The sequence below is a fragment of the Sphingopyxis sp. HIX genome, assembly GCF_001468285.1.
Classification (GTDB): domain Bacteria; phylum Pseudomonadota; class Alphaproteobacteria; order Sphingomonadales; family Sphingomonadaceae; genus Sphingopyxis.
This window is the reverse complement of record NZ_LNSB01000005.1, coordinates 57,672-115,342: the sequence shown is the minus strand read 5'-3', so window position 1 is coordinate 115,342 and position 57,671 is coordinate 57,672. Positions and strand designations below refer to the sequence as shown.

The window sequence follows — 57,671 nt, the reverse complement described above, 5'->3', positions numbered from 1 at the left end:
GCATCCCCATCGCGGTGCGCGTCTCGATCGTCGCGCTGCCGAGGTGCGGCAGGAGCACGGCATTTTCGAGCGCGAGCAGCGCGGGGTGAACCGCCGGCTCGCGCTCATAGACGTCGAGTCCTGCCGCCGCGATCCGGCCCTCGGCAAGCGCGGCCGCGAGCGCTTCCTCGTCGATGGCACTACCGCGTGCGGTGTTGACGATAACCTGCCCGGGCTTGGCAGCGGCAAGCGCCGCCGCATCGATCATATGCCGCGTCTCGGCGCCGCCCGGCACATGCAGCGACACGATATCCGCCGCCGCCATCAGCGACGCCAGCGTCGGGTGATAGTGGGCGCCCTCGGCATCCGCCGCCTCGCGCCGCCCATGATAGGCAATCTGCATCCCGAACCCGTCGCGCGCGCGCTTCGCGGTCGCCCGTGCGATGCGGCCATAGCCGACGAGGCCGAGCGTCTTGCCGCTAAGCCCCTGGCCGATCATATGCGTCGGACGCCAGCCGCCCCATTTCCCGCTGCGCAGTTCGCGCTCGCCTTCGCCCGCGCGGCGCGTCGCCATCAGCATCAGCAGGATCGCGAGGTCGGCGGTCGCGTCGGTCAGCACATCGGGGGTATTCGTCACCGCGATCCCCGCGCGCTTCGCGGCCTCGAGGTCGATATGCTCATGGCCAGCGCCGAAATTGGCGAGGATCTTCACGCGCGCACCCGGCGTAGCCAGAATCTCCGCGTCGAAGCGGTCGGTGATCGTCGGGCAGATCGCGTCGTAGCGCGTCATCGCCGCGACCAGCGCCGCACGCTCGATCGGTACGTCGTCCGCATTGAGATCGACCTCATAATGCGCGCGAAAATGATCCTCGACCCGCTGCGGCAGGCGCCGGGTCACGAGCAGGCGGGGGCGGGGCATCTCAGGCCGGCTGGACGGGCGTCAGCGTCTTGACCAACCCGCCGTTCCGCACCGCGACCGCGGCATCGGCGGCCTTGGTCGTGCGCAGCCCCGACACCATCCCGCTCGACTGGCTGTCGAACAGCACCGCCGGGCGCGCGTCGGGGGTGTCGGTGGTGAAGGTGCAGTCGACCGCCGCGATCCGCTCGGCGTTGAGGACGTAGAGCCCGTGCGCGGGGAAGGCCTTCATGAAGCTCGGCTCGAGGCTCGAATTGCGGCGCTCGGGCGGGTTCCACGCCGCATCTTCCCTGGTGCCGCCGCCCTGGCTCGCGACATGGACGTTGCTGAAGGTTACGTCGCGGATCACCCCGTCGGGGATGCCGACGACGCCGCAGGCATAGCGCCCGTTCGCGCCCGACACATTGATATTGTCGAAGCGCACGCGCTGCACCGTCGCGACGCCCGCGCCGCGGGGTGCGCGGTTGCGCGCCGACAGGCGGACGAAGATCGGGTGGTTGACGATGTTGCGCATCACGATGTCGCTGAAGGTCACATCCTCCAGCACGCCGCCGTCGATCGCCCCCATCTGCAAGCCGCGGCTGTTCTCGCAGGTGCAGCCGGTGACCAGGATGTTGCGGAAACCCCCGACGCTGTCGGTGCCGAGCTTGATGCGGCCGAGCACCCCGACGTCGTCGGGCGCGCGATAGTCCGACATCTTGTACGTCCCGTCGAGCATCGTGCCGAGCGCATAGCCGCTGGTCTTGCACCCGATGATCGTCACGTCCTCGCATAGGATCTTGCGCTCGAGCACATAGCTGCTCTTGAGCACGATCGCGTCGTCCTTGTGCGCGTTGACGGTGCAGTTGCTGATCTTGACGTCGCGGCAACAATCGACGTCGATGCCGTCGCGGTCGGTGTCGATGCGGAGGTTGTCGATCGTCATGCCGCTGCACCCGATCGCATACATGCAGAAATGCCCGCCCTGCAGGATGGTGATGTCGCGCAGCAGGATGTTGCGGCAATTCTTGAACGCGAGCGCCTTGTTGCCCTTGCCCTCTTCGGCGAGCTCGGCTGGGTCGCTGAGGCGCGCGGCGTGCGGGTCCATGCCGCGCTCCTTGGGCGAGACCCAGCCCTGGATGCCGTGCCATTTGGGCGAGGGGCCCTCGCGCCGCAGCCCGAGGCCGTGGATCATGCCGGGGCCGAGCACCGCGGCGTCGCTGATCGCGTCGCCATAGATCAGGCTGTTGTGATAATGCGCGACGCCATAATCGCCGAACTGCTCCTCATAGACGCCCTCGGGCAGGTCGTACTGCCCCTTGTGCTTGGTCGGATCGGCGGCTTCGAGCACCGCGCCCTGCGACAGCACCAAGGTGATATGGCTCTGCAAGCGGATCGAGAAGGACAGGTAACGCCCGGGCGGGATGATCACCGTGCCGCCACCGGCGCGCGAGGCGGCCATGATCGCCTTGTTGATCGCCGGGCTGTCGACCGTCCGCCCGTCGCCCTTGGCGCCATATTTGCGCACGTCGTGAAAGCCCGAGAGCGAGCCGTTGGCGCGCACGATCGCGGGGCTCATCGCCGCGGCGACGGTGATGCCCAGCAGCGCGGCGCGCCGGCTGACGTCGGCACGGCCCAGCATATAATCCGAAACGCCGGTCATTTCTTGTTCGCTTCCTTCTTGCGATGGGGGTTGGCGCGCGCGCGGACGTCGCCATAGCTCACGTCGCCCGCGAGATTCTGGATGCCGGCGTTGCCCATGACGTCGATCGCCTCGGCGGGCCAGGCCTTGCCGGTCACCGGCCGGTCGTCCTCGATCCGGTTGTTGAGATAGGCGGTCCATTGCCCGCCGACCTTGCCGCCATTGTGCCAATTGCCGGTGGCGACATTGTCGGTCGAGATGCGCAGCCACATGCGCACCGCGGGAGTCACGGCGTTGATGTTGAGCCAGGTCCCCGCGTCCTCGACGACGTTGTCGCGCACGGTGATGAACTTCGACCCTTCGTCGAGATAGAGGCCGATGCGGTTGTTGAGGTCGAAGACATGATTCTCGGCGATCACCGTGCCCTCGCTCGCCGAGAGATTGTAGATCGCGCCGCCGTCCTCGAAATGCTTCTTGGTGTCGTAGATGCGGTTATAGGCGACGACGACGTTGCGGTGCATCGTCGGGGTCTCATAGACCCTGTTCTGCGGCCAGTCGTAGCCGTGCATGCGCGTGCGGTAATTGGCGTTGCCCCCCGCGTCGTGCATGCCCCAGCCGTAACCGATGTCGATCGCGTCATAGGGCGTGTCGCTGATGTCGTTGTGCACGATCTGCGCGCCGTCGACATAGGTCGAGAGGATCGCGCTGTTGTCGCTATAATCCTTCGACACCGAGCGGATCAGGTTGTCGACGATCGTCAGCTGGCGGTTGGTCATCCGCGGGTCGGAGGGGTGGTGCGCATCGCGCCGCACCCCGCCCGCGACGATCGCGCCGCCGGCAAGGTCGGTGAAGACATTCGCCGACACCACGGTATCGACCGTGCCCAGCCCGACGCCGGAGATGTTGGCGCTCGCGTCGTTGCCGATCCCCAGCGCATATTGGCCGAGGTGGGCGAAGACATTCTTCTCGAAGCGGATGCCCTCGGCCGCCGACACCTGCACCGCGGCGGGCATCTGCGACCATTCGTTGCGCACGCTCTCGAACTCGGGGCAGCCCCATTTGCAGGTGACCAGCGGCTCGGCGGGATAGGCCGCGGCGCAGCCGGTGAGGTAGGAGCCGCTCTGCTGGCTCGCATAGCCCTCGGCGCCGTTCGGCCCGAGCCAGCTGCTATGCGAAAAGCGCAGCCCGCTGACCGTGACATTGTGCACCGGCGCATCGTAGCTGCCCGCGATGTGGAAGAGCGTCTGTAGCCGCGGCAGCTCGACCTCGAGCTTCGCGATATCGGCGCCGTCGGCGGGGCGGTAATAGAGCTTGCCCTTCGCGGCATCGAGCGCCCACTGGCCCGCCTTGGTCAGGAGGCCGAGCCCGCCGCGCAGGTAGAGCTTGCCATCCTCGGGCTTGTAGGGGTGGGCGAGCGTGTCATAGCCCCAGATATTATTCGCCCAGGCGGGCTGCTTCATCACAAGCGTCTTGCCGTCGATCCGCTCGACCGGCGAGAAGCGCGTCGTGAAATGGCCGAGCGCCATCAGTTCGAGCCGCGATGCGCCGAGGCGCTTGAGGTCGCCCGCGGCGGGGTCGTTCACTACCAGGCCCTGGTTGGTGAAGACCACCTGTTTGCGGTCGAGTTCGATCCCCGCGACCTCGGCCATCTGGCCGTTCACGAACAGGTGCCGGCTGTCGGCGCCGCGCGGCACGTCGGCGACATAGATATGCTTCGCCGGGTCGTGCAGCTTCCACCCGGTGACCGCGATCCCGCCCGAGAGCACGGGCTTGGCGCCCGGCGCCGCGGCCCAGGTCACGGTCCAGCCCTTCTGCCCGCCGTCGGCGGCGGTGAGCGTGATCGGCTTGTCGAGGCGATAGATGCCGTCGGCGATCTGCACCGTGACGTCGCTCGTCGCGTTCGATTTGCGCACCTCGGCCTGCGCGCGGGGCAGGGTGCGGAAGGGTCTTTCGGGCGTGCCCGCGGCCGAATCGTCGCCGTCGGGCGACACCGCGATAGTGACCAGCGGGCGCCTCAGCCCCTCGGTCTGCGCCCATGCGGGGGCGGCGAGCAGCAACAGGCCCGGCGCCAAAAGCCATGTCTGCCCGCTGTAGCTGCGCATTTCGCCTCTCCGTTCTGCTGTTGGCGCGGTTATGGCTTGGCCTAACTGAAATATCAATATATGATTCTCATATTTCAACGATAGGGGAGAGCGACGTGCGGTCGGCAGCGGCGATTTGGGTATTGGCTTTGGCTCTTGCAGCCCCGGCAAAGGCGCGCGAGGCGGAGCAACTCGCCGACGGCTGGTCGTTCCGTTTCGGCATCGCCGACGAATCGCCCGCGGCGCCCGGCTACGACGACAGCGGCTGGGACAAGGTCGTAGTGCCGCATACGTGGAACCGGCTGGGCAACCCCGGCGTCGGGCGCGACGACACGATCAACGCCGACCGGGGGATGGGCTGGTACCGCCGCAGCCTCTGCGCCCCCGCCAAGGGCAAGCGCACGATCCTCGAATTCGACGCCGCGAGCATCGTTGCCGACGTCTGGGTCAACGGGACCAAGATCGGGCGGCATGAAGGCGCCTTCTCGCGCTTCCGCCTCGATGCGACCGATGCGCTGAAGCCCGGCTGCGGCAATGTGGTGGCGGTGCGGGCGGACAACAGCAAGCCCGACGAAGGCAGCGCGACCTGGCACGTCGTGCCCTTGTCGGGCGACTTCATGATGTTCGGCGGCCTCTATCGCCCGGTGACCCAGCTGACCGTCGATCCGCTGCACATCGACCTGATGGATCATGGCGGGCCGGGGGTTTACGGCCATGTCGCGGCGCTGGACGACGCCCAGGCGAGGGTGGTCGTGAAGACGCGCCTTGCCAACACCGGCGCAAAAAGGGCCGCGGCGAGCGTCGCAACGACGATCCTCGACGCCGACGGCCGCGTCGTCGCCACCGACAGCCGCAAGGCGGCGCTTGCCCCCGGCCGCACCGAAAGCGAGGCGCAGCTCAGTGTCGCCAACCCGCGCCGCTGGGACGGGCTCGCCGACCCCTATCTCTATCGCATCGCGGTCGAGCTGCGCGATGCGAAGGGCCGCGCGCTCGACCGCGTCGAACAGCCGCTCGGCATCCGCTCGATCGCGATCGACGCCGAAAAGGGCTTTTTCCTCAACGGCAAGCCGCTCAAGCTTCAGGGCGTGTCGCGGCACCAGGATCGTTATGCCAAGGGCTGGGCGATCGCCGACGCCGATCATGCCGAGGATATGGCGCTGATCCGCGAGCTCGGCGCGAACACCGTGCGGCTGTCGCATTACAACCAGGCGACGCCCTTCTACGAGCTCGCCGACAAGAACGGCATGATCCTCTGGGCCGAGCTCGGACTCGTCAACCAGACCGCGCCCAAGGGGGTCAAGGACACCCCGCCCGCGATGCTCGCCAATGCCGAGGCGCAGATGACCGAGCTCATCCGCCAGAATTACAACCATCCTTCGGTTGCGATGTGGTCGATCGGCAACGAGGTCACCAACTGGAGCTGGAAGGGGCTGACCCCGTCGAACCCCCGGCCCTTGATGGAGGCGCTCAACACGCTCGCCAAGCGCGAGGATCCGACGCGCCCGACGACGATGGCGACCTGCTGCGAACCCATGCCCGGCGACAAGGACGAGCGCCCGATCCTGTCGGGCATCGCGGACACCGTCGGCTTCAACCTCTATCTCGGCTGGTACGGCAAGGGTTATGTCGCCGAGGTCGACGGGCTCGCCGCGCACCTCACCGAACTCCACAAGCGCTTTCCCGGCCTGCCTATCTCGCTCGGCGAATATGGCGGCGGCGGGGCGATCAGCCAGCACACCGACAATGTCCATGGCGGCAAGATCATGAACGTCTCGCGCCCGCAGCCCGAGGAGATCGAGAGCTACATCCACGAACGCTCGTGGAACCAGGTCAAGGGGCTGGGTTGGCTCTATGGCGCGTGGGTGTGGCAGATGTTCGACGCCGCGAGCGAGGTGCGCGAAGAGGGCGACGCGACCGACGTCAACACCAAGGGGCTGGTGAGCTTCGACCGCAAGGTGCGGAAGGACGCCTATTATTTCTACAAGGCCGCGTGGCAGGCGAAGGAGCCGGTGCTCCACCTGACGGGCAAGCGTTATGTCGACCGCGCCTATCGCACCGTCGATGTCCGCGCCTATTCGAACCAGCCCAAGGCGAAGCTGTCGGTCAACGGCCGCGAGATCGGCTGGACCGATTGCGTCGATGCGATCTGCGTATGGCCGGGCGTGAAGCTCGACGCCGGCGAGAACAAGCTGGTCGCCGCGGCGGGCAGCCTCACCGACAGCGCAGAGTGGCGCTACGCCGGGCGGGCAGAGGATGTGCATATCCTCAGCGGCACGCTCACCGGCGCGGTGGTGGGCGGCACCCGCTACGGCTCGGACAATTTCTTCGAGGGCGGCAACGGAGCGCCGCTCAACCGCTTCCGCCGCGAAATCTACGCCGCGCCGGGGAGCGAGAAGCAGGACCCGCAGTTGGTGGTCGCGGGGGCGAGCAAACCCGAGCTCTACCGGAACTACCGCACCGGCGTCGCAGCCTATCGCGTACCCGTCGCCAACGGCCGCTACCGCGTGACGCTGCACCTGTTCGAGCCGGTCGAGGACGCGGCGGGCAAGCGCGCCTTCGACGTGACCGTCTCGGGCGGCAAGGCGACGCGCAAGGTCGATCCCTTCGCACTCGCGGGCGGCAAGCTCAAGGCGGCGACGGTTACGCTGCCCGCGGTGGTCCGCGACGGGGTGCTGGTGATAGACTTCAAAAAGGTCGCGGGCGAACCGATCCTGTCGGCGGTGGATATCGTCGCGGAATAACGCTCCCTTCGTCATCCCGGACTTGATCCGGGATCCCGCTTTTTCGCGTCGACAGCGGGACCCCGGGTCCAGCCCGGGGTGACGAGGGAAAGGGCTAGTCCGCCGTATAAACCGTCTTGACCTGCGTATAGAATTCGACCGCCGCAAACCCCTGCTCGCGCGGGCCATAGCTCGACCCGCGCGTCCCGCCGAAGGGGACGTGATAGTCGACCCCCGCGGTCGGCAGATTGACCATCACCATGCCTGCGCGAACATGGCGGCGGAAATGGCGCGCATATTTGAGCGAGCCGGTGACGATCCCGGCCGACAGCCCGAAATTGCCCGCATTGGCGAGCGCCAGCGCCTCGTCATAATCCTTGACCCGCACCGTCGAGACGACCGGCCCGAACACTTCCTCCTGGTTGATCCGCATCCCGGGATCGGTGTCGGCGATCAGCGCCGGGGCCATATAATAGCCCGGCGTATCGAGGCGCAGCGCCGCGCCGCCGGTGACCAGCCGCCCGCCCTCGGCCTGCGCGAGTTCGACATAGGACAGGTTCTGCGCGAATTGCTGCTCGCTCGCCGCGGGGCCGACCTGCGTCGCGGGATCGAGCGCGGCGCCAACCTTCAGCGCCGCCGCGCGCTCGGCGAGCGCGGCGACGAAGCGGTCGTGCACCGCGTCCTCGACGATCACCCGCGACGAGGCGGTGCAGCGCTGCCCGGTCTGGAAAAAACCGCCGTCGAGCGCGATCGCCACCGCCCTGTCGAGATCGGCGTCGGCGAGCACGACGAGCGGATTCTTGCCCCCCATCTCCATCTGCACGCGCGCCTGCCGCGCCATCGCGGCCATTCCGACCTTTGCCCCGACGCCCTGCGAGCCGGTGAAGCTGACCCCCGCGATGCCCGGATGCTCGGCGATCGCCGACCCGACCCCGCCTTGCCCCAGCACGAGGTTGAAGATGCCCGCGGGCGCATTCAGGCTCGCCGCAGCGTCATGGATGATCGTCGCCAGCGCGTGCGCGATCGCGGGGGTCGAATTGGCGGGCTTCAGCACCACGGTGTTACCGAAGGCGAGCGCGGGCGCCGCCTTCCACGCGGGGATCGCGATCGGGAAATTCCACGGCGTGATCAGCCCATAGACGCCGACCGCCTCGCGGTAGGTCGCGGCGCCGATCCCCGGCCGCGTCGATTCGAGCGTCTGCCCGTGGCGGCGCAGTGCCTCGCCGCCGAAATAGCGGAAGATGCGCGCGGCGCGCATCACCTCGCCGGTGGCCTCGGCGCGCGTCTTGCCCTCCTCGCGCGCGAGCAGTTCGCCGAGTGCCGGGGCCTTCGCCATCAGCTCGGCGGCGACGCGGTCGAGCAGGTCGGCGCGCAGCTCGGGGCTCGCCTGCGACCAGGCGGGGAAGGCGGCCGCCGCGGCATCGACCGCGGCATCGACCTCGGCCGCACCGCCCGCCGGATAGGCCGCGACCACCTCGTCGGTGTTCGACGGGTTCAGGCTTTCGAAGGGCGTGTCGGCGGCGACGGCCTGGCCGCCGATGAAGTGGGTCAGTTTCATGCGCTTTTCCATGCTGCGAGGGGAGGGCTTGTCACTCCTATAGCCGTTGCACAGCGCACTTGAAATATTAAAAATAGAATGTGATATCTTAAGGCGCAGATCGAACCCGGGGAGCGGAGCCGTGCGAACAGCATGCTGCCGGGCAGGCATAAATATGATACGCGCGCCTAATCGCGCACTTCCGGCGCGGCGCGCAAAGCAAGCCGCCTCCGCGTTTCCAATTGATTATTGGAGAACGATATGAGACGTCCCAGGCAGGATTGCAGCGTCGGATTTCGCTTCGGATTTCGTCGCGGCCGGGGCTCCGTCGCAACCAGTGGACAGGCGAATTGAACCAATATTCGGATAAGGCCGTCTTTTCGGATCGCGGCGATTTCGGCCGCTTCGGTGAGGCTGCGCGGTCGAGCCACGACCAGGTCGCGCGCGCTTTGGGCAATGAAATCCTGTCGGGCGCACTCCCCTCGGGATCGAAGCTGCCGCCCGAGGCCGATATCCTGAAACGCTTCGGCATCTCGCGCACCGTGCTGCGCGAGGTGTTCAAGACGCTGACCGCGAAGGGCCTGATCGTCGCCAAAACGCGCGTCGGCACCACCGTGCTCGACAGCAGCTACTGGAATTTCTTCGACGCCGACGTGCTGTCGTGGAAGGTCAACCAGGAGTTCGACCTCGATTTCATCCGCGAACTCGCCGAGGTGCGCGTCGCGATCGAATCGGCCGCCGCCGAGGCCGCGGCGATCCGGCGCACCGAGCAGGACATCGCCGACATGCGCCGCCACGTCGCGGCGATGGGCGCGGCGACCGACGACCCGCGCGAATTCGCCGAGGCCGATTTGCGCTTTCACAAGGCGGTCGGGCGCGCGTCGGGCAATGCGATGATGCGCTCGCTGTCGGCGGTCATCGAAACCGCGCTCGTCGCCTCCTTCCGCATGAGTTCGCCGGTCAACGAGGCCGACGAGCATAAGGCGAGCGTGCGCGGCCATGCGAAGATCGTCGACGCGATCGAGGCCGGTGATGGCAAGAAAGCCGCGCAGGCGATGCGCGCGATCATCGGCCACGGCGTCTCGCGCATCGAGGGCGCGTCGAAGGGGAAGTAGGGCTGACGACGTCGCCCCCGCGAAGGGCGGGGGCCGCCATCGGTTTACGCGGCATCGCCGAGCAAGGCAGCCAGCGGCCCCCGCCCTTCGCGGGGGCGACGGCTTAACCCATCGCAACCCGATTGCACTCCCCGATCAATTATACTATTATATTTCTAAATGCTCCCCTGTGCGGGCGGGCAGGCAAGGGAGATGAGAATGGATTCGACCGCTCCAGCGCTTTCGCGGCGCCATTTCATGCATTGTTCGGCGTGCGCGACCGCCGCCGCGGGGATGACCGCGATGCCCGCCGCCGCCTGGGCCGCGGGCGCGCGCCCGGCGCTGCGCGGCAAGGAGGCGATGCACGAATTTCCTTATGGCGCGGTCCGGCTCACCGGCGGGCGGATCAAGGAACAGTTCGACCATATCCACTCGCATTTCCTCGCGCTCGACAACGACCGCATCCTCAAGGTCTTTCGCCAGAACGCCGGGCTGCCCGCGCCGGGCCCCGACATGGGCGGCTGGTACGACAAGGACGGCTTCGTCGCCGGGCTCACGATGGGCCAGTACATCTCGGGTCTCGCGCGCTACGGCGCCGCGACCGGCGACAAGGCGGCGCACGACAAGGTGCATCTGCTCGTCCGCGAATGGGGCAAGGCGATGGTGGAGGCCAAGAACCCCTATGCCGGCCCGCGCGCGCAGGCGCAGTGGGCGGCCTATGTCATGGACAAATATGTCGTCGGCCTCGTCGACGCCTATCGCCTGAGCGGGGTCGAGCAGGCGAAGACCCTGCTGCCGATCATCATCGAGAAATGCCGTCCTTATATTTCGCCGGTCTCGCGCGACCGCATCGGCAAGACCGAGCCGCCGTACGACGAAACCTATGTCATTTCGGAAAATCTGTTCCACGTCGCCGAGATCACCGGCGACCGGAAATATCACGACATGGCCGTGCATTATATGCTCGACAAGGAGTGGTTCGACCCGCTCGCACGCGGCGAGGACGTGCTCCCCACCAAGCACGCTTACAGCCACACGATCGGCAACGCCTCGGGCGCGCAGGCCTATCTCCACCTCGGCGACGAGAAGTATAAGAAGGCCATCGTCAACGCGTGGAAGTTCATGGAGCCGCAGCGCTTCGCCTCGGGCGGCTGGGGCCCCGAGGAGCAGTTCGTCGTGCTGGGGCAGGGCAATCTCGCGAAGAGCCTCAAGACTTCGAAGGCGCATTTCGAGACGCCGTGCGGCGCCTTCGCCGACCTGAAGCTCGCGCGCTACCTGATCCGCTTCACCGGCGAGGCGCAATATGGCGACGGGCTCGAACGCACGCTCTACAACACGATGCTCGCGACGCGCCTGCCCGACAGCGACGGCGGCTACCCCTATTATTCCGATTACGGCGCGAAGGGCGAGAAGCGCTATTACCACCAGAAATGGCCGTGCTGCTCGGGCACCCTGGTACAGGGCGTCGCCGACTATGTCCTCAACGCCTATTTCCACGACGATGACAGCCTGCTCGTCAACCTCTACACCGCATCCGAGGTGACGTGGGACCGCCCCGGCGGCACCGTCGAGGTGGTGCAGGAAACCGACTATCCGGTCGGCGACACGGTGCGGCTGAAGGTCCGCAAGCCGGGCAACGGCCGTTTCGCGATGAAGCTGCGCATCCCGGCCTGGACCAAGGGCGCCAAGCTGACGGTCAACGGCAAGGCACATGCGGCGACCCCGGGCCAGCTCGCGACGATCGACCGGGTCTGGAAGGCGGGCGACAGCGTCGAACTCACCATCCCGCAGCCGCTCCGCACGCTGCCGATCGATGCCGAGAACCCGAACCTTGCGGCGTTGATGCGCGGCGCGGTGATGTATGTCGGGCTCAACCCCTGGGACGGCATCGACGAACAGGTGGTCGCGCTGCCCGGCGCGGTCCAGCCAATGCCGGGCCATCCCGAGGCCTATCGCGCCAAGGTCGGCGAGCGCAACCTGGTCTTCGTGCCCTATTATGCGGTCGATACCGAGCGCACGACGACCTATTTCAAGACCGCGTGACGCTTATGCGCCGGTTCGAGGGCCACACAGTCGTCGTTGCCGGCGGCAACAAGGGGATCGGGCTCGCCATCGCCGAGCGCTTCGCATCAGAAGGTGCGAACCTCGTAATCGGCGCGATCGAGGCCGACTTGTCGTCCGCCGAGCGGGCGCTCGCGGCCCATGGCGGCATGGTCGTCGCGCAGCGCTGCGACGTGACCCGGGCCGATGATGTGCGCGCGCTGTTCGAGGCCGCCGAGCCGCTCGGCGGGGTCGACATCGCGGTGCAGAATGCGGGGGTCATCACCATCGCGCGGGTCGAGGACCTGACCGAGCGCGAGTGGGACCTGAACCTCGCGGTCAACACCAAGGGCGCCTTTCTTTGTTGCCAGGAGGCGATCCGGCGGCTTCGCGCGCGTGGTAAGCCCGGCCGGCTGATCAACACCGCGTCGGGGCAGGCGCGCGACGGCTTCATCTACACGCCGCATTATGCCGCATCGAAATTCGGTGTCGTCGGTCTGACGCAGAGCCTCGCCAAGGAGGTCGCGACCGAGGGCATCACCGTCAACGCGATCTGCCCGGGGATCATCCACACCGACATGTGGGACTATAACGACCGCGAATGGGGCCGGCTGATGGGCGATTACGCCCCCGGCGAATTGATGAACGAGTGGGTGCAGGGCATCCCGATGAAGCGCGCGGGCAGCGGTGCCGACGTCGCCGCGCTCGTTGCCTTCCTCGCCAGCGCCGACGCCAGCTACATCACCGGCCAGACCATCAACGTCGATGGCGGCCTCATCATGTCCTAGGGATCAGCAATGGACCGCGTCACGGCGACTTATGAGATCGAGACCGCCTTTCCGCTCGAGGATGCGGCGGCGACCATGGCGGGCGAGCAGTCGACCGGCACCTTCGTGCGCGTGCCGGGCGAGACCGACGAACTACGCGAGGCGCACGCCGCGCGCGTCGAAGCACTGACCGAGCTCGAGGAGGTGGCCGCGCCGTCGCTTCCCGGATCGGGCGTCCCGAAGGGCTGGGACGGCAAGCGCGGCCGCGCGCGCGTGACCCTGTCGTGGCCGGTGTCGAACTTCGGGCTGTCGCTGCCGAACCTGCTCGCGGCGATCAACGGCAACCTGTCGGAGCTCAAGGCCTTCTCGGGCTTGCGGCTCGTCGACGTGACGCTGCCGCCCGAATTTCTCACCCGTTATCAGGGCCCGCAGTTCGGCGTCGCGGGCACCCGCGACCTCGCGGGGGTCCATGGCCGCCCGATCATCGGTACGATCATCAAGCCCAGCGTCGGCCTCTCGCCCGAGGCCACCGCCGAGCAGGTGCGCGGGCTCGTCGAGGCGGGGATCGACTTCATCAAGGACGACGAGCTGCAGGCCGACGGCCCGCATTGCCCGTTCGAGGCGCGCATCGACGCGGTGATGCGGGTGATCAACGACCATGCCGAAAAGACCGGCAAGAAGGTGATGTTCGCCGCGAATCTTACGGGCGAGATCGACGAGATGCTGGGCCGCCACGACCATGTCGTCGCGGCGGGCGGCACCTGCATCATGGCGAGCATGAACTCGATCGGGCTGCCCGCGATGAAGGTCCTCCGCGCGCATTCGGCGCTGCCGATCCACGGTCACCGCAACGGCTGGGGCCTGCTCGGCCGTTCGCCCGCGATCGGCATGAGCTATATCGCCTTCCAGAAATTGTGGCGCCTCGCGGGCATCGACCACAGCCACGTCAACGGCATCGACAACAAATTCTGCGAGAGCAACGAGAGCGTCATCGCCTCGGCGCGCGAGTGCCTGACGCCGATGTTCCCGGCGCCGCACAAGGGGTGCGAGATCATGCCCGTCTTCTCGTCGGGCCAGTCGGCGAAGCAGGCTGCGCCCACTTACGCCGCGCTCGGCAGCACCGACTGCATGTTCGCCGCGGGCGGCGGGATCATGGCGCATCCGGGCGGTCCCGCCGCCGGGGTGCGCGCGCTGCGCCAGGCGTGGGATGCCGCGGTGGCGGGCGTGCCGGTCGAGCAGGCAGCGAAGGACGCCCCCGAACTCGCCGCCGCGCTCGGCGCGTTCGGCGGGTGAGCCCGCTCTACGCCTTTTACGGCGACGATTTCACCGGATCGACCGACGTCCTCGAACAGCTCGCCGGGGGCGGGGTGCCCGCGGTGCTCTACCTCCGCGCGCCGGAGGCCGCCCTTCGCGCGCGCTTCGCCGACGTCCGCGCCTTCGGCCTCGCGGGCGACAGCCGCAGCCGCTCGCCCGAATGGATGGACGAGCATCTCCCCGCCGCCTTTGCCGCGCTCGGCGAGGGCGCGGTGGTGCATTACAAGACCTGCTCGACCTTCGACAGCGCGCCGCACACCGGCTCGATCGGCCGCGCGCTCGATATCGGCGTCGCGGCCTTTGGCGGCCCCGCGGCGATTATCGTCGGCGCGCCGCATCTCGGCCGCTACGTCGCCTTCGCCAATCTCTTCGCCGCAGCGGGTGAGCAAATCTACCGCATCGACCGCCACCCGACGATGGCGCGGCACCCGGTGACGCCGATGCATGAGCCCGATCTGATCCGCCACCTCGCGGCGCAGACACGCGCCACCGTCGGCCATGTCGCGCTCGACCGCATCCATGCGGGCGAGGCGGCCGCCGCGTTCGACGCCGCGAACCTCGGGGCCGATGCGGTGCTGTTCGACGGCATGACGATGGAGGATCTCGCCGCAACCGGCGCCGTGTTGCTCGATCGCGGCACCCGTTTCGCGGTCGGCAGCTCGGGCGTGACGCGCGCGTTGGTGCTCGCCTGGCAGGCGCGCGGCATGGTCGACGCCGTCCCGCCGACGGTTCACGCGGGCGAGGCCGAACGCCTGCTTGTCGTCAGCGGCAGCTGCTCGCCCGTCACCGCGCGCCAGATCGCGCGCAGCGCCGCCGACGGCTTCGTCGCCGCGCGCGCCGATGTCGCCGCGCTGCTCGCTGGCTCATCCGCCGAGGAAGCGCGCCTGACCGATGCGGCGACCGCCGCGCTGGGGCAGGGCGGCCGCGCACTGATCCACTCGGCCGAAGGTCCGCTCGATACCGCCGCGCCCGCCGCGGGCGAGCGGCTCGGCGAAGCGCTCGGCCGCATCGCGCGCGCCGCCGTCCTCCGCACCGGCCTTCGCCGCCTGCTCTTCGCCGGGGGCGACACCTCGAGCCACGGCGTCGCGCAGCTCGGTATCGACGCGCTGACCTGGGCCGCCCCGGTCGAGCGCGGCGCGCCGCTCGTCCGCGCGCATGCGAGCGACCCCGCGATCGACGGCCTCGAACTGGTGCTCAAGGGCGGCCAGATGGGCGGCGAGGATTTCTTCGAGATCGTGAAGCGCGGCGGTTAGGCCTTCGCCGCCGCCGCCAACTCGGGCGCCGCCTTGTGATCGAACCCCTTGGTGCAATCGATCAGCGCGAACAGTCCCGCCGCGACCAGCACCATCAGCGCGACCCCCTGCACCGGCAGGTCGTAATTGCCCGTGCCCGCGATGATATAGCCGATCGCCACCGTGCCGATGAAACCGCCGAGGTTGCCCGCAGTGTTCATCACGCCGCTCGCGGTGCCGCCATAGCGCCCCCCGATCGACATGCACATCGCCCAGGCCGCGGGCAGCATCAGGTCCATCACTCCGAAGGCTGCGGCGGCGAGCAGCACGATCGCGATTTTGTCGCTCGCCTGGCTCATCGCGAACAGCAGCACTGCGGTGCCCGTCAGACACACGCTCGCGATCAGCCGATAGGCGTTCTTGATCCCGATCCGCTGCGCCAGCCGGTCGCACAGTAGCCCGCCGATCAGATTGCTCGCGATGCCGAGCAGGAAGGGCAGCGAGCCGTAGAGCCCCATCTCGGCCTCGGTAAAGCCCGATCCCTTGACCATCCACGTCGGGAACCAGCCGAAGAAGAACCAGCTGCCGAAGGCGTAGAAGAAATAGGCGAGCGCGATCAGCCACAATTGCGGCAGCCCGAGGAGCTTGCGCCACGGCGTGCCGCTATGCCCGCCGCCCTCGTCCGCCCCGATATCGGCGATTTCCTCGGCGCCGATCCCCGGATGGTCCTTCGGATGGTCGTGATACCAGCGGCGCCAGGCAAAGGCCCAGGCGAAGCCGATCAGCCCCAGGATCACGAACACCGCCTGCCAGCCGAGCCATACGTTCATCGGCACCAGCAGCAGCGGCGCCAGCGCGCCGCCGAAGCGGCTCGCCGCCCATATCACGCCTTGGCCGCGCGCGCGTTCGCGCGCCGGCATCCAGCGATAGAGCACCCCCGACATGTTGGGATAGGCCCCCGCGGCGCCGAGCCCGAACAGGAAGCGCGCGACGGTCAGCTGCCAGAAATTGTGGCACGCCGCAGTGATCGCGGTGAAGAAACTCCACCAGATCGTGATCCGCGTCAGTTCCTTGCGATAGCCATGCTTGTCGCCCATCGCCCCCGACGGCACCTCGAACACCGCATAGGCGATGACATAGGCGCTGAGCACCCAGCCCCATTGTTCGGGGGTGATGCCCAGATCCTTCTGGATCGTCGGGCCGGTGACCGCGATCGCCATGCGGTCGATGAAGGTGATCACCGACAGCGCGGCGAGCAGGATCAGGACGCCATGGCGCTTCTTCATTTCGCGAGATCCGCGAGCAGCTCGGTGGCACGCGCCATGCCGAGCTCGGGGCTCGCGAGCACGGGTGCCGCGACTGCGCCCTCGGGCAGGCTCGCGACAACGCGCGCCATCGACGCCTGTGCGAGCACGATGACGTCGACGCCCTGCATCGCCCCGGTCAGCGCCTCGCCGACGATGCGGTCGTGCGTCGCGCCATCGCCCGCCATGACCGCGTCGAAGGCGCCGGCGCAGACATGCTCGACGATCTCGACGTCCTTGCCTTGCTCGGCGGCGACGCGGCGGATCAGGTCGGCGGTGGGTTTCAGCGTCGTGGACAGCGTCGCGATGACGCCGATCCTCGTGCCGTTCGCGACCGCCTTTTCGGCCATCGGCCGGTCGACGCGCAGCACGGGCTGGTCGTAGAGCTCGGCGGCCATGTCGACCGCGGGGCCGATCGACGAGCAGGTGACGAGCGCGAGGTCGCAGCCCGCGTCGAAGGTCGACCCCACCATCTGGATCACGCGGCGCATCGTCGGCTTCTCGAGCTTGCCCGCGGCGATCGTGTTCTTGATCGTGCTTTCGTCGACGAAGTGCAGGATGCGCACATCGGGCATCAGCCGCGCCGCGATCTCGTTGAAGATCGGCGCCAGCACCGGCGAATTATGGATGAGCCCGAGCGTCGGCATGATGGATTCTCTCCGGTCTATGGTCTGAAATCGTAGGTGCCCGATCCGACCGTGAAGCGGACATGGCTTGCGGTGCGGGCGAAAGCGCGGATATCGGGGTGCGCCTCCAGTGGCGTGCCGCCCTCGGTCCAGTCGCGCGCGGGCAGTTCGACCTCGGCGACGGCGTTGGCGGGGACGGTGAGCACGAAACGGGTAAGGCCCTCGGCGTCCCCATCGGTCTCGGTCGCGATCAGGCCCACCGGGGATTCGAAGCTCGCGGTCACGCGGCCGACGGCAGGCAGCCACAGCGGCCGTGCGGCGATCCGGCTGAAACCCGGCGCGGCGGGCGCGATCCCGGCGAGGCGGCGGTAGAAGAAACCGACCACCGCGCCGAAAGCATAATGATTATAGCTGTTCATCGCGAGGTCGCCGGTGTCGCCGTTCCAGCGCTCCCACACCGTCGTCGCGCCTTGCTCGGGCATATAGCCCCAGCTCGGATAGCCCGTCTGGAGCAGCAGACCCGCGACCGCGTCCAGCTTCCCGGCATCGGCGAGCACGTCGAGCAGATAGGGGGTGCCGAGGAAGCCCGTCGACAGCTTCATCCCGCGCGCGGCGATATCGGCGGCGAGGACCTCGGCCGCGGCGGCGCGCTGCGCGTCGGGGACCAGCCCGAACGCCAGCGACAGGATCTGGCTTGTCTGGCTGCCGTTGCCGCATATCCCGTCGGCCGCGACGAACTCCGCAGCGTAGGCCGCGCCGATCTTCGTACGCAGGTCGCGGTAGTGCGCGGCGTCACCCGTGCGCCCGCTCGCCGCGGCCATGTCGGCCATCAGCTCGGCCGACCACGCCCAATAGGCGGTGGCGCAGAGGATGCGCGGCGTGGTTTCGTCGTCGGGCTTGACCGCATCGACCGACAGCCAGTCGCCAAGGTCGAGCCCGCGGTCGTGCCGCCAGACATGGTCGGGATTGCCGCGCGCGACGAAGCCCATCCACGCCTCCATCGCGTCCCAATTCTCGTCGATCACCGCGGTGTCGCCGTAACGCTGCCACAGCTGCCACGGCAGGATGATCCCCGCCTCGCTCCACCCCGCGGTGACGACATCGGGGTAGGAGAGCGGCTGCGGCACGACGATCGGATAGGCGCCGTCGGGCCGCTGCGCCGCGCGCGCTTCGGTGAGGAAGCGGCGGATGAAGGGATCGACCTCCATGTTGAACGCCGCGGCGTCGAGGAAGACCTGGATGTCGCCCATCCATCCCATGCGCTCGTCGCGCTGCGGGCAATCGGTCGGGACCGCGAAGAAATTGCTGCGCTGGCTCCACAGCGCATTATTCCAGATCGTCTGGAGCAAAGGCGCGTCGCGGAAGCTCATCGCGCCGACCTCGCGGCAGGCGCTGTGGACGATCACGCCCTCGATATCCTCGGCCGTCGGCACCCCCGGATAGCCCGCGAGCTCGACATAGCGGAAGCCGTGATAGGTGAAATGCGGCTCGAACACCTCCTCGCCGCCGGTCCCCGCGAGGATGAAGCGGTCGGTCGCTTTCGCAAGGCGCAGGTTCGACAGGTCGGCGGTGCCGTCGGCGTTCAGCAATTCGGCAAATTTTGCGCTTATTTCGGTTCCCGCAGTCCCCTTCGCGCGGATGCGCACCCAGCCCGAGAAATTCTGCCCGAAGTCGAAGATAAAGCGCCCCGGCGCCGGCTCGGCGATCGCCACAGCGCGGCGCACGCCCATGCGCCCGACCGCTGGCGCCGTCTGCGCGACCAGTCGCGCGTCGGGTGCCGCGCCGACCTTGACCGGTGCCCAGCCCCCATCGTCGAACCCCGGCTTATCCCAGCCGGGCTGTTCCAGCCGCGCGTCATAGGTCTCGCCGTCGTAGATTTCCGACAGCAGGATCGGCGACATACCGATCGTCCAGTCCGGCCCCGTCGTCACCCAATCGCTGCCGCCGTCTTCGTAGTCGATCCGCAGCATCGCGCGGAAGCGCCGCGGCGCGGGACCGAAGCCATAGCGCTCGATCCGCCAGCCGAAGGGGCTCGCATACCAGCCATCGCCGACGATCGCGCCGAGCGCATTGTCGCCCGCGGCGATCAGCGTCGTCACGTCGTAGACCTGGTAGAGGATATGGCTCTTCGCCACGGTTATCTCGGGCGCGAGGATCGCGTCCGACACCCGCCGCCCATTGATCCGCGCGTCATAGGCACCGAGCGCCGTCGCATAGAGCCGCGCCGCCGCGACCGGCCGCTCGACCGTGAAATCCGTGCGCAGCAGCATCGCGGGCTCGCTGGGCCGCGGGTCGCCCTGCGCCCAGCTCGTGCTCGGCACGACCCGCGCCCAGCCGCTGGCTTCGAAATCTGGCGACGTCCACCCCGAAGGCGGATCGGCGAGGACGCGAAATGCCGAACCGGTGAGCCGGTCAATCCGCCCATCGGCGCGGTGCAACCGGATCAGCGCCGCAAAGGCGCCGCCATCGACCGGAAAGAAGCCCTCGACATCGGCTTCGACCAGCGCGCAGACCGAGTTGCGCCCCGCCGCCACGACGCCGTCATAGGGTGCCAGCGTCCCCCAGAAGGGCAGGTGCGTGTCCCAGCCGAACGGCCGGTCGAGCGGCGACGCCGCGCCATTGATCCATACGCCGCGGAGGTGGTCCTTGCCCGCGACGAGTATCTCGGCGCGCACGACATCGGCGGGCGCCTCGAAGTCGAGCCGGAAGCCATGCGGCCGCGCGTCGAGCGAGGTCTCGCCCCAGACCCAATTGACCCCCGCCGCACGGTCGGCTGCAGCGAGCGCATCCTCGGCCTCGATCCAGTCGCCGCGCCAGTCGGCGGGCGAGGGGAGCCCCGCCTCGAACCACGCCGGCGCGGACGGCGCGCCGCCGTCGATCTCGACCGTCCACCAGATACGCTGCATCGCCGTCAGCGCGGGTCCGCCATAAGCGATGTCGAAGCTCGCCCTCGACGCCACGGTGCCGCCGTCCCACAGCAACTCGCCTGCCTCAAGCGCCGCCACGCTCGCCGCCGCGCGGATGCGATAGCTGCGCTGCAAGACCCCGCGCCCCGCACCCTCGACGCGCCACGACAGCCGCGGATGCGCGGCCTCGGTGCCGAGCAGGCCGCGCACATAGTCGCTACGCAGGTCGACGGCGCGCATCGGCTAGAGCTCGATCCCGAGCCGGTAGATGCGGTTGGCATTGCCGCCGAACAGGGCGGCGCGCTCGTCGTCCGAAAAATCGGCGGTGATCGCGTCATAGGCGTCGAAGTGCTTGTCGAAGCTGCCGAACAATTTGTCGGTCGGGAAGTTGCTCGCGAACATCGCGCGGCCGGTGCCGAACATCGCGATCGTCTCGAGCACGTAAGTGCGTGCCTGCTCCGCGTCCCACGGCCGCCAGGTGAACCCCATGCCCGAAATCTTGCACGCGACATTGGGCAGCGCCGCAAGGCCGGCCATCCCGCGCCGCCATTCGTCCCAGCCGTCCTCGTCGCCCGGGATCGCCATCCCCATATGGTTGACGATCACCTGCGTATCGGGGTGTTTGGCGATCAGCGCGGCCAGATGGCCGAACTGCCCCGGATAGGCCTGCAAATCGAAGCTCAGCCCGAAGCGCTTCAGCAGCGCAAAGCCCCGCATCCACGCGCTCGACGTCGTGACGTCGGCGGGCGAATAACTCCGCGCCGGGTCCCGATGCCAGTTGACGATATGCCGGATGCCGCGGACGTTGCGGTGCTCGATATGCGCCGCGAGCAGCCGCTCGACCTCGGGATCGTCGAGCGCCGCGAACGCGACGATCCCGCTCGGCAGGCCGCGCGCGTCGGCCAGCCCCTGCAACCATTCGGTCTCCTTGAGCGCATCGGCCGGATCGGCCCCCGCGTCGATATGCACGATCCCGCGTACGTCCCACTTCGCCGCATCGGCCAGATAGGCATCGAGCGGATAGTCGACCGCGATCGGCTCGACGCTGCCATTGGGGTTGTCGGTGTCGAACGGCCCGGTCAGCCACGGATAGCGGATATGCGCCAGGTCCCACAGATGGACGTGCGGATCGACCAGGGGCGGGCGCGCCTTCATATCAGAAGGTCGTCCGGCCACCCGAGGTGTCGAAGGTGCTCGCAGTGGTGAAGCTGCATTCCTCGCTCGCCATGAAGCACACCATTGCCGCGCTCTCCTGCACTTCGCCCAGGCGCCCCATCGGAATCTTCGAGCGCATATAGTCGACCTGGCTCTGCGGCAATTGCGCGAGGATCGGGCTCTCGAAGGTCGCGGGGGTCAGCGCGTTGGCGATGACGCCCTTGCCGGCGAGTTCCTTGCCCAGCGACTTGGTCAGCCCGATCACCGCCGCCTTCGACGCCGAATAGGCGCTGGCGTTGGGATTGCCCTCCTTGCCCGCGACCGACGAGACGTTGACGATGCGGCCATAGCCGGCTTCGAGCATCAGCGGCACCACCGCGCGGTTGCAATAGAAGAGCCCGTTGACGTTGATGTCGAACACGCGCAGCCAGCTGTCGACGGGGAATTCGTGCACCGGCACCGTCGCGCCGGTGATCCCCGCCGAACAGACGAGGATGTCGATCTTGCCGAGCGCGGCATGGCTCGCCGCCGCCGCACCCTCGACCGCGGCGAGGTCCGACACGTCGAGCGCCTGCACGTCGCTTGCGCCAGTCTCGTCCTTCGCCGCGGCGAGCGCGTCGGCGTTCAGGTCCCACAAGGCGACCGTGCCGCCCTCGGCGACGATGCGCGCCGCGACTGCCTTGCCCAGGCCCGACGCGCCGCCTGTGACGATCGCACTGCGTCCCGCAAAACGGCCCGCATAGGCGCTCATGCCGCGGGCTTCCACGCGACGAAGTCCTGGCGCTGCGCGCCCAGCTTCTCGATGCCCAGTTCGACGACATCGCCGGCCTTCAGATACCAGGGCTCGGGCTTCTGCCCCAGCCCGACGCCCGGCGGGGTGCCGGTGGTGATGATGTCGCCGGGCTCCAGCGTCATGAACTGCGAGCAATAAGCGATGATCTCGGCGACGGTGAAGATCATCGTCTTCGTATTGCCGTCCTGCAACTTCTGGCCGTTGACCGACAGCCACATCGACAGGTCCTGCGGATCGCCGACCTCGTCGGCGGTAACCAGCCACGGGCCGACGGGGCCGAAGGTCGGGAAACCCTTGCCCTTGTCCCAGGTCATGCCGCGTTCCTGCTGCCAGTGGCGCTCGGACACGTCGTTGATCACGCAATAGCCGGCGACATGGCTCAGCGCGTCGGCCTCGGACACATAAGAGGCGCGCGTGCCGATCACGACGCCCAGCTCGACCTCCCAGTCGGTCTTGAGCGAATCCTTGGGGATCGTCACCGGATCGTTCGGCCCCTGGATGCAGCTCACCCATTTGTTGAACACCACGGGCTCGGCCGGGATCGGCAGGTTCGACTCCGCGGCATGGTCGGCATAGTTGAGGCCGATCGCCACGAAATGCCGCGTGCCGGTCACGCACGCCCCGTAGCGCACCTCGCCCTCGACCAGCGGCAGCGACGCGGGGTCGATTTCGCCGAGCGCGGCGAGGCCGGGCTGGCCGATCGCGAGCGCGTCGATGTCGGCAACATGTCCGCTCAGGTCGCGGATACGGCCCTCGGCGTCGATCAGCCCGGGCTTTTCGGCGCCCGCGGCGCCATAGCGGCAGAGTTTCATGGCTTGTCCTTGTCTCTTAGGGATCAGTCGTTGGGATAGGGGCGATGCAGCGCGATGTCGCGGTTGAGTTCGACGCCGAAGCCCGGCTTGTCGAGCTCGCTCGCGCGGATGCGGCCGTTCTTCGGCACCGGCTCGCCCAGCAGCTGCGGCGCGAACATCGGCACCACCTCGGTCGGGCCGGGGTGCATCATCAGGAATTCGGCGAAGGGCGAATTGTGCCGCGTGATGACGAAATGATAGCTGTACACCGACGATCCGTGCGGGATCATCAGCACACCCTTGCTGTCGGCATAGTTGGCGATCTTGATCAGTTCGGTCACCCCGCCGCACCAGCCGACGTCGGGCTGGATGATGTCGCAGCATTCCATGTCCATCAGCATGCGAAAGCCCCAGCGCGTCGCCTCATGCTCGCCGGTGGTGACCAGCAGCCCCTTGGGCGCGTTCTTCCTGAGCTGCGCATAGCCCCAATAATCGTCGGGCGAGAGCGCTTCCTCGATCCATTTCAGCCCGCATTCGTGCCAGGCACGCTGCGCGAGCCGCGTCGCATAATCGATGTCCAGGCTCATCCAGCAATCGTACATCAGCCAGAAATCACTGCCGCATTTCGCGCGCATGTCGGCGAGCAGCGCGATATTCTTGTCCATGCCCGCGAGCCCCTCGGCGGGGCCGTGGTGCAGCGGCAGCTTGCCGCCGATGAAGCCCATTTCCTTGGCCAGGTCGGGGCGCGCGCCGGTGGCGTAGAATTGCATCTCGTCGCGCACCGCGCCGCCCAGCATATGATAGACGGGCTCGCCGCGCAGCTTGCCGAGCAGGTCCCAGATCGCGAGGTCGACCCCCGAGATCGCGTTCACGACCAGCCCCTTGCGCCCATAATATTGGGTCGCGAAATACATCTGGTCCCAGATCTTCTCATATTCGGCGGGGCTGCGGCCGATCAGGAAGCGCGCCAGATGCTTTTCGACGATGAAGCAGGCGGGCTCGCCGCCGGTGGTCACCGCAAAGCCGATCGTGCCGTCCTCGGCCTCCAGCTCGACGACCAAAGTGCCGAGCACGTTGATGCCGAAGCTCTGCCGCGACGCGCGATATTCGGGATAGCGCGCCATCGGGGTCGCGATATGGTCGTCGATCCAGTGACCCTCCGCCTGGTCGTGATAATCGGCGCCGCCGCCGCGCACGGTATAGGCGCGGACATGCTTGATCCGGGGCAGGCTCGCCGTCGTCGTTCCGTCGATCTTGTTCACGATATTCAAAATCCGCCCCTTATTGCGCGCGACCGGGCGCGGCGAAGCCCGCCGCCGCATCGTCGAGCACGAGTGTCCAGTCATTGCCCGGCGCGGTGTCGCCGGGCGGGTCGAAGCGGCGCGAGCCGCGGTTGTCGAAGCTGCCCGCGGGGACGGCCGAGCCGTCGCGCGGCGAATACCAGGTCGCGGTGATCCTCTTGCCCGCGATCGTGCCCAGCCGCACCGTGAAGGGCCGGCCGGTGTAGCTGTAGGCGAAGGCGTAGTTCGTGCCGCGGCTCGCGAGGATGCGGTCGTAACGCACCCCATTGTCGACGATCAGCGACTGGTCGGGCACGCGCTCGAGCATCGGCCGCGCCTCGATCAGCGCGCGCAGGTGGTGCATCTGGCCGGCGCCCGCCGCACCCGGGGCTTCCAGCGCGTCGTACCAGGGCAGCGTGGGCTCGAAATTGGCGGTGTCGGCGCCGGGCAGGAACATCTGCATGACGTTGTTCTCGCCATAGGTGTGGCCGAATGCGCCCGCCATCACCGACCACCAGCCGTAACGGCGGACGTCGGCGGCGGTCCAGCGCGGCTGCTTTTCCTCGTGCAGCCCGTGCGGGATATTTTCGTAGCTCGGCTCGCCGTCGATCGTCGGTTTTGCGGGGATGCGCGCCATATCCTGCGCGACATAGCGCCAATTATCCTCGGCGATCGCGTTCGGGCCTTCCTGTGCATAGCTGCGGTGCCCCGACTGGAACATGTTGAAGTCGAGCCACGGCGCGTCGTGCCACTGCCACGAAGAGGTCGTGCGGCCGATCGGGTGGAAGGTCATCAGTTGCTTGGGCGCGATGGTCTTGATCGTCGTGCCGAGCACATCCCACACCGCGCTGCGCATCTCGGACCGCGTGTCGCCGCCGTTCAGCCAGATGATGTTCGGCTTCTTGCCATAGCGTTCGGCGAGGAAGCGGCCATAGGCTGGGGCGTTCTCGACGGTGAGCTGGCGGTCCATCGCGAGGTCGCCCCAGGCGGGGACCATCGCGACATAAATGCCATGCGCCGCGGCGCGCTCGACCACCCAGTCGAGATGGTCCCAATAATCATATTCGCCGGGCCTGGCCGGATCGGCGCCGGGGGTCGTGCGCGGGCGGCCGGGATCGCCCTCGACCAGCGCGGGCGCGGCATAGCGGCTCGTCATCTTGGGCGTGTGCAGCAGCATGACCTGCACGACGTTGAAACCCTGCCGCTGGCGCGTCGCGAGATAGCGTTCGGTCTCGTCGCGGTCGAGGCGGCTCAGGAGCAACCAGGCGGTGTCGCCCAGCCAGAAGAAGGGCTTGCCGCCCGCTTCGAGATAGCGGCCGTTGGCGGAAACGCCGAGCGGCGGGGTCTTGTCCTGCGCGGCGGCGGGGGCTGCCAGCGTGGTCGCCAAGGCGGCGAGCAGGGCAAGGCCGGCTTTCATCTTCGTCACTCTCCCCGACGCGGCGTGGCCGCTTTGCTATCGAGGAATGTTTATACATATAATAGTATTAATTGGTCAAGCGCCGTTCCCGATATTTTGCCCGGCCAGCGCCGCGGGCATGGGTCCGCCGGTGGCCCAGTCGAGCAGCTCCACCATATGGACCACCGGCGTGCCCGTGCGCAGGCCGATCTGCGTCGCGCAGCCGATATTGCCCGTCGCGATGACGTCGGCGTCGAGGCGATCGAGATGCGCGGCCTTGCGGTCACCGAGCTGCCCCGCGATTTCGGGTTGCAGGATATTATACGTCCCCGCCGACCCGCAGCAGAGATGCGCCTCGGCGGGCGTGCGCACTGTGTAGCCCGCCGCGGCCAGCAGGCGCTTCGGCGCATCGACGACCTTCTGCCCATGCTGCAGCGAGCAGGCGGCATGATAGGCGACGACTAGCCCGCGCCCGTCGCCCGCGGGCAGATCGACCTCGGCGAGAAATTCGCTGACGTCCTTCGCCAGCGCCGAAACCCGCGCCGCCTTCGCGGCATAGGCCGCATCGCCGCGCAGCATGAAGCCATAATCCTTGATCATCGTGCCGCAGCCCGACGCGGTGACGAGGATCGCTTCGAGCCCACCCGCCTCGATCTCGCGCATCCACGCATCGACATTGCGCCGCGCCGCGTCGAGGCTGTCGCCCTCGCGCCCCATATGATGGACGAGCGCGCCGCAGCAGCCTTCGCCGGGCGCAAAGATCGTATCGTAACCAATTCGATTCAAAAGGCGAATCGCCGCATCCTGGAACTCGGGCCGCAGCACCGGTTCGGCGCACCCCCGCAGCAACGCGACACGCCCCTTGCTATGCGATATGCATGAAGATCGCGCAGGTCGCTCCCCCGGCACCCGCCGCGGGGCCAGTGCCAGCATCGCCCCCAGCGGCTTCAATCCGGGCAGTTTCGCGAACAGCGGCGCCAGCGGCTTTGCGAGCGCCGCGGCATCGAGCGCCAGCCGGAACCGCCCCGGATAGGGCAGCACCGCCGCGAGCACGCGCCGCACCACCCGCTCGTACCACGGCCGCGCATAGCGCTCCTCGATATAGGCGCGCGCATGGTCGACCAGGTGCATGTAGTTCACGCCCGAGGGGCAGGTCGTCATGCACGACAGGCACGACAGGCAGCGGTCGACATGCTTGACCACCTCGGCGCTCGGCGCCCGCTCATTCTCGAGCATGTCCTTGATCAGGTAGATCCGCCCGCGCGGGCTGTCGAGTTCGTCGCCGAGCAAGGCATAGGTCGGGCAGGTAGCGGTGCAGAAGCCGCAATGCACGCATTTGCGGATCACGCCCTCGGACGACGCCATCGCCGGGTCGGCAAGCTGTTCGGGCGAAAAATGCGTCTGCATCTACAAGCGCCCCGTCTCGAACACACCTGCGGGATCGAAGGCGCGTCGCACCCGCGCTTCGAGCGCGGCAAGCGCGGCGGGCTGCGGGTGGAGCGTCGGCACCGCGGTCCGCATCGCCGCGTCGGCGCGCATCAGCATCGCGTGCCCGCCTGCCGCCTCGGCGACCGCACGCGGATCGATCTCGCTCGCGAGCCAGACGAGCCCGCCCGCCCAGTCGAACAGCCAGTCGGCGCCGGGCAGCGCGGCGACCACGCCCGGCGCGCGGCTTGGCGCGACGATGACGCGCCACAATGGCCGGTCGGCGGGCAGGGGGCTTGCAAAGCGCACCGCTTCCCACAAGGTCTCGCCGTCGGGAACCGCAGTGAAGTCCGGCAGCATCGCCGCGCGCGCCGCGATCGACGGCGGAAATCCGTCGAGCCGCAGCGCGGTGACCGCCGTGCCCTGCCAATCGGGAAGGTGGGCCGCCGCCGACACCTCGGCGGCCGAGCCCAGCGCCTCGGCCATGCGTGCCACCGCCGCCGCGGGATCGAGCCCGCGCACGACCAATGTCCGGCGCTCGCGCGGCGCGGGCAGGACTTTCAGCGTCACCTCGGTGAGCGCGGCGAGCCGCCCCCAGCTGCCCGTCACCAGCTTCGACAGGTCGTAGCCGGTCACATTCTTGACCACTTTCGCGCCCGCGACAAAACGCTCGCCGCGCCCCGACACCGCGGTGAAGCCCAGCAGATGGTCGCGCGCCGCGCCGCCGCTCAGCCGCCCCGGTCCCGACACGCCCGCAGCGATCACGCCGCCGATCGTCGCGTCGCCGGTGGTGCCGCCGAGCATCGCGCCATGGTCGAAAGGATCGAAGGCCAGCATCTGCCCTTCGGCAGCGACCAGCGCCTGCACCTCGGCAAGCGGGATGCCCGCGCCGACGGTCAGCACCAGCTCGGGCGGGTCGTAATCGACCACCCCCGCAAAGCCGCGCATGTCGACGACGGTCGCGTCGGGCGTCGGCGCGCCGATCGCGTCCTTGCTGCCCCCGCCGCGCAGCCGCAGCTTGCCGCCCGCCGCCACGATCTCGCACAATTCCTCGATGTTCGCGGGACGCAGCATCAGAAGCGCGGCAGGTCCGGAAAGGCGACTTCGCCCCGATGCACATGCATCCGCCCCAGCTCCGCGCAGCGATGAAGCTGCGGGAACATCTTCCCGGGGTTGAGCAGCAATTCGGGGTCGAAGGCGCATTTGACGCGCTGCTGGTGCGCCAGGTCAACCTCGGAAAACATCTCGGGCATCAGGTCGCGCTTCTCGACCCCGACGCCATGCTCGCCGGTCAGCACGCCGCCCACGGCGACGCACAGCCGCACTATGTCGGCGCCGAACGCCTCGGCCTTTTCGAGCTGGCCGGGCTGGTTCGCGTCGTAAAGGATCAGCGGGTGGAGATTGCCGTCGCCCGCGTGGAAGACGTTGATCACCCCCAGCCCATATTGCTCCGACAGTTCGCGCATCCGCGCCAGCACCTCGGGCAGGCGCCGGCGCGGGATGGTGCCGTCCATGCAATAATAGTCGGGCGAAATGCGCCCCGCGGCGGGGAAGGCGGCCTTGCGCCCCGCCCAAAAGGCGGCGCGCTCGTCGTCGTTCGCGGAGGTGCGCAGCGACACCGCGCCGTTCCTCCGCGCGATCGCCTCGACCTCGCCGACCAGATGCGTGCATTCGGCACCGGGCCCGTCGAGCTCGACGATCAGCAGCGCCTCGACGTCGAGCGGGTAGCCGGCGTTCACGAAGGCCTCGGCGGCGTGGATCGCGGGACGGTCCATCATCTCCATGCCCGCGGGGATGATGCCGCCCGCGATGATTTCGGCGACGCAGCGCCCCGCGCCCTCGACGCTGTCGAAACCGATCAGCAGCGCCTTCGCGGTCTCGGGGCGCGGCAATATGCGCACGATGACTTCGGTGACCACGCCGAGCAGCCCTTCGGAGCCGACGATCAGCCCGAGCAGATCGAGCCCCGCGGGTTCGAGCCCGCGCCCGCCGAGGCGGATCACCTCGCCCTCGATCGTGACCAGCTCGACCCCGAGCACATTGTTGGTGGTGAGCCCATATTTCAGGCAATGCACCCCGCCCGAATTTTCGGCGACATTGCCGCCGATTGTGCAGGCGATCTGGCTCGATGGGTCGGGGGCGTAATAGAAGCCCGCGCCTTCTACCGCACGCGTGATCGCGAGGTTGGTGACGCCCGGCTGCACCACCGCGACGCGGTCGGCATAGTCGATGTCGAGCACGCGGTTGAACTTCGCCATGCCGAGCAGCACCGCGTCGGCGAGCGGCAGCGCGCCGCCCGAGAGCGAGGTCCCCGCGCCGCGCGGCACGACCTTGACCCGGTTCTTGTGACACCAGGCGAGCACCGCCGCGACCTGTTCGACCGTCTCGGGCAGCACCACCAGCAACGGCGGCTGGCGATAGGCGGTCAGCGCATCGCTTTCATAGGGACGCAGTGCATCGTCGTCGTCGATCACACCCTCGCCCGGCACGATCGCGCGCATTGCGGCGGCGATCTCGCCGCGCCGCGCGATCGTCGCGGCATCTGGCAGGGGCATGACGAGGGACATCGCGCCTTATTGCAGGTTCACGAACATCCCGCCATCGACGAGAAGCGCCGCGCCGGTGACATAGGCCGCCATCTCGGAGGCGAGGAAGACGATCGGTCCGGCGAGATCCTCGGGCTGGCCGAGACGGCCGAGCGGGGTGCGGCTCTCCATGTAGCGGACCTTGTCGAGGTCGGCGAGATCGTCCTTGTTGATCTCGGTCAGGATCGTTCCTGGCAGCACCGAATTGCAGCGGATGCCATGCTTGCCGAGCGCGATCGCCGCCGATTGCATCAGGCTGTGCACCCCCGCCTTGGTCGGGGTGTAATGCGTCTGATATTCGCCGCCGACGAGCGCCGAGATCGACGACACCGCGACGATCGCGCCGCCGCCGCCCTGTTCGACCATGCGGTTCGCTGCCGCCTGCACCATATAATAGGCGCCGTGGAGGTTGACGCGAAAGGTGCGGTCGACCGTCTCGACGGGCATGTCGAGAAAGGCGTGGAAGGGGCAGATGCCCGCGTTCGACACCATCACGTCGACGCGGCCGAAGGCTTCGACCGCCTTGGCGACGAACTCGGTCGCGGTTTCGGGCAATGCGACGTCGCCCTTCACGGCAAGGCCCCTTTGCCCGATTGCCTCGATCTCGGCGATGCACGAGGCGGCCTTGTCGTCGCTCGACGCATAGTTGATCGCGACATTGGCGCCGTGCTGCGCGGCGCCGATCGCGGCGGCGCGGCCGATGCCGGTCGAGCCGCCGGTGATCAGCACGGTCTTGCCTTCGAGAAGCTTCATTTCATATCCTCTGCGAGGATCGAACGATCAATCGCGTCGATCCGGTTGACCCCGGTCAGCGTCATCGCGACCGTCATTTCCTTGGCGATCAGTTCGAGCAGCTTGGCGACACCCGCCTCGCCCCCCGCCGCGAGCGCCCACAGCCAGGCGCGGCCGAGCAGCACGCCTTTCGCGCCGAGCGCGAGCATGCGCACCACGTCGAGGCCATTTCGCACCCCGCCGTCGGCGAGCACGGTCAGCCGGTCGCCCACCGCGTCGGCGATCGTGGGCAGCGCGCGCGCGCTCGACGGCACGCCGTCGAGCTGGCGTCCGCCATGGTTCGACACGACGATGCCGTCGGCGCCGATCGCCGCGGCCTCGCGCGCGTCTTCGGGGTCGAGGATGCCCTTCAGGACCAGTGGACCGTTCCACTCGGCGCGGATCCAGTCGAGATCCTTCCACTGGATCGACGGATCGAAATTGGCTCCGATCCAGCCCATATAATCGTCGAGCCCATTCTTGTCGCCGAGCACCGGGCCGAGATTGCCCAGCGTGTGGGGGCGGCCCCACAGCCCGACGTCCCATGCCCAGCGCGGTTTGAGCATCGCCTGGATCACGCGGCGCAGCGGCGCATTGGGCCCCGACATGCCCGAATGCGCGTCGCGGTAGCGCGCGCCGGGGACGGGCATGTCTACGGTGAAGACCAAAGCTTCGGCTCCCGCCGCCTTGGCGGTCGCGATCAGCTCCTTCATGAAGCCGCGGTCGCGCAGCACATAGAGCTGGAACCAGAAGGGGTCGGCTGCCTTGGCGACATCGGCGATCGGGCAGATCGACACGGTCGAGAGACAAGCGGGGATGCCCGCCGCCTTCGCCGCGCGCGCCGCCTGCACTTCGCCCCGGCGCGCGTACATGCCGCTGATCCCGACCGGCGCCAGCGCGACGGGGAGGGCGATCTCGCGCCCGAACAAGCTGGTCTTGAGGTCGATCGACGCGACATCGCGCAGCACCCGCTGGCGGAGCGCAATGCCGGCAAGGTCGCCGACGTTGCGGCGTAGCGTCTCCTCGGCATAGGCGCCGCCGTCGGCATAATCGAACAGGAAGCGCGGGATGCGCCGCCGTGCCGCTTCGCGGAAATCCTGGGCCGAGGAGATGATCACGAAGTCACCCTATCAGAAGGAGCTGAAAAGCGCCTGGCGCGCGAGGTTGAGCGCGGTGATCGCATCATGCTGGTCCTGCGCCTTCTGCATCGCCTCGAAATCGAGCTTGTCGAGCGCGCGCTCGACCGCCTTCAGGAAGCCGATCGCACTGTTCGCGGTCGCGACGCTGTCCTCGCGGAAGGGGAATTGGTCGAGCTGCCACACGCCTTCCCACTTGTTCTTGCGGAGCGTGTAGAAGAATTCGAACAGCTCGATCGGGTGCACCGATCCGGCGACGAGGTCGTCGTCCCAGCTGCGGAAATTGTCGTTCACGTCCATGCCGAACAGCCGGCCATGGTCGATCGCAAGCTGCGCCGCGTCGGCGGGACTTTCGCCGCCATAGAGCGAATGGCCGAAGTCGAGCAGGATGCCGACATTGGGCTGCCCCATCTTCTCGATTCCCAGCAGCGTGCGCGCCATGCTGTCGTAGCTCATGTGGCAGCGCGGCTCGCGCGGCTTGTACTCGATCACGAATTTGAGGTCGGGGTTCTGGCTCGCGAGCTCGCCGATGCCCTCGACGCTCTGCTGCCAGAGCTTCTTGTGGTCGACCTGGAAGGGATAGTCCCAGCCGTCCTGCCCGGGCCACAGCTTGACATAATCGGCGCCGAAGCGGCGCACGACATTGGCGGCGTCGTTGCACATTTCGTTGGCGAGGCGGCGGATGCCGGGGTCGGGGCTGGTGAAGGCGCCCTTGGCGAACTGCCGCGTATAGATTTCGGGGGTGATGCCGATGACCGACAAATTGTTGCGCTTGAGCGCCGCCTCGATCGTGTCGAGCGACAGCGCGGGATCGGCGAAGGGGTAGTTGATGTCGACCACCGACAGGTCGTCGACCTGGCCGGCGAGGTCGATCATCTCGATCAGCGTGCGCGCGGGGCCGTAGCCGTCGGTCGCGTAGCGGTCCACATAGGTGGCGAAGTGCCAGATGCCGGCGCCATAGCGTTGCTTGCTCATGTTCTCAAAATCCTCTCGGGGGCTTGTCTGGATGGTCAGGCGACGATCACCTTGACGCCGGCGGCGACGAAGGCGGCGTGGCGCGCCTTGTCGATGCCATCGTCGGTGACCAATATGTCGATGAGGTCGATGCCGCCGAGCGCGGAAAAGCTGCGCGCGCCGATCTTGCTCGAATCGGCGACCAATATGACCTGCCGCGCGGCGTCGATCATCGCGCGCTTGACCGAAATGTCGGACAGCGACGGATAGGTGAGCCCGGCGTCGAGGTCGATCGCCGCGGTGGCGAGGAACAGTTTCTCAGCAAAGAGTCCGCTGAAATAATCGGCCGAGCGTTCGCCCGACAGCGACAGCGTCGGCGCCTTGAAATGACCGCCGGGCATATGGACGTCGAACCCTGGCTCGGCGCCCAGCATCAGCGCGATGTTGAGCGCGTTGGTCACGACGGTCATGTCGCGGCGGCCGAGCAGGTTCGCTGCGACCTCGGTCGTGGTCGATCCCGAATCGAGGATGATGCTCTCGCCGTCGCCGACCAGCGCCGCGGCGGCGCGGCCGATGCGCTGCTTGGCGTCCATATTCTGGTTGTGCTGCAGGGCCATCGAATGGACCTGCTGCGTCACCGATTTCAGGAAGGCGCCGCCGTGCTCGCGGACGATGTGCCCCTCGGCCTCCAGCTTCTCGAGGTCCTGGCGCACCGTGACTTCGGACACGTCGAAGGCTTCGGCCAGGCTGCGCACGCGTGCGCTGCCTTCTTCCTGCAGCCATTCCAGTATCTTGCCGCGGCGCGCCTCGCCGAGCAGTCGCGAACGCGGGCCCTCGCTCATGCACTGCCTCCCGCGATGCGCGCGGCGCCAAGCTGGGCTGCGAACGGGCCGTAGGATCTCGGCATCACCCCTCCTGCATGCTTCTCCGCCGCTTCTCATGACGGTCGCCTCTCCTAGCCTCGATTTTCGTTTCTTGTCAATTTTTGCCGATATCGCCAAAAAACGAAAAAAATCGAAAGAATGATTCGACATCGCATATAATATTACTATTTATTGCGCCGACATTCAATATGGGCTATGGGCGCCGCAGGAGAGGATGATGGAAACGGTGGGACTCGCACGGTCTGGCGGGCGCTCTGGCGCCGAAAACGCGCGCGTTGAGCGCGTTCGCGAGCGTGCGAACTGGATGCGCCGCCGCCTGCTGGGCATGATCGTCGATGCGGGGCAGGGGCATCCGGGCGGCGATCTCTCCTCCGCCGACATCCTCGCATCGCTCTATTTCGATATCTTACGGATCGATCCGAAAGCGCCGTCGGCGCTCGACCGCGACCGATTCGTAATGAGCAAGGGCCATTGTACCGGCGCGCTTTATACCGCGCTCGCGGGCGCCGGATTTTTCGCCGAGGCCGAGCTCGACACGTACCTGAAGCCCGGATCGCGGCTCAACGGCCACCCCAATCGCGCCTATCTGCCCGGGGTCGAAACCAACACCGGCCCGCTCGGCCACGGCCTTCCGGTTGCGGTGGGGATTGCGGTCGCGGGGCAGATCGACGGCGCCGACTTTCGGACCTTCGTCCTCACCGGCGACGGCGAATTGCAGGAAGGCAGCGTCTGGGAAGCGGCGATGTTCGCGGGGCACCGCGGGCTCGGCAAGCTGACCGTGATCGTCGACCGCAACCGCCTCCAGCAGGGCGCGAAGACCGAAGATACGAATAGCCTCGAACCGCTCGCCGACAAATGGCGCGCCTTCGGCTGGCAGGTCGCCGGGGTCGACGGGCACGACCATGCGGCGCTGCTCGCCGCCTTCGATGCCGCCGCCGAGCCGCGCGACAAGCCGCTCGTGATCATCGCCGACACGCACAAGGGGCAGGGGGTCAGCTTCATGCGCGACCAGGCCGGCTGGCACCACGGCGTCCCCAACGCCGAGCAATATGCTGAGGCGCTGAGAGAACTTGGCGCCGAACTCGAAGCGGAGATGAAGTGATGGCCGCCGCCAACGCCCCCGCCGGCCTGTTCGATTGCCGCGACGCCTATGTCCGCGCGGTCGAGGAACTCGCCGCCGCCGACAACCGCATCGTCGCGGTGGTCAACGACTCGGTCGGCTCGTCGAAGCTCGGCAAGTTCCGCGACCGTTTTCCCGACCGGCTGATCAACGTCGGCATCGCCGAGCAGAATATGGTCGGCGTCGGCGCCGGCCTCGCCAACGGCGGGAAGATCCCCTTCGTCAGCGGCGCGGGCTCCTTCCTGACCGCGCGCGCGATGGAGCAGATCAAGGCCGACTGCGCTTACAGCGAGCAGAATGTGAAGCTCTGCGGCATCTCGTCGGGGGTCGCCTATGGCGAACTCGGCGCGACGCACCACAGCATCGAGGACATCGCCTGGCTGCGCGCGATCGACAAATTGACGGTCATCGTGCCCGCCGACCCGTGGGAAACCGCGGCGGCGATCAAGGCCGCGGCGGCGCATGACGGCCCGGTCTATGTCAAGATCAGCCGCATGCCGGTGCCCGAACTTGCGCGTCCCGCGGGTGCGGCCTTCGCGATCGGCAAGGCCGAGACGCTCTGCGAGGGCGGCGATATCGCGCTCGTCGTCAACGGCACGCTGGTGCATCGCGCATTGGCCGCTGCAGAAGCGCTCGCCGCCGAGGGTGTCGCCGCGCGCGTCGTCAATATGGCGACGGTTTCGCCGCTCGACACCGACGCGCTCGCCGCCGCCGCCGCGACGGGTGCGATTGTCACCGCCGAAGAAGGGCTCGCGCATGGCGGGCTCGGCGGCGCGGTCGCCGAATATTGTGCGCAACATGCGCCGGTGCGGATGCGGATGCTGGGTTTTGCCGGCTTCCAGCCGACCGGGTCGGTCGACTGGCTGTTCGAACGGTCGGGGCTGACAGCCGAAGGCATCGCAGCTGCGGCACGCGAAATGCTGGCGCTGCGGGGCTGAGACGATGCGCGAGCCCGTCATCCTCGCCATCGATCAGGGCACGTCGAACACCAAGGCGTTGCTGGTCGCGGCCGACGGGTCGGTGCTGCTGTCGCGCGCGCGACCGATGCGGATCGACTATCCGCGTTCGGGCTGGGCCGAGCAGTCGGCGTCGGATATCTGGGAAGCCGTCGCGGCGCTGATCGCCGAACCGGTCGCCGCCGCGCCTGAAGCACAGATCGCCGCGCTTGCGATTTCGAACCAGCGCGAAACGGTCGTCTTGTGGGAAGCCGCCACCGGCAAGCCCGTCGCCCCTGCGGTGATCTGGCAATGCCGCCGCTCCGAAGAGCGCTGTGCGGCGCTGCGTGCGGCGGGCCATGGCGAGGAGATCGCGGCGCGCAGCGGGCTGGGGCTCGACCCGCTGTTCCCCGCGGCGAAGATCGCTTGGCTGCTCGACACCGTCCCCGACGGCCGCGCGCGCGCCGCGGCGGGCGAGCTGCGCTGCGGCACGGTCGACAGCTGGCTGCTGTGGAACCTCACCGGCGGCGCGGTGCACGCGACCGACCACAGCAATGCCTCGCGCACCCAGCTGTTCAACCTCGACACGCTGGGCTGGGACCCGCGGCTCGCCGAACTCTTCGACGTGCCGCTCGCCATCCTCCCCGAAATCCGCTCGTCGGACAGCCGCTTCGGCAGCATCGCGCCGGGGCTGACCGCGCTGCCCGAAGGGACGCCCGTGCATGCGATGCTCGGCGACAGCCACGCCGCCCTGTTCGGCCACGGGCTGACCGCCCCCGGCGGGATCAAGGCGACGATCGGCACCGGCAGCTCGCTGATGACCGCGACCGACGGCCGGGTGCGCTCGGCGCACGGGCTGTCGGGGACGATCGCATGGAGCCGCGGCGGCTCGGTGCAGCATGCGCTCGAGGGCAATATCTCGGTGTCGGGGCAGGCCGCGGCCTTCGCGACGGCGCTGCTGGGGCTCGCCGACGAGGCGGCGCTCACCGACCTCGCGCAGACAGTGCCCGACAATGGCGGTGTCGTCTTCGTGCCCGCGCTGGCAGGGCTTGGCGCACCCCACTGGTGCAGCGACGCGCGCGGGCAGATTTCCGGCATGTCGCTCGGCACCCGCCCCGCGCATATCGCCCGCGCCGCGATCGAGGCGATCGCGCTGCAGATCGGCGACGTCTTTGCGGCGATCGAGGCTGATCTCGGCACGCGCTTCGGCGAGTTGCTCGTCGACGGCGGCGGCACGCGCAACGCGCTGCTGATGCAGATGCTCGCCGACATGCTCGGCTGCGAGATCGTCCGCCCGGCGGTCGCCGAGGCCGGCGCCATCGGCGTCGCCCGTATGGCGAGCGAAGCCTTGGGCATCGCGCCCGCGGTGCGCGAGGCGGCGGCGACCGACCGCTTCACGCCCGCGCTCGCGAGCTGCGCGCGCACAGAAATCAGGACCGGATGGCGCGATGCCATCACCCGGATAACCGGCTGAGCCGGAACAACGACAAGGAAAAGGGAGAGGGAAGATGAAGAAATTTGAAGGTCAATCGGGTTCCATGCGCACGATGCGCCGCGCCATGCTGCTGGCGGGCACGAGCTTCGCGTTCCTCGGCGCCACAGTTGCGGGCGCGCAGGACGCGACGCCGCCGGACGAGGAGGCATCGGTCGACGCGCCGATCATCGTCACCGGCAGCCGCATCAAGAGCCCGACCCTCACCTCGCCCAGCCCGATCCAGGTGCTGTCGTCCGAAACGCTCGAGAACCGCGGCACGATCAACGTCCAGGACGCGCTCCAGACCAACCCCGCCTTCGGTAACGCCGGGTCGAGCCGCACGACCTCGAACAACAATATCGCGCAGGTCGGTGTCGCGACGGTCAACCTCCGCGGGCTCGGCGCCAACCGCACGCTCGTGCTGATCGATGGACGCCGCGTCGTCGCGGGCGTGCCCGGCACCTCGCAGGTCGACCTGTCGATGATCCCCTCGCCCTTCATCGAGCGCGTCGACGTACTCACCGGCGGCGCCTCGGCGGTCTATGGTTCGGACGCGGTCGCGGGCGTCGTGAACTTCATCTACAAGAAGAATTTCGAGGGCGTGCTCGTCAACGCGCAGGCAGGCATCTCGCAATATGGCGACGACGACCAATATTCGGCGAACATCACGCTCGGCCAGAATTTCGCCGACGATCGCGGCAATTTCATGGTCTATGCCGGCTGGACCAAGCAGGGCCTCGTGCTCGCCAAGGACCGCGCGCGGACGCGCGAGGATTTCTTCAGCCTCGGCAACACCCAATTGCGTGCCAACCAGCGCAACGACGTCAACCTGACCGCGGCGCAGAATCTGTTCACGCCGGTGATCCAATATTCGGGCGTCGTCCCGGCGGGCACCTTCACCGCGGGATCGACCAACTTCACCGTCGATGCCAATGGCGTCGCGCGCCCCTTCAATTCCGCGACCGACGGCTTCAACCGCGAGCCCTTCCTGGGACTGAGCTCGCCGGTCGAGCGCCGGATGTTCGCGGCGCGCGCCAATTATGAGGTCAGCGACCAGATCAACCTGTTCGTCGAGGGCACTTACGCCAACACCAAGTCGACCTCCTATTTCGAACCGAGCCCGCTGCTCTCGGCCGGCGCGCTTGGCGTGTTCCGCGGCACCAGCGGCTTCTTCGGCATCGAGCAGAATGTGGTGAACCCCGCCAACGGGCAGGTCGTGCGCGTCGCCAACCCGCTCGTCCCGACGGCGATCTTCAACGCCGCGACCGACCGCACCGGCGACGGCTTCAAGGACATCTCCTTCTCGCTCCGCCAGGCCGATTTCCCCCCCGGCCAGCGCATCGCGCCGACCGACCGCGACAATTTCCGCGTCGTGCTGGGTGCCGAGGGCGACCTCAGCGACCGGTGGAGCTATAATGTCTATTATCAATATGGCATGACGAAGCTCAATCAGGAGATGCAGGGGCTGGTGAACCAGTTCCGCTTCGCCAATGCGATGAACGTCATCACCGACGTCTTCGACTTCGACCGCGACGGCAGCACCACCGACGCGGTCTGCGCCAGCGCGGAGGCGCGCGCCGAGGGCTGCGTGCCGATCGACATCTATGGCCGCGGCAGGATGTCGCCCGAGGCGGTCAAATATGTCGCGGCCAGCCTGCTCCACAACGCCAAGCAGACGCAGAATGTCGCGTCGGCGAACCTCACCGGCTCGCTGTTCGACCTGCCTGCGGGGCCGATCGCGATCGCCGTCGGCGCCGAATATCGCAAGGAGTCGAGCCGCGACATCTTCGACCCCTTGTCGAACATCGCGCGCAACGGCTTCACCCAGCAGACCGACACCGCGGGCAGCTTCGACGTCAAGGAAGCCTATGGCGAAATCCAGATCCCGGTGTTCAAGGAATCGGCGGTGGGCAGCCTGACGATCCGCGGCGCGGGCCGCGTGTCCGACTATTCGACCGTCGGCACGGTCTACGCCTACAACGGCGGCATCGAATGGTCGCCGATCCGCGATATCCGCCTGCGCGCCGTCTATGCGCATGCGGTGCGCGCGCCCAATATCGGCGAGCTTTTCGCGCCGGGTGCGGTCGGCATTGCGACGGTCAACGACCCGTGCGTCGGCGTGACGCTGACCAGCAACGACGCGAAGAGCATCAAGTGCCGCGCCGATGCCTCGATCCTCGCGAACATCAACGCCAATGGCGGCACCTTCACGCTCAGCCAGTCGGATACGCAGGGCGTCGCGGTTCTCGGCACCAGCAATGCCAATATCCAACCGGAGACGGGCAAGACCTACACGCTGGGCGTCGTGATCAACCCGGTGTCGATCGACGCGCTGCGCAACCTCGTCTTCACCGCCGATTATTTCAACATCAAGCTGAAGGGTGCGATCGCGCGGCCGTCGGCTGACGTCTATCTCAGCAAATGTTACGTCGCGGGGATCGACGATTTCTGCCAGTTCATCGATCGCCGCGACGCGGCGGCGGCGCCGTACAGCGTCGGCTCGATCGAACTGATCACCCGCGACCTCGTCAACAGCGGCGGTGCCTTCACCGAGGGCCTCGACTTCACGCTCGGCTATCGCCAGCAGCTCTTCGGCGGCACGCTGACGATGAGCGCGGCGTGGACGCATCTGCTCAAGAACGGCGGCCGTCCGCTCGAGGGCGACCCGATCGACACCACGCTCGGCGAAGTGGGCACGCCGAAGGACAAGGGCAGCCTGACCTTCGATTACGAGATCGGCGAATTCGGGATCACCTTCTCGAACCAGTATCTCGGCCCGCAATATCTGGACGATCAATATCGCAACCGCTTCCTGCTCGCCGACGGTTCGCTCGCCGACAAGAAGTTCTTCCGCATCGCGCCCAAGGTCTACACCGACCTGCAGCTCAAATGGAATGTGTCCGAGGCCTATCAATTCTATGTCGGCTCGAACAATCTGTTCAACGTGAAGGCGCCGGCGATCTGGCAGGGGCTGCCGGGCAATGTCATCAACGCCGCGACCGCGTCGGGGACCTATGACGCGATCGGCCGCCGCTTCTATGCCGGCGTGCGGGCCAAGTTCTGACCCTGTCCCTTGCACCGGGGCGGCGCGCGTCGCCGCCCCGGCTGCTACAGACTTTTCAAAGAATCGACGGGCGGAGAGGCGAAAATGAGTGAAGCGGCTGGCGCAGCGCCGGAACGGAGCGAGCGCGAGGACTGGAAAAACACCATCCTCGCCGGCCTCGCCAATTATATCGACGCGGGGTCGATTGTCGCGGGATCGGCGGCGCTGGCGCTGTGGGCCGAGGCGTATCGGCTCGACACCGACCTGATCGGCATGATCGGCGCCTTTGGTCCCAATGCGATTTCGGCGGGGGTCGGCGCGCTGATCGGCGGGCGGCTCTGCGATCTTCTGGGCCGCAAGAAGATCTACCAGTACGACATGCTCTTCTATGCGTTCGGCATGCTCTGGCTGGTCTTCGCGATGAACGCGTGGATGGTGATCATCGGCTTCTTCCTCGTCGGCCTCGCGGTCGGCGCCGACATTCCCGCCTCCTGGTCGCTGATCGCCGAAATGGCGCCCGACGACAAAAGGGGCAAGCATAGCGGCGTCGCGCAGGTGCTCTGGTATCTGGGCCCGGTCGCGGTGCTGGTGATGTTCCTCATCCTCGAACCGCTCGGCATGCTTGCGGCGCGCATCGTCTTCGCGCATCTCGCGATCCTCGCGATCGCGCTGACCTTCCTGCGATCGAAGATGCAGGAATCGCGGCGCTGGCTCGAAGCGCAAGAGGTCGACGCCAAAGAAACAGGGGAGCGCGGCGAGGCGAAGGTGAAGCAGGGGCGCATCCGCGACCTCTTCACGCGCCAGCATATCGGATCGATGGCCTTCCTCAGCGGCATGTATCTGTTCTGGAACCTGTGGGCGGGAACCAACGGCTTCTTCTTCCCCTATATCCTGCGCACCGTCGGCGATCAGAGCCAGGCGACTTCGGTCGCGGTGCTGGCGCTCAGCTTCCTGCTCGGCATGGGATCGATCTACTTCATCTTCATGAAGCTCGCCGACCGGGTGAACCAGCGGCTGCTGTTCGGCATCTCGGCGGTGACGCAGGTCGTCGGCATGGCTTTGCTCGCGCTCTTCCCGCTCACCTTGCCGCTCGCGATCGTCCACGTCTTCCTGATGTCGGTCGGCGGCGGGTTCGGTGCGCAGAGCTTTTTCCAGCTGTGGAGTTCGGAGATGTTCCCGACGATGCTCCGCTCGACCGCGCAGGGGCTGATGTTCGCGGTGGTGCGCATCGCGCTCGGGGTGTTCAGCTTTTTCGTGCCGTGGCTTACTGCCACCGGCTTTACCACGCTGGCCTGGATCCTCGTCGGTTTCCTCGCGATCAGCGGCGTGATCGGCTTCGTCTGGGCGCCGCGCAACGAGGGCAAGTCGCTCGAACAGCTCGAGGCGGAACGCGCGGCATGAGTATTTCGCGGCGGCAGATGCTCGCGGCCGGGCTCGTCGCCGGCGCGGCGGCGGCGAGCCCGGCGCTTGCGCAAGGGGCCAAGCGCGCCGAGCGCTGGGGTGTGTACGAACTGGTCTTCGATGGGCCGTCGGCGGGCAATCCCTTCGACGAGGTCGAACTGTCGGCGACTTTCGAAAGCGGCGGCAAGGCGATTGCGGTCCCGGGCTTTTACGATGGCGAGGGCGTCTATCGCATCCGCTTCAGCCCGCCCGAGACGGGTCGCTGGACTTGGCGCAGCGCCAGCAACGCCAGCGCGATGGATGGTCAGACGGGCAGCTTCGACAGCATCGCGCCAGCGAAGGGCAATCGCGGCCCGGTGCGGGTGACCAAAGACGGCTATCATTTCGCTTATGCCGACGGCACGCCGTTCCGCCAGATCGGAACGACCTGCTACGCCTGGGCGCTGCAGTCCGACGCCAAATGCGCCGAGACGATTGCGACGCTGAAGGGCGCGCCCTTCAACAAGATGCGGATGCTGGTGACCCCCAATGTGGAATCGGTTGCGACCAATCCTTTCGTGCGCACGGGCGATGGCCCGCGCGACTGGGACCCGGCGCGCTTCGACCCCGCCTATTTCCGCCGCTACGAGGACCGCATCATTCGCCTCGGCGAATTGGGGATCGAGGCCGACGTCATCCTCTATCACCCCTATGACGAGAAGCGCGGCTACAACGACATGCAGCGCGCCGACGACGAGCGCTATGTCCGCTACTGCGCCGCGCGCTGGGGCGCGTACCGCCATGTCTGGTGGTCGATGGGCAACGAGTACGACCATATCAAGACCAAGACGATGGCCGACTGGGATCATCTGTTCGAGATACTGGTCGCCGCCGACCCGCACGACCGTCTGCGTTCGATCCACCAGATCAACACCTATTACGACCACCGCAAGCCGTGGATCACCCACGCGAGCATCCAGAACGGCGCCGCGGTGCTCGACGACATCCGTGCCGCGCTGCACCGCGATTTCGCGCTCAAGCCCGTGATTTTCGACGAGGTCGTCTATGAGGGCAATTCGGACAAGCGCTGGGGCCGACTGACCGGCGAACAGATGGTCGAGCGCTTCTGGTGGGGGCTGGTCGGCGGCACCTATGTGGGGCACAGCGAGACCTATGACCCCAATCGCAATGCCGATTATTCGTGGCTGGGGCAGGGCGGCAGGCTGCAGGGGACGAGCCCGCCGCGGCTGGCGTTCCTCAAAAAGATCATGGAAGAGGGGCCGGTGCCCGGGATCGACCCGATCCAGCACTGGTGGGACTATCATATCGGCGGCCAGGAATTCGCTTATTATCTCAAATATTTCGGCGCGAACACGCCCGCCGAATGGCCGGTGGTCCTGCCCGGACGCGGCGAGAAGGCGCTGCAGAGCTATCGCATCGACATCATCGACACCTGGAACATGACGGTGACCCCGGTCGAGGGGCTGTTCCGGATGGCGCGGCGCAACGAATATGACGTCCACGACCCGGCGCGGCCGAGCATCAAGCTGCCCGCGAAGCCGTGGATCGCGCTCCGGATCGTGAAGGCCTGATCAGGCGGGGACGAGGTCGAACGCGGTTTCGGCCATCGTCTGGCCGTTGACGATCAGCTCGATGCGGTGGCGTCCCGGATGGTGGCGCCGGGTGCTGAAATCGCGGATCGTCTGGCGGATCGACAGCGCGGCGGTCTCGCCCGCGGCAAGATCGATTGCCTTCCATTTGAACACTTTGGCGGCACTCTTCCCTCCCGCGCGGGCATAATGGACGCGGTAATCGACCACGAGCGGCTGCATTTCCGTCGAAGTCGAGGCGAGTTCAGCTGCGATCGCAATCTGCTCGCCCAGCCGTACCGTCGCCGGATCGACAGCGAAGCGATGCACCGCGACCTCGGCGCCATGCCCGACCCCGATCAGCGCCAGCGCGCGCGGATCGCCCGCCTTGATCAGCGTGCGGAGCGCGTGGCGGACGATCCAGCGCGTTGCGGGATCGTCCTGCGACCAGCCTGCCAGCCGATCGAGCAGCCAGTCGGGGCGGTCCTTGGCGATGTCGTTGAGATGGTTGGCGACCGACTTGCGCACATAGACGGCAGGATCGGCCTTCAGCGCCTCGAGGATCGGCGCGCCGAGCACCGGGTCGGCCTTGAGCGCGGGCACGCGCGCGGCCCAAGGGAGGCGCGGGCGGCAGCCTTCGCTGGCGAGGCGGCGGACATGCTCGTCGTCGCTCGCCGTCCAGCGCTGCATCGCGGCGAGCGTGCGCGGCGTGTCGGCGGCGAGGAAGGGCCGGATCGCGAATTCGGCGGTGCCGTAGCGCGTGAGATCGGCGAGCGCCGCCAGTGACGCGTCGAAATCGCCTAGGCCCTGCTGCGCGACATAGTCGGTGATCGCGACCGTCTGGAAGCCGCCCGACAGCCGCGGCGCCATCGCGCGCAAAATGTCGAGCGCGGCGGAATAGTCGGCGGGCAGCGCGGGGACGAGTGCTGCGGCGATATGGCGCACGCGCTCCATGATCGACAGCGCGTCGATCCCGTCGGAGGCGGCGGTCAGGAAAGCGGCGCGGTCGAAGCGCGGCGAGGCGGCGGTGCCCGCATCGGCGATGCTGGCGAGCGCCGCCGGGCCGAGCAGGTCCTTGAGCAGCGGTGCGGCGCCGGTTTCGCTCACGACGCCTTCGGCTTCAGCACGGCGGCCGCCCAGTCGGCGCCGTCAATCGCGGCTTCATAGGCGGCGAGATGCGCGGGATCGGCCTCCAGCCACTTGGTCAGCGCATCCCAGTCGTCGAAAGCGGGGTCGCCGACGCGGATCGCCCAATGCCGGGCGGCCTCGTTCAGCTCAGATGGATGCGTCGGCATTCCCCACTTCCCTGTTTCGACGGGATTTACCCCATGACGAAGCGGGCAAGCCTATTCCGCATCGAAACGCGCCTTTAGTTCGGTCAGCGTGCGATACGCCTTTTGCAGGTCCTTTTCGACCGAGCTCAGACTGATCCCCCATTCCGCCGCGATATCGGCCTGACCGACGCCGTCAAGCCGGTAGCGGCGAAAAATGGCATCGACGCGCGGTCCGAGCCCGGCGAGCGCGGCCTCGATCGCCGCGAGCTGCTCGCGCGCGACGAGCGCGCGCTCACCATGGGGACGCTCGGCGGGCGCATCGGCGAGGTCGTGCCAGTCCTGGTGCCGGCGGCCCCGGCTGGCGGCGGCGCGGCGCACGTCGCGGACCAGATTTTCGGCCGCGCGGAAGAGATAGGATAAAGGTTCGCCGACCGGCCTGTCGGTCAGCGCGCCCACCTTCTGCCACAGCTCGTGGAACAGATCCTCGGCTTCGTCGCCTGCGCCGCGCGCGGCGAGGAAGCGGATCAGCCGGTTCCGCTCGCACTGGAGCACCTGCTGCAGGCTCGTCGCCGTGGCCCCGCCGGTCATCGCTCAGCGCGCCTGCTCGCCGCCGGGGAGGGCGGGGGTCGAGGAAGCCGCCGGCGTACGCCGGCTGGCGAATTGCGAGACATGCGGCGCGGCGGGCGCCTGCACGGTCATGCTGCGGGGTGTGGGCGCCGGCGGAGCGGCGCCGAACCAGCCGAGCGGGTCGGTGGGACGTCCGTTCAGCCGCACCTCGAAATGCAGATGATTGCCCGTCGAACGGCCGGTCGAGCCCATCAGCGCGATCGGCTGTTGCAGCGAGACCGCCTGACCGCGCGCGACGAGGATCTGCGACAGATGTGCGTAGCGCGTTGCGAGCCCGCCGCCATGGTCGATCTCGACCATGCGACCGTAACCGCCCGCGGGTCCTGCGAAAGCAACGCGCCCGGGCGCCGAAGCGAGGATCGGGGTGCCCGCGCCGCCGGGAATGTCGAGCCCGTGGTGCGCGCGGCGCCCGCCGTCGATGGGATCGGTGCGCACGCCGAAACCCGACGACAGGCGGATCAACCCCTTCGTGGCGACCTGCTTGGCGCGGGGTTCCTGGATCACGATCGGGGGCGCCGGAGTGGGTTCGGGAGCGCTCCATCCGGCCATAAGTTGCCCGCTGGTTTCGCCCGAGGGGAGGGTGGTCCCTTCCGCATAGGAGGCGCCGCCCAATAGCGGGAGCAGCATCAGCGCGAGGGTCGGGCGAAGGGCCGGGGGCACGGGCATTTCCTGTAATGACGGAGCCGTTCGACGCCACCCTTGGATCGGCAGGAGGAAATATTTTTCTGACGGAATCGTTACGGAAAGTGCGGCGCTCGTTCGTCTTTACCGATGACAACAGCCTTTTCATCGAAGGGAGACGCCCACATGAATGCCACCGAGAAACGCATGCTCGACATGCTGAAAAAGGGCCGCGACCATTATGGGGTCGTCGCCGTCAAGGCCGAGTTCGAGGCCGAGGGCACGCGCCCCGACGAGCTGCTCCGCCTGCTCGAACTGACGTGGCGCGCCGACCTCAAATTCGCGCTCAAGATCGGCGGCTGCGAGGCGGTGACCGACCTGCACGCGTCGAAGCTCTATGGCGCCGACTATATCATCGCGCCGATGGTCGAGACGCCCTATGCGCTGTCGAAATTCGTCGATGCCGGCCGCAAGGTCTATGGCGCCGACCGCGGCGACACGAACCTGCTGTTCAACCTCGAGACCGAGACGACGCTGCAGAACCTGGATGCGATGCTGCCGCTGGCGCGCGAGATCGACGGCATCGTCTTCGGGCGCGTCGATTTCACCCTGTCGCGCGGGATGGCGCGCGATGCGATCAACGACCGCGCGATCACCGACGCGGTGCTCGTCGCCGCGCAGGCCTGTGCCAGCCATGACCTCGAGCTGGTCGTCGGCGGGTCGGTCGCGGTCGCGGCGGCCGCGGCGCTCCGCGAAATCCGCAGCGTGCGGCTCGACCGTTTCGAGACGCGCAAAGTCGTGTTCGACGGCGCCGCGGTCGAAAGCGCTGGCTTCGAGGCCGGGGTCGCCAACGCCGTCGCCTTCGAACTCGCCTGGCTGCAGAACAAGCGCGAATATTACAGCGTCATCGCCGACGAGGACCTGCCGCGCATCCGCATGATGGAAGAACGCAGCAGTGCCGCCAAGCGTCCGCGCCTGACGGTCGCGGCCTGACGCCGATGCCGCTTCGCGAGCAGGTTTCGCTCCTCTTGCGCGAGGTCGCGGGCGACGTGGTGATGCCGCGTTTCCGCCTGCTCGCACCCGAGGAGATCGACGAGAAGAGCCCCGGCGAGATCGTCACGATCGTCGATCGCGAAAGCGAAGTGCGATTGGCCGACGGCCTCGCGGCGCTCGGGCTCGGCGCGCGCATCGTCGGCGAGGAAGCCGCGGCGCGCGACGCGGGGCTGCTCGCGAATATCGGTGAAGGGCTGGTGTGGCTGATCGACCCGCTCGACGGCACCGCCAACTTTGCCGAAGGGCGGGCGCCCTTCGGCATGATGGTCGCGCTGGTCGAGGATGGCGAGCCGCTGAGCGCGTGGATCTACGATCCGCTCGCGGGGCGCCTGTGCCATGCCGAGCGCGGCAAGGGCGCGACCTGCGATGGCGCGCCGGTGCCCGCGCGGCGTGCGTCGCGAACGCCCCCGCGCGCCGCGCTCGGCACGCATTTCATGGATGAAGAACGGCGCGCGCGCGTCCATGCCGCCGCGGCGCAGCTTGACGTGCGCCCGGTGCCGCGCTGCGCCGCCGAAAGCTATCCGCGACTGGTGCTGGGGCAGGACGATATCGCGCTGTTCCAGCGCATCCTGCCGTGGGACCATGCCGCGGGCGCTTTGTTCCTGACCGAGGCGGGCGGCAAGGCGACGCATTGGGACGGCCGCCCCTACCGCGTCGGCGGGAGCGGGCAGGGTATGCTCGCCGCCGCGACCCCCGATCTGTGGCAGGCGGCCGCCGACCTGCTGCTCGGCGCCGAAGCCGGGCTGGCCGAAATGGAAGTAGTGGACCGATGATTTCGAAGTGGAAGCCGCTGGCAGCGGGGCTGCTGGCGCTGATCGCGCTGACGCCCGTGTCGGCGCAGCTCGCCCCGCCCGTCGGCGGTGGCGCGATCGACAATGCGGCGAACCGCGGCGCGGCCGAGCAGATCGCGGTGCCGCCGGTCGAGATCGCGCCGGTCGAGCCCGCGGTGATCGACACCCCCGCGCCCGCGGATGTGCCCGCCGACCCGGCGCGGCGCCCCGCGGCCATTCCGCCCGCACCGATGGCCAATGAATTCGAAACCTGGGTCTCGCGCATCGCGGGCAAGCCGCTGCGCCGTTTCGGCTCGGAACTGTTGACGCCGGCATCGCGCGATTTCACCGCGCCGCCGACGACCGCGATCCCGCCCGACTATCGCATCAATCCGGGCGACGAGCTGCTGCTTGGGCTTACCGGATCGGTGCAGGCGTCGGGGCTGCGGCTGGTCGTCGATGGTGAGGGGCGCATCTTCGTTCCGCGCGTCGGCGCGATCCGCGTCGGCGGGGTACGTTACGGCGACGTCCATGGCGTGATCGAGCGCGAAGTGTCGCGCCAGTACCGCGGCTTCCACCTCGAGGTCGGGGTGGCGAAGCTGCACGGTATCACCGTCTATGTCACCGGCTTCGCGGCGCGGCCGGGCTCCTACACCGCGAGCAGCCTGTCGACGCTCGTCAATGTCGTGCTCGCGGCGGGTGGCCCCGCTTCGGGCGGCAGCTATCGCTCGATCCAGCTGCGCCGCGGCGGGCAAATCGTCTCGGACTTCGACCTCTACGACCTGCTCTTGAAGGGCGACAAGCGCGGCGACGCGATGTTGCAGAACGGCGACGTCATCCATGTCGCGCCGGTCGGTGCCGAGGTCGCGGTGATCGGCAGCGCCAATCGCGAGGCGATCTTCGAGCTCGCCCCCGACGAGACGCTGACCGACGCGATCGTCTATGCCGGCGGCGTCAACAGCGTCGCCGACGACGGGCGGCTGATGCTGCTCAACGCGATTAACCCAGACAGTGCCGGCTGGCGCGAGATTTCGGCGACCGAGGCGGGCAGCCGCCAAGCGAAGCGCGGCGATGTCATCCGCCTGCTGTCGAACATCGGCATCGCACGGCCGCTGCGCCAGCAGCCCGTGCTCGTCACGCTGAGCGGCGAGGTGGTCAAGCCCGGCCATTATTATGTCCAGCCGGGCACACGCATGGCCGACGTCGTCGCGCAGGCGGGAGGGCTCACGAGCGAAGCTTTCCCCTATGCCAGCGTGATCACGCGCGAGAGCGTCAAGCACCAGCAGCGCCTGAGCTACGACCGCGCGATCGACGATGTCGAATTGCTGCTCGCGGCGCAGCCGGTGACCTCGGTCCAGCGCGCGCAGCTCGTCCAGCCGGGCAATCTGGCGTTGATCGAGAATATCGTCGATCAGCTCCGCCGCCGCGAGCCCGACGGGCGGCTGGTCTTCGACCTGCCGGTCGACGCCGCGGCCTTGCCTGCCGACCTGATCCTCGAGAATAACGATGTCGTCCATGTGCCCGCGCGGCCGGTGACGGTCGGCGTGTTCGGCGCGGTGCCGAGCCCGGCGTCCTTCGCCTACCGCCCGGGCGCGACGGTCGGCGATTTCGTGACCTCGGCGGGCGGCATCCAGACGATCGGCGACAAGAGCGAGGTGTTCGTCGTGCGCGCCAACGGCACGGTGCTGGCGGGCGGCAAGAAGGCGCTGCGCGCGCCCGCGCTGCCCGGCGACCTCGTCTATGTGCCGATCGACGCCAATCGCGGCGAATTCTGGGCGCGGCTGCGCGACATCACCGGCACCTTGTTCAGCGGATTGGTCGGGGCGGCCTCGGTCGCGGCGCTCGCGAAATGAGCCGCGTTCTCGTGATGGTCGCCGATCCGAGGTGGCGCCGCCGCGCCTATGCGATCGCCGCGCTGGTGCTGGCGGTGCTCACCGTCTTTCCGCAGCCCTATGTCGCGCGCGCGAAAATCCTGCCGCAGGACAGCAACAGCATCGGGCTCGGGTCGATGATGAATGCGCTCGGCGGCCAGCTCCAGGGCTTCGCCTCGCTGTTCGGCGGCGCGAAGCAGCAGATCGACATGTATCTCGCGGTCGGACGCAGCGACGAGGTCACCGACCGGGTGATCAAAAAGCTGAAGCTCGCCGGGCCGGGCGCTTATGGCTCCGAACGGAGCGCGCGCGTCGCGCTGGCGAAGAAGGTCGACGTCCACTCGCTGACCGGCGGGATGATCGAGATCGAAGTGCGCACGCGCGACGCCGATGAGGCCGAGAAACTGACGGGCGCCTATGTCGAGGCGATCAGCAACCGCATCGTCGCGCTGGGCAAGGACCGCGTCGAGCGCAAGCGCGCGGTGGTGATGCAGCGTTTCCGCGAGGCCGCCGACCGCGTCACCGCGACCGAAAATGCGCTGAACGAATTCCGCCGCCGCAACCGGCTGGCCGAGCCGCAGGCCGAGCTCGGCTCGGCGTTGTCGGTGCGTGCGGGGCTGGAGGCGCAATTGCAGGCGAAGCAGGTCGAACTGACGACACTCCAGAAATTCCAGGGCCCCGAAAATCCGCAGCTGATGGCGGTGCAGTCGCAAGTCGCCTCGCTGCGCGCGCAGATCGCGCGCAGCGCGACCCCGGCGGCGGGCGCGGCGGGCCCCAATGTCGCGGGGCTCAGCGAGGTGTCGGGCGAATATCTCGACCGCTACCGCGACTATCGTTTCGCGCAGGCGCTGTACGAGGTCTATGCGCGCTCGTCCGAAGAGGTCGCGGTCGAAACGCTGGCGGGCGAGACCGCGTCGAGCGTGCAGGTGCTGGAAGCGCCGCGGCTCGATGCCGATCGCAAATACAACATCGCCGCGCTGGCCTTGCTCGCACTGGTGATCCTCGGCGCGATCTTCACTGAAATCTATGCGCCCGCGACGGGGATCAGGCTGTTCGGAAAGCGCGCGGCATGAGCGACGGGGAGGGGCATCCCGAACTCTCGATCGTCATTCCCTGCTTCAACGAGGCGGAGAATGTCGCGGCGATCGTCGCCGCGGTGAATGCCGAGGCCGAGCGTCATGTTGCGCGGCACGAGGTGATCCTGATCGACAATGGCTCGACCGACGGCACGCGCCATATCATGCGCGCGCTGTGCGCGGCCGACCCGCGGGTGCGTGCGATCCTCAACAACCGCAATTATGGGCAGATGCGCTCGCCGACCTATGGCCTCTACCAGGCCGAGGGGCGCGCGGTGATCGGCATGTGCGCCGATTTCCAGGATCCGCCCGAGCTGATCGGCGCCTTTGTCGCGCAGTGGCGCGCGGGGGCCGAGGTGGTGTTGGGGCAGCGGCGCTCGGAGAAGGCGTCGCCGGTGCTGCTCGCGGTGCGGCATATCGGTTACGGCTTCCTGCAGCGCTTCGGCGATTATCCGGTGATCCCGGGCGCGACGGGTTTCGGGTTGTTCGACCGCGCGGTGATCGACACGCTGGCGGCGTGGAACGAGCCCGAGCCTTTCTTTCGCGGCATGGTGGTCGAAAGCGGCTTCCGGCTGGCGCTGGTGCCCTTCGACCGGCCCGAGCGCGCGGCAGGGGAGAGCAAGAATGATTTTGCGGCGCTCGCCTCTTTCGCGCTGTCGGGGCTGGCGGGGTCGGCGAAGTCGCTGCTGCGGTTGCCGCTGTTCCTGTCGGTTTATATCGGACTGCTGGCCTTCGCCTTGCTTGCGGGCGGGCTGATCGCGGTGCCGTTCGGCGGCCCGGTGTGGGCGCTGCTCGGGCTTGCGCTCGGCTTCGCGCTCTTCGCAGTGCTGCTGCTCTTCCTCGGGCTGATCGGCGAGCAGGTGCGGATGCTCGGCGAGCGCAGTCGCAACGTGCCGCTGGTGATCGAGGAAGAACGGCTGGGTTTCCCCGCCGACCGCGCGTTGCCCGCGGCGCGCACTTTGATCCGCCGCCCGTGAGCGCGCCGCGCGTCCGTCTGCTTCCGCTGGTCCCGGAAGCCCTGCTCGCGCTCGCCGTCGCGGCGAGTTTTGCGTGGACGCTGCGCTTTTTCGTTGAGTTCGGTTACCTGCCGCAGCCCTTCGTGTTCGACACCAACGATAGCTTCATGGACTGGTTCAACACCGCCTATTGGGCAAACAACCGCGGCATCTACGACGTGTGGCGGAGCATCTATCCGCCCTTGTCCTTCGTCTTCCTCGATGCGACGAGCCTGCCGGGCTGTTACCTGCAATCGCCCTTTTACGCGCGCGATTGCGACTGGCTGGCGCGCTCGACCATCTATGCCTTCTACGTCATCGACGTGGTGCTGGCGTGGATATGCTTCCGCCGCCTCGACCGCCGCACCGCGCCGATGCGGACGGCGGCGATCGCGCTGGGGCTGCCGATGCTGTTCACGCTCGAGCGTGGCAATTTGATCCTCGTCGCCTTCGCCTTCTTCATGATCGCGCATGGCCCGATCACCGCGTCGAAGCCGTGGCGCTGGTTCGCGGCGGCGGTGACGATCAATTTCAAGCCCTATCTGGTGCTGCCGATGCTCGCGCATGCGCTGAAGCGCGACTGGCGGACGCTCGAAATGGCCGGGATTGCGACGATCGCGCTCTATCTGGTCACGCTCGCGCTCGTCGGGTCGGGGACGCCGATGGAACTCGCATCGAACACCGCCAACTGGGTCGTCTTCCAGGGCGGGCAGGTGTGGAACGAGGTCAATTATTCAACGAGCTATGCGCCGCTCCTCATGTTCCGCACGCTCGACATTCCGCTGCTGCAATTCGTGCCGTCGCGGCTGATCGAGACGATCGAATTTCTGGTGCCGATCGTGATCCGTTCCGCACAGCTGCTCGCCCTCGCGGCGCTGGCGGCGGCATGGCTGCAGCCCAAGACGCTGCCCGCGCACCGCATCGCGGCGATCCTGCTCGGCGCCTATCTGGCGACGCAATCGCCCGGCGGCTATACCCAGCTCTTCCTGATCTTCCTCGTGCTGCTGGAGCCCTGGAAGGGCGCGGGGCCGATCATAGCGATCGCCTGCGCCTATCTGCTCTGCCTCGTCGGCGACTGGCCGCTCGCGACGGTGCTCGACGTGACCGGCACCAGCTGGCTCGGCGAGCGCACGGTGACCGCGAGCTTCGGGCTGACCGCGGGGCATTTCATCCGGCCGGGGCTGATCGTGATTTTGGTCGGCGCGCTGGCGCTCGACAGCATCGCGCGCGTCGTGCGTGCGCATCGCAGCGACCGGCCGTCGCTGGGGCTGGTGGCGGCATGATCCTGGCCGAAGATTTGCTCGCCGAAGACCTGGCCGCGATCGACCGCCAGCTCGCGCCGTACTGGGCGGGGCTGAACGGCGCGCGCATCTTCATGACCGGGGGGACCGGCTTCATCGGGCGCTGGATGCTCGAAGCTTTGGCGCAGGCGGACTGCGATGCCGAGGTGGTGATCCTGAGCCGCGATCCTGCCGCTTTCGCCGCGAGGGCGCCGCACCTGGCCAAGCGATTCCAGTTCGTTACGGGCGATGTCTGCGATTTCGTCGCGCCGCCGGGTAGCTTCACCCACGTCATCCACGCGGCGACCGATGCCAGCGCTTATCTCAACGCCCATGACCCGCGGCGGATGTTCGACACGATCGTCATGGGTACGCGGAACGCGCTCGACCTCGCGGTCGAGCGGGGGGCGCGGCGGATGCTCTTCCTGAGCTCGGGCGCGGTCTATGGCGCGCAGCCGTGGGAGGTAACCCATGTCGCCGAGGACTGGTTCGGCGGTCCCGATCCGCGCGACCCCAAATCGGCCTATGGCGAGGGCAAGCGCGCCGCCGAACTGCTCTGCGCCATTTATGGCAAGCAGTTCGGACTCGACGTCGTGACGTCACGCATCTTTGCGCTGCTTGGCCCCTTACTCTCTCTCGACATCCATTTCGCCGCGGGCAACTTCATCCGCGACGCGATGGCGGGACGCGCGATCCGCATCGAAAGCGCGGGAACCGCGGTGCGCTCCTATCTCTACGTCGCCGACCTCGCCGCCTGGCTGTGGCTGATGCTGCTGCGCGCGCCGCGCGCCGCGACGTGGAACATGGGGTCCGAGGAGGCGGTGTCGATCGCCGATCTCGCGCGCCGCACCGCCGCGGTGCTCGGCGGGCCCGGGGTCGAGGTTCTCGGTCGCGCGGACGCCGGGTGGAACCCCGGGCGCTACGTGCCCTCGACCGCGCTGGTCCGCGATCGGCTCGGCGTCGCGCCGACAACCTCCCTCGATGCGGCGATCCGCCGCACCGCAATCTTCAATGGATGGAAACAATGAGCCAGATCAAGCTCTCCGACTGGGTCGCCCAGTTCCTTGCCGATAAGGGCATCGCCGACGTCTTCATGCTGACCGGCGGGGGCGCGATGCACCTCAACCATTCGCTGGGCACGCATCCCGCGCTGACGACGACCTTCACGCATCACGAACAGGCGCTGTCGATGGCGGCCGAGGCCTATTACCGGCTCACCAACCGGCTCGCGGTCGTCAACGTCACCTCGGGGCCCGGCGGTACCAACGCGATCACCGGTGTCTATGGCGCCTATGTCGACTCGATCGGCATGCTGGTGATTTCGGGGCAGGTGAAGACCGAGACGACGGTGCGTCACACCGGCCTGCCGCTGCGCCAATATGGCGACCAGGAACTCGATATCGAAGAACTGGTGCGGCCGATCACCAAATATGTCCATATGGTCACCGATCCGCGGTCGATCCGCTATCATCTGGAAAAGGCGCTGCATCTGGCGACCAGCGGGCGGCCGGGGCCGGTGTGGCTCGACATCCCGCTCGACGTGCAGGCGGCGAAGATCGACCCCGAGGATCTGCTGCCGGGGTTCGATCCCGCCGAACTCGACGAGCCCTGGAAGCGCGACGATCTGGACGCGGTCGCGGCGGCGATATTGGCGCGCATCGCCGAGGCCGAGCGCCCGGTGGTGTTCGCGGGAAGCGGGGTGCGGCTGAGCGGCGCGCATGCCGAATTCCTGACGCTGATCGAGCGGCTGGGTGTGCCCGTGGTGACCGGCTGGAACGCGCATGACGCGCTGTGGACCGAGCACCCGCTGAACTGCGGCAAGCCTGGCACCGTCGGCGACCGCGGCGGCAATATGGTGACGCAGAGCGCCGACCTGCTGCTCGTGCTCGGCAGCCGGCTCAACATCCGGCAGGTCAGCTACAACTGGAAAAGCTTCGCGCGCGAAGCATACAAGATCTGGGTCGACATCGACCCCGTCGAACTGGCCAAACCGACCGTCGTCCCCGACATGCCGGTGACCGCGGACCTTGCCGAGCTGATCCCGGCCTTGCTCGCGCAGCCCTACGCCGGGCCGAGCGACACGCAGCGCGAGTGGCTCGGCTGGGCGCGCGGGCGCGTCGCGGCCTTCCCGGCGGTGCTCCCCGAATATCGGGGTCATGACGTGCTCGTGCATCCCTATGTCGCGATGGACGAATTGTTCGCGCAGCTCGGCGCCGACGATATCGTCGTGACCGGCAATGGCAGCGCGTGCGTCGTCGGGTTCCAGGCGGCGCAGCTCAAGCACGGCCAGCGGCTGTGGACGAATTCGGGCTGCGCGACGATGGGCTACGACCTGCCCGCAGCGATCGGCGTCTGCGCCGCGACCAAGGGCCGGCAGCGCGTCGTCGCGATCGCGGGCGACGGCAGCATCATGATGAATTTGCAGGAGATGCAGACGATCGCGGGCTATAATCTCCCCGTGAAGGTCATCCTGATCAACAACAGCGGCTATGTCTCGATCTTCCAGACCCAGCGCAATTTCTTCAACGGGCAGGAAGTCGGCGGGGGGCCGAAGAGCAACGTCACCTTCCCCGATTTTGCGAAGATCGCGACGGCCTTCGGCTTCGCCTACACGCGCGCGGCGAGCCATGCCGAACTCGGCGATGCCATTGCGGCGACGCTCGCCGCGGACGGCCCGGCCTTTTGCGAGATCATGGCCGACGAGCATGTCGGCTTCGCGCCCAAGCTCGGCGCCAAACAGCATCCCGACGGGCGCATCACCTCGCCCGCGCTCGAGGACCTGTCGCCCTTCCTGCCGCGCGAAGAACTCGCGGCGAACATGCGCATCGCGCTGATGGACGAGGCATGAGCCAGATCATGACGGTGCGCTTCCTCCGCCTGGGCAAGCCGCTACGCTTCCTCGCCGCGGGGGCGCTCAACACCGCCTTCGGGCTCGCCTTCTATCCGCTGCTGCTTTGGGCGGTGCCCGAGTTCCGCACCCATTATCTCGTCGCGCTGGGCGTGGCGCAGATCGTCTGCCTGTGCTTCGCCTTCGCGACGTACAAGCTCGGCGTGTTCCGTACGCGCGGCGATTTGCTGCGCGAATTCGGGACCTTCTCCAGCTTCTATGCGGTGAATTACGCCGCCAACTGGGCGGCGCTGCCTCTGCTCGTCGAGCTGGGCGGGGTGCCGCCGGCGATCGCGCAGATCGGCTTCACATTGGTGCTGATCGTGGGCAGCTGGTTCTGGCACAGCCGCGTCACCTTTCGCGACCATGGCGTGCGATGAGCGCGCCGGCCATTCGCGACCGCGCCTGCCCGCTCTGCGGATCGCACGACGCGCGCGAGGAGGTCGCGAGCGCGCCGCGCGCCGAGGCCTGCTCGTTCCGCGAGCTGCATCCCTATTGGTACGGCATCGACCAGGAGCGCCGCTTCTTCACCTATCATCGCTGCGCGGATTGCGAGCAGCTCTACAACCGCCACTTCTTCGACCAGCGCCAGCTGACCCAGCTCTATTCGGCGATGCTGCCGAACATGGCGGTGGTCCCCGAAAGCGCGATCGTCGCGACCCAGCGCGGCTATTATGACGATATTGCGCCGTCGGTGGTCGCGGGCGGCGCCTATCTGGAGATCGGCCCGGACGTCGGTCATCTGACGCGCGAAGCCGCGCGGCGCGGGCGCTTCCGCCATTTCTGGCTGTTCGAGCCCAATCGCTCCGTACATGCCGAACTGCGCCGCGCGGTGGGCGCGATGCCGACGACGATCCAGCCCGATATGACCGACCTGTCGGCGGTACCCGATGCTTCGGTGAGCCTCGCCGCGATGGTGCATGTGCTCGACCACCTGCTCGACCCAGCGCCGATGCTGCGCGCGGTGCGGGCGAAGCTGCGGCAGGGCGGGGTGCTGATGATCGTGACGCACAACGAGCGCTCGGCAATGCGCCGCCTGCTCGGGCGCCGCTGGCCGGTCTTCTGCCTCCAGCATCCGCAACTCTATAACCCGCGCACGATCGGGCGACAGTTGCGGCAGGCGGGCTATGGCAGCGTTCGCGTCAAGCGCAGCCGCAACGTCTTTCCGGTCGACTTTCTCGGGCGGCAGGCGTTGCAGGCGGCGGGGCTGCGCGAGGTGCGGCTGCCGCTGCCGCGCTGGCCGGTCGGGCTGCGGCTCGGCAATATGCTCACGCTCGCCAGCGCCGACTGAGATGGCGGCCCCCGCTTCCCGGCAGCGCTGGCTCGAACGCGCGGCGCTGCTCGCGATCCTGCTCACCGCGCTTGTGTTGCGCCTCGACGGCGTGGGTTTCGGGCTGCCCGCGCTCAACGATCCCGACGAAGCACTGTTCGTCACGACCGCGCTCGAGATGCTCGACAAGCAGAGCCTGAACCCCGGCTGGTTCGGGCATCCGGGGACGACGACGCTCTATTCGCTCGTGCTGGTCATCGCGAGTGTCGCCGGGATCGGTATCGCGACGGGGCGCTACGCCGACGCCGATGCGCTGGCGGCGGCGGTCTATGCCGACCCGGGCATATTGTTCCTGCCCGCGCGCCTGATGATCGTCGCCTGCGGATTGCTGTGCGTCTGGCTGACCTGGCGGCTCGGCAAAAGGCTGGGCGGAACGCGAGTCGGGCTGGTCGCGGCGGCTGTGCTGGCGGTCAATCCGGTGCATATCGAATATTCGCAGATCATCCGCACCGACGTGCAGGCGAGCGTCTTCATCCTGCTCGCCGCGCTGGCGGCGCTGACGATCGCCGAACACGGGCGGCGGCGCGACTATCTGGTCGCGGGGCTATGCGCGGGGCTGGCTTGCGCGACCAAATGGCCCGCGGCCGCGGTCGGCGTAACCGCGCTCTGCGCCTGGGCCGGACGCCGCGCCGGGGGCGAGCGTGACTGGCTCGGGCCCTTGTTGCTGATGGTTTCGGCGGCGCTCACGCTGGTCGTCGTGTCGCCCTATCTGCTGCTCGACCACGCGACGGTGGTGCAGAATCTGTCGGGCGAGGCGCGGCCGCTGCATCCCGGCGCGACCGGGGAGGGGTTTTTCGGCAATCTTGGCTGGTATGTCGGGGGGGCGCTGCTGTCGTCGTTGGGCTTTGCCGGGCTGGCGCTGGCGGCGCTCGGGATGGCCTGGGGCGCGGGCAGCAGGCGGCGGTGGACGATCGTGATGCTGCCCTTCGGCCTGTTGTTCCTCGCGATGATCAGCGCGCAGTCGCTGCGCTGGGAGCGCTGGATCGTGCCGCTATTGCCCTTTGTCGCCATCGCCGTGGCGCGCGCGCTGTGCGGGCTG

46 protein-coding genes (2 of these 46 cut by a window edge) are annotated in these 57,671 nt (G+C 67.9%); 23 read left to right on the top strand and 23 right to left on the bottom strand.

Translation table 11 applies throughout. The features are described from left to right. The 3 genes in view from ATE62_RS04155 to ATE62_RS04145 are tightly spaced (at most 1 nt apart) and all read right to left on the bottom strand, a layout consistent with a single transcriptional unit that may run on beyond the window. Nucleotides 1–898, bottom strand: the 5' portion of a protein-coding gene (locus tag ATE62_RS04155; RefSeq protein ID WP_058806989.1) for a 2-hydroxyacid dehydrogenase. 62 nt of this gene lie to the left of the window's left edge; only the first 898 of its 960 coding nucleotides appear in the window; its start codon is at nt 896–898; its stop codon lies off the left edge, out of view. A 1-nt stretch (nt 899) separates the two neighbouring features. Beyond that, nucleotides 900–2,537: a rhamnogalacturonidase gene (locus ATE62_RS04150; protein WP_231736096.1), complete on the bottom strand. Its 1,638-nt coding sequence runs from the start codon at nt 2,535–2,537 to the stop codon at nt 900–902. Continuing rightward, nucleotides 2,534–4,618: a right-handed parallel beta-helix repeat-containing protein gene (locus ATE62_RS04145; RefSeq protein ID WP_197411608.1), complete on the bottom strand. Its 2,085-nt coding sequence runs from the start codon at nt 4,616–4,618 to the stop codon at nt 2,534–2,536. The genes ATE62_RS04150 and ATE62_RS04145 overlap by 4 nt, the downstream gene beginning before the upstream one ends. 128 nt (nt 4,619–4,746) lie before the next feature. Between ATE62_RS04145 and ATE62_RS04140 the strand changes: the two genes are divergently transcribed. Next, nucleotides 4,747–7,338, top strand: a complete 2,592-nt coding sequence (locus tag ATE62_RS04140) for a glycoside hydrolase family 2 (protein ID WP_058806990.1) — start codon at nt 4,747–4,749, stop codon at nt 7,336–7,338. Nucleotides 7,339–7,432: 94 nt separating this feature from the next. Here the strand turns inward: ATE62_RS04140 and ATE62_RS04135 are convergent, their stop codons facing one another. Then, complete coding sequence (locus ATE62_RS04135) at nt 7,433–8,875, bottom strand: aldehyde dehydrogenase family protein (protein ID WP_156420439.1); 1,443 nt, start codon at nt 8,873–8,875, stop codon at nt 7,433–7,435. 329 nt (nt 8,876–9,204) lie between these two features. On the opposite strand from ATE62_RS04135, the gene ATE62_RS04130 reads away from it, so the two are divergent. The 5 genes from ATE62_RS04130 (at nt 9,205) to ATE62_RS04110 (ending at nt 15,322) form a co-directional block, all read left to right on the top strand. Continuing rightward, complete coding sequence (locus tag ATE62_RS04130) at nt 9,205–9,969, top strand: FadR/GntR family transcriptional regulator (protein ID WP_058807056.1); 765 nt, start codon at nt 9,205–9,207, stop codon at nt 9,967–9,969. A 198-nt stretch (nt 9,970–10,167) separates the two neighbouring features. Then, nucleotides 10,168–11,991, top strand: a complete 1,824-nt coding sequence (locus ATE62_RS04125) for a beta-L-arabinofuranosidase domain-containing protein (protein WP_058806992.1) — start codon at nt 10,168–10,170, stop codon at nt 11,989–11,991. Between the two features lie 5 nt (nt 11,992–11,996). Further along, a complete protein-coding gene (locus ATE62_RS04120) occupies nt 11,997–12,776 on the top strand; it encodes an SDR family oxidoreductase (RefSeq protein ID WP_058806993.1) in 780 nt (259 codons plus the stop codon). 9 nt (nt 12,777–12,785) lie between these two features. Then, nucleotides 12,786–14,048, top strand: coding sequence for a ribulose-bisphosphate carboxylase large subunit family protein (locus ATE62_RS04115; protein ID WP_058806994.1), 1,263 nt, complete (start codon nt 12,786–12,788; stop codon nt 14,046–14,048). Next, a complete protein-coding gene (locus tag ATE62_RS04110; protein WP_058806995.1) occupies nt 14,045–15,322 on the top strand; it encodes a four-carbon acid sugar kinase family protein in 1,278 nt (425 codons plus the stop codon). The genes ATE62_RS04115 and ATE62_RS04110 overlap by 4 nt, the downstream gene beginning before the upstream one ends. On the opposite strand, the gene ATE62_RS04105 is transcribed toward ATE62_RS04110, so the two are convergent. The 15 genes from ATE62_RS04105 to ATE62_RS04035 form a co-directional block, all read right to left on the bottom strand. Next, nucleotides 15,319–16,587, bottom strand: coding sequence for an MFS transporter (locus ATE62_RS04105; RefSeq protein WP_058806996.1), 1,269 nt, complete (start codon nt 16,585–16,587; stop codon nt 15,319–15,321). The genes ATE62_RS04110 and ATE62_RS04105 overlap by 4 nt on opposite strands. Further along, entirely contained in the window at nt 16,584–17,252 is a 669-nt protein-coding gene (locus ATE62_RS04100; RefSeq protein WP_058806997.1) for an aspartate/glutamate racemase family protein, read from the bottom strand. Before ATE62_RS04100 ends, ATE62_RS04105 begins: the two co-directional genes overlap by 4 nt. A 17-nt stretch (nt 17,253–17,269) precedes the next feature. Next, nucleotides 17,270–20,377 carry an alpha-L-rhamnosidase gene (locus ATE62_RS04095; protein WP_058806998.1) on the bottom strand — a complete coding sequence of 1,036 codons (3,108 nt, stop codon included), beginning with the start codon at nt 20,375–20,377 and terminating at the stop codon, nt 17,270–17,272. Between the two features lie 3 nt (nt 20,378–20,380). Then, nucleotides 20,381–21,292 (bottom strand): amidohydrolase family protein, encoded by a 912-nt coding sequence (locus ATE62_RS04090; protein WP_058806999.1) that lies wholly within the window; start codon nt 21,290–21,292, stop codon nt 20,381–20,383. A 1-nt stretch (nt 21,293) separates the two neighbouring features. Continuing rightward, nucleotides 21,294–22,043: an SDR family NAD(P)-dependent oxidoreductase gene (locus ATE62_RS04085; protein ID WP_058807000.1), complete on the bottom strand. Its 750-nt coding sequence runs from the start codon at nt 22,041–22,043 to the stop codon at nt 21,294–21,296. After that, nucleotides 22,040–22,897 carry a fumarylacetoacetate hydrolase family protein gene (locus tag ATE62_RS04080; RefSeq protein ID WP_058807001.1) on the bottom strand — a complete coding sequence of 286 codons (858 nt, stop codon included), beginning with the start codon at nt 22,895–22,897 and terminating at the stop codon, nt 22,040–22,042. The genes ATE62_RS04085 and ATE62_RS04080 overlap by 4 nt, the downstream gene beginning before the upstream one ends. A 23-nt stretch (nt 22,898–22,920) precedes the next feature. Next, nucleotides 22,921–24,138 carry an L-rhamnonate dehydratase gene (gene rhmD, locus ATE62_RS04075; protein ID WP_231736092.1) on the bottom strand — a complete coding sequence of 406 codons (1,218 nt, stop codon included), beginning with the start codon at nt 24,136–24,138 and terminating at the stop codon, nt 22,921–22,923. 19 nt (nt 24,139–24,157) lie between these two features. Further along, nucleotides 24,158–25,573 (bottom strand): glycoside hydrolase family 140 protein, encoded by a 1,416-nt coding sequence (locus ATE62_RS04070; RefSeq protein WP_082662585.1) that lies wholly within the window; start codon nt 25,571–25,573, stop codon nt 24,158–24,160. A gap of 75 nt (nt 25,574–25,648) precedes the next feature. Next, nucleotides 25,649–26,959 (bottom strand): glycolate oxidase subunit GlcF, encoded by a 1,311-nt coding sequence (glcF, locus tag ATE62_RS04065; RefSeq protein WP_058807002.1) that lies wholly within the window; start codon nt 26,957–26,959, stop codon nt 25,649–25,651. Next, complete coding sequence (locus ATE62_RS04060; RefSeq protein WP_058807003.1) at nt 26,960–28,051, bottom strand: FAD-binding protein; 1,092 nt, start codon at nt 28,049–28,051, stop codon at nt 26,960–26,962. It lies immediately after the preceding gene. Then, nucleotides 28,051–29,532: an FAD-linked oxidase C-terminal domain-containing protein gene (locus tag ATE62_RS04055; RefSeq protein WP_231736089.1), complete on the bottom strand. Its 1,482-nt coding sequence runs from the start codon at nt 29,530–29,532 to the stop codon at nt 28,051–28,053. Before ATE62_RS04055 ends, ATE62_RS04060 begins: the two co-directional genes overlap by 1 nt. A gap of 18 nt (nt 29,533–29,550) precedes the next feature. Beyond that, nucleotides 29,551–30,315, bottom strand: coding sequence for an SDR family NAD(P)-dependent oxidoreductase (locus ATE62_RS04050; RefSeq protein ID WP_058807005.1), 765 nt, complete (start codon nt 30,313–30,315; stop codon nt 29,551–29,553). Next, nucleotides 30,312–31,451: an FMN-dependent L-lactate dehydrogenase LldD gene (lldD, locus tag ATE62_RS04045; protein WP_058807006.1), complete on the bottom strand. Its 1,140-nt coding sequence runs from the start codon at nt 31,449–31,451 to the stop codon at nt 30,312–30,314. The genes ATE62_RS04050 and lldD overlap by 4 nt, the downstream gene beginning before the upstream one ends. Before the next feature lie 12 nt (nt 31,452–31,463). After that, nucleotides 31,464–32,444 carry a sugar phosphate isomerase/epimerase family protein gene (locus ATE62_RS04040; protein WP_058807007.1) on the bottom strand — a complete coding sequence of 327 codons (981 nt, stop codon included), beginning with the start codon at nt 32,442–32,444 and terminating at the stop codon, nt 31,464–31,466. Between the two features lie 35 nt (nt 32,445–32,479). Further along, entirely contained in the window at nt 32,480–33,265 is a 786-nt protein-coding gene (locus ATE62_RS04035) for a DeoR/GlpR family DNA-binding transcription regulator (RefSeq protein WP_197411609.1), read from the bottom strand. 346 nt (nt 33,266–33,611) lie between these two features. On the opposite strand from ATE62_RS04035, the gene ATE62_RS04030 reads away from it, so the two are divergent. The 6 genes from ATE62_RS04030 (at nt 33,612) to ATE62_RS04005 (ending at nt 42,851) form a co-directional block, all read left to right on the top strand. Further along, nucleotides 33,612–34,409, top strand: a complete 798-nt coding sequence (locus ATE62_RS04030; RefSeq protein ID WP_231736086.1) for a transketolase — start codon at nt 33,612–33,614, stop codon at nt 34,407–34,409. Next, nucleotides 34,409–35,365, top strand: coding sequence for a transketolase family protein (locus ATE62_RS04025; RefSeq protein ID WP_058807009.1), 957 nt, complete (start codon nt 34,409–34,411; stop codon nt 35,363–35,365). The genes ATE62_RS04030 and ATE62_RS04025 overlap by 1 nt, the downstream gene beginning before the upstream one ends. Nucleotides 35,366–35,369: 4 nt before the next feature. After that, complete coding sequence (locus tag ATE62_RS04020) at nt 35,370–36,836, top strand: FGGY family carbohydrate kinase (protein ID WP_058807010.1); 1,467 nt, start codon at nt 35,370–35,372, stop codon at nt 36,834–36,836. Nucleotides 36,837–36,870: 34 nt separating this feature from the next. Further along, the gene (locus ATE62_RS04015) at nt 36,871–39,900 is read left to right on the top strand and encodes a TonB-dependent receptor domain-containing protein (protein ID WP_058818430.1); all 3,030 of its coding nucleotides are present in this window, start codon (nt 36,871–36,873) and stop codon (nt 39,898–39,900) included. An 84-nt stretch (nt 39,901–39,984) separates the two neighbouring features. Next, on the top strand, nt 39,985–41,280 hold the full coding sequence (locus ATE62_RS04010; protein ID WP_058807012.1) for an MFS transporter: 1,296 nt from the start codon (nt 39,985–39,987) through the stop codon (nt 41,278–41,280). Then, on the top strand, nt 41,277–42,851 hold the full coding sequence (locus tag ATE62_RS04005; protein WP_058807013.1) for a DUF5060 domain-containing protein: 1,575 nt from the start codon (nt 41,277–41,279) through the stop codon (nt 42,849–42,851). Before ATE62_RS04010 ends, ATE62_RS04005 begins: the two co-directional genes overlap by 4 nt. Here the strand turns inward: ATE62_RS04005 and ATE62_RS04000 are convergent, their stop codons facing one another. From ATE62_RS04000 to ATE62_RS03985, 4 genes are read right to left on the bottom strand one after another with little or no spacing between them, the layout of a single operon-like run. After that, nucleotides 42,852–43,955: a DNA alkylation repair protein gene (locus ATE62_RS04000; protein WP_058807014.1), complete on the bottom strand. Its 1,104-nt coding sequence runs from the start codon at nt 43,953–43,955 to the stop codon at nt 42,852–42,854. Then, entirely contained in the window at nt 43,952–44,143 is a 192-nt protein-coding gene (locus ATE62_RS03995) for a DUF4880 domain-containing protein (protein WP_058807015.1), read from the bottom strand. The genes ATE62_RS04000 and ATE62_RS03995 overlap by 4 nt, the downstream gene beginning before the upstream one ends. A gap of 51 nt (nt 44,144–44,194) precedes the next feature. Next, entirely contained in the window at nt 44,195–44,710 is a 516-nt protein-coding gene (locus tag ATE62_RS03990; RefSeq protein WP_058807016.1) for an RNA polymerase sigma factor, read from the bottom strand. A gap of 3 nt (nt 44,711–44,713) precedes the next feature. Then, complete coding sequence (locus ATE62_RS03985; RefSeq protein WP_231736082.1) at nt 44,714–45,409, bottom strand: M23 family metallopeptidase; 696 nt, start codon at nt 45,407–45,409, stop codon at nt 44,714–44,716. A 147-nt stretch (nt 45,410–45,556) separates the two neighbouring features. Here ATE62_RS03985 and ATE62_RS03980 point away from each other — a divergent pair, with 147 nt between their 5' ends. The 11 genes in view from ATE62_RS03980 to ATE62_RS03930 are tightly spaced (at most 5 nt apart) and all read left to right on the top strand, a layout consistent with a single transcriptional unit that may run on beyond the window. Beyond that, the gene (locus ATE62_RS03980) at nt 45,557–46,363 is read left to right on the top strand and encodes an aldolase/citrate lyase family protein (protein WP_231736078.1); all 807 of its coding nucleotides are present in this window, start codon (nt 45,557–45,559) and stop codon (nt 46,361–46,363) included. Nucleotides 46,364–46,368: 5 nt separating this feature from the next. Beyond that, the gene (locus tag ATE62_RS03975; protein ID WP_058807018.1) at nt 46,369–47,196 is read left to right on the top strand and encodes an inositol monophosphatase family protein; all 828 of its coding nucleotides are present in this window, start codon (nt 46,369–46,371) and stop codon (nt 47,194–47,196) included. Then, on the top strand, nt 47,193–49,046 hold the full coding sequence (locus ATE62_RS03970) for a polysaccharide biosynthesis/export family protein (RefSeq protein WP_058807019.1): 1,854 nt from the start codon (nt 47,193–47,195) through the stop codon (nt 49,044–49,046). The genes ATE62_RS03975 and ATE62_RS03970 overlap by 4 nt, the downstream gene beginning before the upstream one ends. Next, nucleotides 49,043–50,137 (top strand): capsule biosynthesis protein, encoded by a 1,095-nt coding sequence (locus tag ATE62_RS03965; RefSeq protein WP_058807020.1) that lies wholly within the window; start codon nt 49,043–49,045, stop codon nt 50,135–50,137. The genes ATE62_RS03970 and ATE62_RS03965 overlap by 4 nt, the downstream gene beginning before the upstream one ends. After that, nucleotides 50,134–51,117, top strand: coding sequence for a glycosyltransferase family 2 protein (locus ATE62_RS03960; protein ID WP_058807021.1), 984 nt, complete (start codon nt 50,134–50,136; stop codon nt 51,115–51,117). The genes ATE62_RS03965 and ATE62_RS03960 overlap by 4 nt, the downstream gene beginning before the upstream one ends. Continuing rightward, the gene (locus tag ATE62_RS03955; RefSeq protein ID WP_058807022.1) at nt 51,114–52,418 is read left to right on the top strand and encodes a hypothetical protein; all 1,305 of its coding nucleotides are present in this window, start codon (nt 51,114–51,116) and stop codon (nt 52,416–52,418) included. The genes ATE62_RS03960 and ATE62_RS03955 overlap by 4 nt, the downstream gene beginning before the upstream one ends. Beyond that, nucleotides 52,415–53,443, top strand: coding sequence for an NAD-dependent epimerase/dehydratase family protein (locus tag ATE62_RS03950; RefSeq protein ID WP_058807023.1), 1,029 nt, complete (start codon nt 52,415–52,417; stop codon nt 53,441–53,443). The genes ATE62_RS03955 and ATE62_RS03950 overlap by 4 nt, the downstream gene beginning before the upstream one ends. Next, complete coding sequence (locus ATE62_RS03945) at nt 53,440–55,263, top strand: thiamine pyrophosphate-binding protein (protein WP_231736075.1); 1,824 nt, start codon at nt 53,440–53,442, stop codon at nt 55,261–55,263. The genes ATE62_RS03950 and ATE62_RS03945 overlap by 4 nt, the downstream gene beginning before the upstream one ends. Beyond that, the gene (locus ATE62_RS03940) at nt 55,260–55,682 is read left to right on the top strand and encodes a GtrA family protein (protein WP_231736072.1); all 423 of its coding nucleotides are present in this window, start codon (nt 55,260–55,262) and stop codon (nt 55,680–55,682) included. The genes ATE62_RS03945 and ATE62_RS03940 overlap by 4 nt, the downstream gene beginning before the upstream one ends. Next, nucleotides 55,679–56,593 carry a class I SAM-dependent methyltransferase gene (locus ATE62_RS03935; RefSeq protein ID WP_058807025.1) on the top strand — a complete coding sequence of 305 codons (915 nt, stop codon included), beginning with the start codon at nt 55,679–55,681 and terminating at the stop codon, nt 56,591–56,593. Before ATE62_RS03940 ends, ATE62_RS03935 begins: the two co-directional genes overlap by 4 nt. 1 nt (nt 56,594) lies before the next feature. Then, nucleotides 56,595–57,671 carry the 5' portion of an ArnT family glycosyltransferase gene (locus ATE62_RS03930; protein WP_058807026.1) on the top strand. The gene runs 606 nt beyond the window's last position, so the window shows 1,077 of its 1,683 coding nt (coding positions 1–1,077); its start codon is at nt 56,595–56,597; its stop codon lies beyond the right edge, outside the window.

Bases quoted from the DNA above. Each gene is read 5' to 3' on its own strand.
- ATE62_RS04150 (WP_231736096.1), bottom strand. From the start codon at position 2,537: ATGACCGGCGTTTCGGATTATATGCTGGGCCGTGCCGACGTCAGCCGG.
- ATE62_RS04145 (WP_197411608.1), bottom strand. From the start codon at position 4,618: ATGCGCAGCTACAGCGGGCAGACATGGCTTTTGGCGCCGGGCCTGTTG.
- ATE62_RS04135 (WP_156420439.1), bottom strand. From the start codon at position 8,875: ATGAAACTGACCCACTTCATCGGCGGCCAGGCCGTCGCCGCCGACACG.
- ATE62_RS04125 (WP_058806992.1), top strand. From the start codon at position 10,168: ATGGATTCGACCGCTCCAGCGCTTTCGCGGCGCCATTTCATGCATTGT.
- ATE62_RS04120 (WP_058806993.1), top strand. From the start codon at position 11,997: ATGCGCCGGTTCGAGGGCCACACAGTCGTCGTTGCCGGCGGCAACAAG.
- ATE62_RS04115 (WP_058806994.1), top strand. From the start codon at position 12,786: ATGGACCGCGTCACGGCGACTTATGAGATCGAGACCGCCTTTCCGCTC.
- ATE62_RS04105 (WP_058806996.1), bottom strand. From the start codon at position 16,587: ATGAAGAAGCGCCATGGCGTCCTGATCCTGCTCGCCGCGCTGTCGGTG.
- ATE62_RS04100 (WP_058806997.1), bottom strand. From the start codon at position 17,252: ATGCCGACGCTCGGGCTCATCCATAATTCGCCGGTGCTGGCGCCGATC.
- ATE62_RS04095 (WP_058806998.1), bottom strand. From the start codon at position 20,377: ATGCGCGCCGTCGACCTGCGTAGCGACTATGTGCGCGGCCTGCTCGGC.
- ATE62_RS04090 (WP_058806999.1), bottom strand. From the start codon at position 21,292: ATGAAGGCGCGCCCGCCCCTGGTCGATCCGCACGTCCATCTGTGGGAC.
- ATE62_RS04085 (WP_058807000.1), bottom strand. From the start codon at position 22,043: ATGAGCGCCTATGCGGGCCGTTTTGCGGGACGCAGTGCGATCGTCACA.
- ATE62_RS04080 (WP_058807001.1), bottom strand. From the start codon at position 22,897: ATGAAACTCTGCCGCTATGGCGCCGCGGGCGCCGAAAAGCCCGGGCTG.
- ATE62_RS04070 (WP_082662585.1), bottom strand. From the start codon at position 25,573: ATGAAAGCCGGCCTTGCCCTGCTCGCCGCCTTGGCGACCACGCTGGCA.
- glcF (WP_058807002.1), bottom strand. From the start codon at position 26,959: ATGCAGACGCATTTTTCGCCCGAACAGCTTGCCGACCCGGCGATGGCG.
- ATE62_RS04060 (WP_058807003.1), bottom strand. From the start codon at position 28,051: ATGCTGCGTCCCGCGAACATCGAGGAATTGTGCGAGATCGTGGCGGCG.
- ATE62_RS04055 (WP_231736089.1), bottom strand. From the start codon at position 29,532: ATGCCCCTGCCAGATGCCGCGACGATCGCGCGGCGCGGCGAGATCGCC.
- ATE62_RS04050 (WP_058807005.1), bottom strand. From the start codon at position 30,315: ATGAAGCTTCTCGAAGGCAAGACCGTGCTGATCACCGGCGGCTCGACC.
- ATE62_RS04040 (WP_058807007.1), bottom strand. From the start codon at position 32,444: ATGAGCAAGCAACGCTATGGCGCCGGCATCTGGCACTTCGCCACCTAT.
- ATE62_RS04035 (WP_197411609.1), bottom strand. From the start codon at position 33,265: ATGAGCGAGGGCCCGCGTTCGCGACTGCTCGGCGAGGCGCGCCGCGGC.
- ATE62_RS04030 (WP_231736086.1), top strand. From the start codon at position 33,612: ATGCGCCGCCGCCTGCTGGGCATGATCGTCGATGCGGGGCAGGGGCAT.
- ATE62_RS04025 (WP_058807009.1), top strand. From the start codon at position 34,409: ATGGCCGCCGCCAACGCCCCCGCCGGCCTGTTCGATTGCCGCGACGCC.
- ATE62_RS04020 (WP_058807010.1), top strand. From the start codon at position 35,370: ATGCGCGAGCCCGTCATCCTCGCCATCGATCAGGGCACGTCGAACACC.
- ATE62_RS04015 (WP_058818430.1), top strand. From the start codon at position 36,871: ATGAAGAAATTTGAAGGTCAATCGGGTTCCATGCGCACGATGCGCCGC.
- ATE62_RS04010 (WP_058807012.1), top strand. From the start codon at position 39,985: ATGAGTGAAGCGGCTGGCGCAGCGCCGGAACGGAGCGAGCGCGAGGAC.
- ATE62_RS04005 (WP_058807013.1), top strand. From the start codon at position 41,277: ATGAGTATTTCGCGGCGGCAGATGCTCGCGGCCGGGCTCGTCGCCGGC.
- ATE62_RS03995 (WP_058807015.1), bottom strand. From the start codon at position 44,143: ATGCCGACGCATCCATCTGAGCTGAACGAGGCCGCCCGGCATTGGGCG.
- ATE62_RS03990 (WP_058807016.1), bottom strand. From the start codon at position 44,710: ATGACCGGCGGGGCCACGGCGACGAGCCTGCAGCAGGTGCTCCAGTGC.
- ATE62_RS03980 (WP_231736078.1), top strand. From the start codon at position 45,557: ATGAATGCCACCGAGAAACGCATGCTCGACATGCTGAAAAAGGGCCGC.
- ATE62_RS03975 (WP_058807018.1), top strand. From the start codon at position 46,369: ATGCCGCTTCGCGAGCAGGTTTCGCTCCTCTTGCGCGAGGTCGCGGGC.
- ATE62_RS03970 (WP_058807019.1), top strand. From the start codon at position 47,193: ATGATTTCGAAGTGGAAGCCGCTGGCAGCGGGGCTGCTGGCGCTGATC.
- ATE62_RS03965 (WP_058807020.1), top strand. From the start codon at position 49,043: ATGAGCCGCGTTCTCGTGATGGTCGCCGATCCGAGGTGGCGCCGCCGC.
- ATE62_RS03960 (WP_058807021.1), top strand. From the start codon at position 50,134: ATGAGCGACGGGGAGGGGCATCCCGAACTCTCGATCGTCATTCCCTGC.
- ATE62_RS03950 (WP_058807023.1), top strand. From the start codon at position 52,415: ATGATCCTGGCCGAAGATTTGCTCGCCGAAGACCTGGCCGCGATCGAC.
- ATE62_RS03945 (WP_231736075.1), top strand. From the start codon at position 53,440: ATGAGCCAGATCAAGCTCTCCGACTGGGTCGCCCAGTTCCTTGCCGAT.
- ATE62_RS03940 (WP_231736072.1), top strand. From the start codon at position 55,260: ATGAGCCAGATCATGACGGTGCGCTTCCTCCGCCTGGGCAAGCCGCTA.
- ATE62_RS03935 (WP_058807025.1), top strand. From the start codon at position 55,679: ATGAGCGCGCCGGCCATTCGCGACCGCGCCTGCCCGCTCTGCGGATCG.